The following is a 57,671-nucleotide window of genomic DNA, read 5'->3' as shown; positions in this document are numbered from 1 at the left end:
TGGGTAATTTTCAATATACTCAAATAGCTCTTGACCGTTAACAGCAAGCTTCTCGTATTCTTTTTCCTGCTGAAGTGATGTGAATTCTTTTATATCAGCTCCGGCACAAAAGAATTTCCCTTCACCTTTAATAACGATAACCCTTGTCTCTTTACTATCTTCCAAATGTTTCAAAACACTTGAAAGATCTTTTAACAAATCTTGAGACAAAGCATTAGCAGGTTGTCTATTCAACGTAATGAAGCTTATTGCATCAACAGTTTCAACCTGGATAATCTCCATTTGTTTGCGCCACCCTTTCTTTCTATTTTCATTACCTTGCGCTTTTCCCCTCGCAGGGGAGCAGCAGGCTCACTTACGATTATGAGCCGCTGCAGCCGTTTAACAGCAGGGAATGGACTTTATCTACCGATTCTATTAGACCATATCGATGATCGTTCATTACCCATGTTGTGACAGTTTCATCAATCGTTCCAAAAATCATCTGTCGCGCAAGACGAATATCTATATTTTCAGAAAACTCACCCGTTTCGATTCCTGTCTGCAAAATAGAATCAATGAGAGTCAGATAATCTTTTAATACATCGTTAATTTTCAATCTTAGATCTTTGTTCGATTGACGCAGTTCGAGCTGTGTCACTGTAGCTAAATGATGATCCTCCGCTAGAAACGAAAAATGTTTGTCAATTAACACATGAAGTTTTTCTGCCGCGGTTTCAATTCCCGCCAGTTCTTCATAAATTTTTTCTACAAATTGCCCCATCTTCTCTTGAAACAAGGAAATCAAGACATCTTCTTTGTTTTTAAAATATAAATATATCGTACCGTCTGCAACTCCAGCCTGCTTAGCAATTTTAGAAACCTGAGCATTGTGGTATCCGTTTTCTGCTATTACTACTACAGCTGCATCGATAATCTGTTTATACTTTGGCTTATTTCTTCTCAATCTTATACGCTCCTTTAAAATATGAATGATTATTCATTCATATCTTTATAATAAAGAAACCGCAAGTATCTGTCAATTATGTTTCAGTAAAAAAATCAAAGGCGACGATCGATTACGTCGCCTTTTTATGCTTTTCATTTTCTTCATCAATCAGCGCTCGTCGCAGAATCTTACCGACCGCTGTTTTGGGAAGCTCATTTCGAAATTCATAAAAGCGCGGAACTTTATAAGCAGCTAAATACTTTCTGGAAAACTCATTTAACTCTTCTTCAGTACATCTTACACCATTTTTTAATACAATGTAAGCCTTCACCGTTTCTCCTCTATATGGGTCAGGAACACCTACTACTACAGCTTCTTGAATTTTTTCATGCTCGTATAATACTTCTTCAACTTCTCGAGGATAGATATTATATCCCCCGGCAATAATAATATCTTTCTTTCGGTCTACTACATAAAAATAACCTTTATCATCCATATAGCCAACATCACCTGTTAGCAACCATCCGTCTCGCATAACAGCCGCCGTTTCTTCAGGCTGCTTCCAATATCCTTTCATGACCTGAGGACCTTTAACCGCAATCTCTCCTACTTCGCTTACAGCAGCTTCTTTACCTGTTTCAAACGAAAGAATTTTGGCATCTGTGTCTGGCCAAGGCACTCCAATGCTTCCTGGTATTCTCTCTTCCCAAAGAAAATTAGCATGAGTAACAGGAGAGGTTTCTGTTAAACCGTATCCTTCCACTAGTTTACCTCCAGTGAGCTTTTCAAACTGCTCCTGCACTTCCACAGGAAGTGGAGCCGAACCGCTCATACATGAATCAATGGAAGATAGGTTGTATTTTGCTAAATCAGGATGATTTAATAATGCAATGTAAATTGTTGGAGCACCTGGAAATAAAGTAGGCTGCTGCTTATGAATGGTTTTGAGCGTCGTTTTTGCATCAAATTTAGGCAGAAGCACCATCTCGTAGTTTTGCAAAACAGATAGAACGAGAACCGTTGTTAAACCATACACGTGAAAAAACGGGATAATTCCAAGCACTTTTTCTTCTCCATGCCTGCAGCGGTACAACCAATGTGAACACATCGTTGCATTGGCTACCAAGTTTTTATGAGTAAGCATGACTCCTTTTGGAAAACCTGTTGTTCCCCCGGTGTATTGTAAAATCGCGATATCTTCGTCTGAAATTTCCTCAGCGTTACATACTGCTGGAGAAGATTCATTTATAATACGTTTAAATAAATGAGTAGTTTCCGTATGACTCACATTCACGCTTATCTTCTGCTGCTTGCGCTGAATAAATGGATACATTATGTTTTTGGGAAATGGGAGATAATCTTGAATAGAGGTGATGACTACATGCTTTATCTTTGTTAACGCTTTCATTTTTACTACACGCGGATATAGCAAATCGAGTGCAATAATCATGGTTGCTTCTGAATCATTAAGCTGATACTCTAACTCTCTTTCCGTATACAAAGGGTTTGTTTGAACGACCACTCCTCCGGCAAGAAGAACAGCGTAAAAGGAAATGACTGCTTGAGGGCAATTCGGAAGCATAATGGCTACTCTACCCCCTCTTTTTAATCCCAGTTCAATAAGGTAAGATGACAGTTTCAAAGAATCTTGATGCAGCTGGGAAAACGTCATTTTTTTCCCTAGAAAATAGATTGCGCTTTTTTTAGGATCCTTTTGAACTGCTTCTTCAAAAAGCTGTGCTAAATTTTTTTGTTCATAATGAAGCGTAGCAGGTATTTCATCCGGATATTGAGAAAGCCATATCTTTTCGGTGGATTCCACACGTATCCTCTCCCTCAAAAAATAAAAAATTAGAATTTTCTAATTAAAATTATAGTTCATTCTTTTTTTAGATGCAATCGTTATTGAATGTTCTCTTTCCTGCCTAATCACTCTTTCATCCTGCAGCGTAATAAATAAAAATTGGATTTACCCCTGTACATTATCCGAATTTTTTGTATATAATAAAAATTAGATTTTTTTTAAGGAGCTGTATGAATTGATAACAACATTGACTAAAGGACCGTTCAAAGCAGATCACGTTGGAAGCTTTTTGCGTCCCGAGCGTATCAAGCAAGCACGATTACAAGTGGAAAACGGGGAAATGACAAAGAAACAGCTTCGAGCAATTGAAGATGAAGAAATTCGTAATCTCGTAGAAAAGCAAAAACAAATTGGATTAAAAGCAGTCACAGACGGTGAGTTTCGCCGTGCGTGGTGGCACTTTGATTTTCTGTCAGAACTTGTTGGTGTAGAACTTTACGAAGCAGAGTCGGGAATTCAGTTTCACGGGGTCCAAACAAAAGCTCACGGTATAAAAGTGACTGGAAAACTAGATTTTAATCACCACCCTATGATTGAAGATTATAAATTTCTTCATCAAGCTGCTGGAAAAGAACACGTAGCTAAGTTCACCATTCCAAGTCCTAATATGCTGTTTTTCAGAGGTCATATTGAAGAGTCTGCTTACTCGGATACGGATGTATTTTTTGCTGATTTAGTTAAAACGTATCAAAAAGCCATTCAAGCATTTTATGATGCCGGATGCCGCTATTTACAATTAGATGATACTGCGTGGGCAGTCTTTTTCTCAGAAAAAGGACAAGAACAAATCGCTTCAAAAGGTTTCACGCCCCAAGAATTACTGAAACGTTTTACGGATGCGATCAATGAATCCATTGCGTATAAGCCAGATGATATGGTCATTACAATGCATATTTGCAGAGGGAATTTCCAGTCTACTTATACAGCAAGCGGCGGATATGAAAATGCGTCAAAAGCTATTTTCAGTCAGTTAAACGTAGATGGACTATTTTTAGAATTTGATGATGAACGCTCAGGAGGATTCGAACCTCTTCGACATGTAAAGCGAGATGATCTTCAGATTGTCCTTGGTCTTATCACATCAAAATTTGGAGATTTAGAAGATCCTGAAGCAGTGAAAAAACGAATTGCTGAAGCGGCAGAATTTGTTTCTCTTGATCAAATTTGTTTAAGTCCCCAGTGCGGATTTGCTTCTACAGAAGAAGGGAATTTACTTACTGAAGAGCAGCAGTGGGATAAAGTAAAGCACGTGATTTCAATTGCTGAAGACGTATGGAAGTAATCATTAAAAAAGCTGACCTGCTTTAAGGTCAGCTTTTTTGCTGTCATCACATTGTTAGGAAAAGCTATATAGATAAATAGATAAGACCAATAAGCATAAACACTCCGCATAAAACGAGTAAAATTTTCGCTAACTTCTCCATGACTCTCTCCTATCCTATCCCTGCTCCTATTACATAGGACATACCGATTGAAATAACAAGTGAAATAAACCCCACGGCTCTGTTATCTTGTTCAATTTCATCATCGATTCGAAATTTTGGCGTCAAAAATTCGAAAATAAAATAGCTGACTAGTAAAAGAACAAACCCATATATTCCCCATCCTAGCATTCTTAACAAATTGTCGTTATGCTCAATCGAATAGCGAAAAATATTAGCTAATCCAAATATTTTCCCACCTGTTGCCATCGCAACAGCCATATTTCCTTTTTGAATCTCTTCCCAATTCTTATACTTAGTAACGAGCTCAAACACAACAAGAAAGACGACAATGCTCAAGACAACCACGCTGTAATAAGCGGCGGATTCAATATACGGGTCTTTCCAAAAATCCCTCATTTTTGCATCACTCCTAATTTATATTACACTCCACGTAATGAACTGACAGATCTCTTTCCTTTACTTGCATCGTTCTTAAAAGAGATAGAAAACCCAACATAGTTCATGAGCCATGTCGGATTTTCCATCTTCATATATGCTTGTTCAGCGCATCGACTGACACCTTTATTTCAGCATTCTTTTACTTAAATTCCACAACCGTAACGCCAGAACCTCCTTCAGAAGCTTCTCCGAAACGAATATTTTTAACAGAACGATGATTTTTCAAATATTCCTGTACACCTTTACGAAGAGCTCCAGTTCCTTTACCGTGGATAATCGAAACGCGCGGATAGTTGGCTAACAAAGCATCATCAATATATTTTTCAACTCGAATCAGCGCATTTTCATAGCGCTCTCCTCTTAAATCCAGTTCTAGATTTACATGATAATCTTTTCCTTTTACCGTAGCAAGCGGCTTTGTTTCTACAGGTTTTGGGGAACTGATATATTCGAGATCTTTTTCTTTCACCTTCATTTTCATGATCCCCATTTGCACTTGCCATTCATTATTGCTTACTCGTTCCACAAGCGTTCCTTTTTGTCCCCAGCTTAAGACTTTCACTTCATCTCCAGCTTGAAGAGTGCGCTCTTGTTTTTTCGGCGCAGCCGGTTTCTTTTTACTTTTTTCAAGAGTTGGAACTGCATCTTCTAGACGCTTACGCGCTTCAATCAATTCATGCTCTTTTACAAGCGCATGATTTTTTTGACTCATTTTACGCAAATCGCTAATGATTTTCTCTGCTTCTTCAGATGCTGCTTGAACTGTGGCTTGAGCTTTTTCTTCAGCTTTTTCGTACAGCTTATCTCGTTTTTCATTAAACTCAATAATCTGACTCTGTAATTCCTTATGAAGCTTCTGAGCCTCTTTTCTTAGCTGTTCAGCTTCTTCTAGCTCATGTTCAGATTGACGGCGGCTATCTTCAAGAGAGGCGATCATATTTTCTACTTTATTTGTTTCTGAGCCAATATAGCCTTTGGCACGTTCAATTACTTCTGCACTTAAACCTAAACGTTTTGAAATTTCAAAAGCATTGCTTCGACCCGGTACACCAATCAGCAGCTTGTAAGTAGGGCTCAATGTTTCAATATCGAACTCTACGCTAGCATTTACCACTCCTTCACGGTTATAGCCGTACGCTTTTAATTCAGGATAGTGAGTAGTCGCAACTACGCGAGCGCCTCTTTCATATACTTGATCTAAAATCGAAATCGCAAGCGCTGCACCTTCTTGGGGATCTGTTCCTGCTCCCAATTCATCAAACAAGACCAGACTTTCATGATCTACTTTTTGTAAAATATCTACAATGTTGACCATATGAGATGAAAAGGTACTCAGACTTTGTTCAATGGACTGCTCATCTCCAATATCAGCAAATACGTGTTTAAACACAGCCATTTCCGATCCATCCAGCGCAGGAATCTGCAAACCTGCTTGAGCCATTAACGTAAATAATCCAAGTGTTTTTAACGTTACGGTTTTACCGCCGGTATTTGGTCCCGTAATAACGATAGACGTATATTGATCACCTAGCTCAATATCATTCGCAACGACGTCTTCCTGTGCAATAAGAGGATGTTTTGCCTTCACTAACTTAATATAGCCTCGGTCGTTCATTTTAGGTTTTGAAGCTTTTAGCTCATGGCTATAGCGTCCTTTAGCAAACATGAAGTCCAGCTCACCTAACAGATACACGTTTTGACGGAGTTCATTTGCCACTTCCGCTACCTGAACGGTTAAAGCAATGAGAATACGCTCAATTTCTTGTTTTTCTTTTACTTTTGCTTCTTGAAGCTCATTGTTTAACGTCACAATCGCCTGAGGCTCAATAAATAAAGTTGCTCCAGATGAAGACTGATCGTGCACAATGCCTCCATACGCACTGCGATACTCTTGCTTAACAGGAATAACAAAACGTTCGTTTCGAATGGTAACAATCGCATCTGACAACATTTTTTGAGCAGACGAGGAGCGAATAAGACTTTCTAGCTTTTCGCGAATACGAGACTCCGTTGTGCGAAGTTTTTGACGAATGCCTCTTAGCTGGTCGCTTGCACCGTCTAGCACTGTACCATTCTCATCAATGCTCATTTTAATTGTTTGTTCTACCTCAGGAAGAGGCATTAGTTTTTCGATATGTTCAGTTATAATTGGAAGCTGTAAATCTTCGTCTTCCACTACTTGCTCAATAAATTGCTTGACTTGTCTTGCAGCATAAATAGTGCTTGCTACATCAAGAAGTTCATTAGAGCTTAGCGTTCCCCCAATTTCAGCGCGCTTCACGCTAGGTCGAACGTCAAAAATGCCCCCTAGCGGTACGTTGCCACGCAATCGCAGCACGGTTGTAGCTTCATCTGTTGCTTCCTGCCATTTAACTACTTCTTCATACTGAGTCGAGGGAATCAAATTCGCTACTTTTTCTCGGCCTAAAGAAGAAGCTACTTTTTTCTGAAGCTGTTCCTTAACTTTATTAAACTCTAGTACATGAAAAATACGTGATTGCAAAACTGATTCCTCCTGTTGCTTATTTATGTCGATTTAAAAAGGCGGTTAATTCTTTGAGGCTATACGTATTTAATACCGTTTCTGGTTTAAGCCAGCCTTTAATTCCCGTAGATATTCCAATCTCCATATGCTCTAGCATGTCTAGATTGTGAGCATCTGTATTAATAGCAATTTTAACTCCTGCCTCTTGGGCTTTTTTTATGTGCTCAGCGGCTAAATCTAAACGGTTTGGGTTCGCGTTTAGTTCAAGAGCCGTTTTTGTTTCTTTAGCTAATTCAATCAGCATATCAATATCTACATCATATCCGTTGCGGCGACCAATCAAACGACCGGTCGGATGAGCGATTAAATCTACATGCACATTGTTTAACGCTTGCTTTAAGCGATTCATAATTTCTTCGCGTGATTGCGAAAAACTAGAGTGAATGGACGCAATAACAAAATCTAGCTCAGCTAGCACTTCATCATCATAATCAAGTTTTGCATCAGGCAAAATATCCATTTCAATTCCTGCTAGTATTGTAAAATCATCGAACTGTGCGTTTAAACGATTAATTTCTTCACGCTGTTTACGAATGCGTTCAGGCGTTAGACCGTTGGCTACTTTTAAATACTGAGAATGGTCTGTAATCGCCATGTACTCATAGCCTCGTGCACGACATGCTTCCGCCATTTCTCCAATTGAATACGCCCCGTCGCTCCACGTGGAGTGCATATGCAAATCACCTTTTACCGCACCGTAGGTCACAAGCGTTTGAGGTTTTATAAATGCATCTACTTCCGTTCCATCTTCACGAAGTTCCGGCGGAATAAAAGACAGCCCAAAATGTTCATAGAATGCTTGTTCAGACTCAAAAGTCATGACTTCGCCTGTCTCCGCATTTTCAACGCCATACTCGCTAATTTTTTCACCGCGTTCTTTTGCTAATTGACGCATACGCACATTATGATCTTTTGATCCTGTAAAATGGTGAAGCGTTGTGGCAAACGCTTTATCTTCTACAAGACGAAAATCCACAGACACATCGTACTCATAGGCTAACGTTACCGATACTTTTGTATCTCCATTTGCAATGATATCCTTCACATTTGGCAGCGATACTAGCTGTTCACGGACAGCATGAGGCTCAGCTGTTGAAATAATAAAATCAAGATCTTTTACGGTTTCCCTCATGCGGCGAATGCTCCCTGCTTGAGAAAAACGCTCAATGCTATGCATCTGTTTAAGGGCTTCTAAAATTTCGTCCGCTATTGGAAGCATAAAAGCAAGAGGCAAACGATCAGGACGCTTTCCAAATTCTTCGATAGCAGCGATGATTTTCTCTTCTGTCTTTTTGGCAAAACCGCTTAGTTCCTGCACTCGATTTTCCATACAAGCCTGATGCAGTGATTCCATATCTCGAATATCTAGCTCTTTATATAATTTAGCAATTTTTTTACCCCCAAGCCCCGGCAGCTTAAGCAAAGGAATAAGTCCTTCAGGAACTTCTTGCTTTAGTTCTTCTAATACGCTTGACTCATTTGTTTCCATATACTCTGTAATGACGGCAGCCGTTCCTTTTCCAATCCCTTGGAGCTTAGTAAAATCCTCAATCTCTGTCAGCGTTCTCTCGTCCGTTTCTAGCGCTGCAGCTGCTTTTCGAAAAGCAGAAATTTTAAAAGGGTTATCTCCTTTTAATTCCATATATGTAGCAATTGTTTCTAACAATTTAATAATATCCTTTTTATTCATCTCTTTTCACCAGCCTATTATTATAATAACGAAACTTTCAAAAACATGATGAGTGACATATGTACTCTCTCAAATTTTCATCTAGACATACTTTTATCCTCGTGAAAACCGCAGATCAGACTGCGATAAAAAAAGAGGGTATCTCAAAAGTATTATGACACTTTCGACACACCCTCTCAACAAACTATTGTAATTTCATTACATTACACCATACTGAGTCCACAAATCTTGAATCGCAGACGATAAGTATGGAGTATTTTGTACGATATTGATTGCAATTGAAGACTGTTGAATTGGCGTTTGAATTTCACTTACAGGAATCACGGCTCCAATGTATAACAAAATAAAAACGATGATATACACTTCAACGAATCCAAGTGCACCTCCGCCCCATTTATTTAACTGGCGCAGAATTGGCAGTTCGGTTAAAGCCGTTAAGACAGAGCCTGCAAGGCGAAGTACAATGTGAGTAGCAAAAAATAAAATCGCAAATGCAATCATTCGATAAAAAGCGTCTTCTATCGTTCCAGAATCAAATACAAACGATGCGACACTTTGCTGCTGAATATTGTCCGGAAACGGAATCAGCAAGCGAAGTCGGCTTGCCAAATCTCCACTAAACATATAAGCGACGATAAACGAAACCGCAAAACTGACAATATGAATGAGCTGCAAAATAAATCCTCTTTTAAGACCTGTTACAAAGCCTAAAAGAAGCAATATAATTAAAATGATATTAAGCATTGACTCAGTCATTCCTCTTTTCCATAAAGTTTTTGTTCAAGTCTCTCATAGTCTTCTTTCAGTTTTATATATTCGTGTACAGCATTCACAGCTGTTAATACTGCTAATTTATTGATATCTAAAGAAGGGTTTTTAGTACTGATTTCACGCATTTTTTCATCCACTATAGAGGCGACAAGTCGAATATGGCTTGTACTTTCGCTACCGACGATGCTGTACTGCTGACCAAAGATGTCAACTGTCGCACGTGTTTTATCTTGTCTTGACACGAGAAAATCCTCCGTTCCACGAAAAATCCTAATCCCTATCATACCACGAAGAAGACTTCAATGGAAACATATCTATATTTAAGCTATCATAAGGGATAGTGCTTATAAAGTAAACTAAAATACCCCGAAAGGAGTGAAGCATTATGTCACATGCTGTTATTAAGGTATCAGCTGATCAAATAGCTAAAATGAAGCTTCATTACACATCCTATCTACAGCCCAAACTTCCGCAGGGAAGTATTTTTGCAGCTAAAACTCCCGGCTGTTCTATCACTGCGTACCGCTCTGGAAAAGTACTTTTTCAAGGAAAAGAAGCTGAAACAGAAGCGGCTAAGTGGGGAGGCCCTTTAGATGCTGCGAAAAAGGCTCCTGTCTCACACCTCCCATCAAACTTCAGCTCACTATCGGTCATCGGTTCTGACGAGGTAGGGACGGGAGATTATTTTGGTCCTATGACCGTAGTTGCTGCCTATGTTCAAAAAGAGCAGCTTCCTTTGTTAAAAGAATTAGGAGTACGAGATTCAAAAGAGTTAACGGATGCTAAGATCATTGAAATTGCCAAGCAGCTTGTTTCGTTTATTCCCTATAGTTTGCTTGTTTTACATAACGAAAAGTATAATGCATTTCAAGAAAAAGGCATGTCACAAGGTAAAATGAAAGCTCTGTTACACAACAAAGCTTTATCCAACGTGTTAAAAAAATTAGACCCTGAAAAACCCGATGCCATTTTAATTGACCAGTTTGTCGAAAAAAACACCTATTATAAACATGTGGTAAAGGAAAAAGAAATTATCAAAGAAAATGTCTTTTTCAGCACAAAAGGAGAGAGCGTTCATTTATCTGTAGCTGCTGCTTCCATTATTGCCAGATACGCATTTTTAAAACAAATGGATTTGCTGACGGAAAAGACCGGGATGGTTATTCCTCGCGGAGCTGGCGCACAAGTTGATATCGCCGCTGCTAAAATCATTAAAAAACATGGCTTGAATGCGCTGAACTCTTTAGCTAAAATTCATTTTGCTAATACAGAAAAAGCTTTAAAATTAGCTAAAAAATAAGAGATGTGGAAATCCACATCTCTTTTCTTATTCTTATGAACGAAGCGTTGCACCAAATTCTTTTTCTACAGCCTCTAACACTGCACCATGTGCTTTTGCTACTTCTTCATCAGTTAATGTACGTTCAGGATCTAAGTAACGTAAAGAGAAAGCTACAGATTTCTTGCCTTCTTCCATACGCTCTCCTTCATATAGATCAAATACCGTCACGTCTTTTAAAAGTTCTCCGCCCGTCGTATAGATGACGCGCTGAACTTCTCCTGCAAGAACGTTTTTATCTACAACAAGTGCAATATCACGTGTAATAGATGGGAATCTTGGAATAGCTGAATAACGAACTTCTTCGACATCTGCAGCTAATAGCTCTTGAAGGTGTAATTCAAATACGTATGTTTCACGAAGACCATACTGTTTCTGAGCAACAGGATGAACTTGACCTACGTATCCAATTTCTTTTTCATCTAACCATACAGCCGCTGTACGTCCAGGGTGCATACCGTCTTTTTTCACAGGAGCATATGAGATTCGTTTCTCTAAACCAAGCTGTGCAAATAACCCTTCTAGTACACCTTTAATCACATAGAAATCAACGACTTTCTTTTCACCTTGCCAGCCGTGAGCATTCCATAGACCCGTGATTGCCCCAGCTACGCGCTCCTGCTCATCCGGTAATTCTCCTTCACCTTTAGATAAGAACACTGAGCCTGTTTCGTATAGTGCAATAGAATCCGATTGGCGAGCATTATTATGCTTCACTGCTTCTAGCAAATGAGGCACTAAGCTTTGACGAAGGATGCTGCGATCTTCACTCATCGGCATTGCTAAACCAATTGTACTTGTTGCATTTAGTGCAAACTGAGTAGCTTTTTCAGCGCTCGTTAACGAATATGTTGTTGTTTGTGCTAGTCCCGCACCTTCTAAGAAACGGCGAACTTTACGGCGTCCAAGCTGATACTCCGTTAATTTCCCTGGAGTTGCCACTGTTACAGGAAGTGTTGTAGGAAGGTTGTCATAGCCATACATACGCGCTACTTCCTCGACGATATCTTCTTCAATTGTAATATCGCCTCGACGAGTTGGCACTGTTACAACAATGGTTTCGTCTTCCACTTTGTTTTCAAATTGAAGACGGTTCATAATGTCTTGTACTTCTTCCATTGATAGCTCTGTACCAAGCACATCGTTAATACGTCCAAGTGACACAGCTACAACAGCAGGTTCCACAGTTAGTGTATCTACTTCTACAGTACCGCTTACCACTTCACCTGAAGCGTATTCAGCCATTAATTCTGCTGCGCGGTCAGCAGCTACACGCGTACGGTTAGGATCAATTCCTTTTTCAAAACGAGCGCTTGCCTCACTGCGAAGACCGTGGTCTTTTGAAGCTTGGCGAACCGTTAAGCCTTTGAAGTAAGCTGATTCAATGAGAACATTTACCGTATCGTCTTTTACTTCGGAGTTCGCTCCGCCCATTACACCTGCAAGAGCTACCGGCTCACTTCCGTTTGTAATGACAAGCTGATTGCCTTTTAATACGCGCTCTTGGTCATCAAGTGTTACAAACTTCTCGCCTTCTGACGCGTGACGTACAACAATTTCCTTTGAACCAAGACGATCATAGTCAAAAGCATGCAGCGGCTGGCCGTATTCAAGCAAAATATAGTTGGTAATATCAACAACGTTGTTATGAGGTCGAATACCAGCTGCCATTAAACGCGTTTGCATCCATAATGGTGACGGAGCAATTTTTACGTTTTTCACAACGCGCGCTACGTAAAGGGGATTGTCTTCTTTTGCCTCTACTTTAACGGAAATATAATCAGCTGCTTGCTCATCAGACGTTTGCACGTTTACTGACGGGTACTTCACTTCACGACGTAAAATAGCAGCCACTTCATGCGCTACACCTAACATACTTAAGCAGTCTGAACGGTTTGGTGTTAGCCCTAGTTCTAATACTTCATCGTTTAAGTTTAATGCATCTAGTGCATCCGCTCCTACTTCAGCATCGCTTGGGAACACGAAGATGCCTTCTTGATAATCTTTTGCCACAAGCTTGCCTTCAATGCCAAGCTCTTGAAGAGAACAAATCATACCGTTCGATTCTTCACCGCGAAGCTTAGCACGCTTGATTTTAAAGTTACCTGGAAGTACAGCTCCCACTTTTGCAACCGCTACTTTTTGACCTTGTGCCACGTTCGGTGCTCCGCACACGATTTGAACGATTTCTCCTCCGCCAAGATCTACTTGACAGCGGCTTAATTTATCAGCATTTGGATGCTGTTCACGTTCTACAACGTGACCAATTACTACTCCGCTGATGCCTTTATTTAAGTTTTCTACACCTTCAACTTCAATTCCACTTTTTGTGATTTTATCTGCTAACTCTTCTGCCGTTACGCCTGATAAGTCAACATACTCTTGTAACCAACGATAAGATACAAACATCGTAGTCCCTCCTTTATACTTGTTTAAATTGATCTAAGAAACGAACATCATTTGTATAGAAATGACGAATATCATCCACGCCGTGTTTTAACATAGCAATACGCTCTACACCGATTCCGAAAGCAAAACCACGATATTTAGTTGAATCGTATCCAGCCATTTCAAGAACGTTTGGATGAACCATGCCGGCTCCTAAAATTTCAATCCAGCCTGTTTGTTTACATACATTACATCCTTTACCTCCACATTTTGCACACGATACGTCTACTTCTACAGACGGCTCAGTGAACGGGAAGAAACTTGGACGAAGACGAATTTCACGGTCTGCACCGAACATCTTTTTCACAAATACTTCAAGCGTGCCTTTTAAATCACTCATACGAATGTTTTCGTCTACTACAAGACCTTCAATTTGCATGAATTGATGAGAATGCGTAGCATCATCGTCATCGCGGCGATACACTTTACCCGGGCAAATAATTTTAACAGGTTCTTTGCCTTCATTCTTGTTCATAACACGAGCTTGAACAGTTGATGTATGCGTGCGAAGAAGCGTTTCTTCCGTAATATAGAACGTATCTTGCATATCACGTGCTGGGTGACCTTTTGGCAAGTTCAGCGCTTCGAAATTATAGTAGTCCTGCTCTACTTCCGGTCCTTCTGCTACTTCATAGCCCATTCCTAAGAATAAATCTTCTACTTCTTCAATCACGCTTGTTAGCGGGTGATGCGTACCCGCTTTAACAGGGCGTCCTGGCAGCGTTACGTCGATTGTTTCTGAAGCAAGTTTGCGCTCTACCTCAGCTGCTTCTAACGCCGTTTGTTTTTCTTCAATTTTAGATGCAATAGCTTCACGCACTTCATTTGCAAGTGCTCCCATTACAGGACGCTCTTCAGCTGAAAGTTTTCCCATACCGCGAAGTACTTCTGTGATAGGGCCTTTCTTTCCTAAATAAGCTACGCGTACGTCGTTTAATTCTTTTAAAGCACTTGCTGCTTCGACTTTTGCAATTGCTTCTTGTTGAAGTTCTTGTAAACGTTCTTTCATCACTTATTCCTCCTTTTAACGTAAAAAATGACAAATAAAAAAACCTCCTCCCAAAAAAGGGACGAGGATTAGTCGCGTTACCACCCTTGTTAACTATATACGCAGACGTATACAGTTCACTTCATTCAAGTTAACGGAATCTCCGGAACACCTTTACATCTAGGTAAGATGGTCTAAGTGTCAACTCAAGAGGTGAATTCACTTATTACATTTATAAAAATGCTTTCAGTCACGGCATTTTCTCCCTGCATAAACGGACATAAGCTACTGCTCTCTTTCATCGTTTTTTACATATGTAACTATTGTATTATTATAGTGAAAACACGTTCTCGATGCAACTACATTCCGCGTAAATAATAAAGTAAGATTCCAGAAGCGATGGCAACATTTAGCGACTCGCTCTTTCCATAGATAGGAATGTACAGATTCTGATCCGTTTGTTCCAGCACTTTCTCGCTTACGCCGTTTCCTTCATTTCCTACAATCAGCGCAAATTCGTTTGAAGGTTTTATGTGCGTGTAGACCTTTCCATTTTGTAGCGACGTACCGTAAATCGCTATTCCTCTTTCTTTTAACAGTGAAATTATTTCGAGTAAATCACCTTTTACAATTGGAAGATGAAAAATCGCTCCTTGCGTTGAACGAACGACTTTTGGGTTGTACACATCCACGCTGCCCTCTCCAACAATAATAGCCTCCACTCCGGCAGCATCAGCGGTTCGGATAATGGTGCCTAGGTTACCTGGATCTTGCACCGCATCTAAAAGCAATACTTTCTGCGCTGTATGAATAATTTCCGCATGCTTTGTTTGAAAACACACGGCAATAATTCCTTGAGGTGTTTCTGTGTCAGATAATAACTTACTAATTGCTTCGTTTACAACGGTTATTTCGATACCGTCTATGTTCCACTGTGCGGGCACTTCGGTCGATTCGCGTATAATTAGTTCCTTTACGCAATCCTTATTTTTGATAGCCTCTTCGACTAAATGAAAGCCTTCTACCATAAAAAGGCCCTGCTTATCACGGTCTTTTTTATTATGCAGCTTTTTCCACGCTTTTACCTGCGGATTTTTAACTGAATCAATTTGTTTCACAAACATAACTCCTTTATCTATACAAAAATAAATAGTTCGATTACATTTTGCTCAATAATCATTAGATAAGTTTCACTTTATTGTACATAGAAATCGCAAAGAAAACAAAAACTATTGGTAACTTTACGATAGCTGAGGTGAAAATGATGGATCTTAATTTACGAAATGCTGTTATTGCAAACGTTTCAGGAAACTCAAAAGAAGAGCTTGAAGCTACAATTTCTGACGCTATTCAAAGCGGCGAAGAAAAAATGCTCCCTGGACTTGGTGTTTTATTTGAGGTGCTTTGGGAAAAGTCTCCAGAATCAGAAAAAGAAGAAATTCTGACAACGCTTGAAAACGGTTTAAAATAAATAGCCTTTTCCTCTGTACAGCAAAAAGCTCATTCTCCTAGGAGAATGAGCTTTTTTTAATTATACGTAATTGCGTTAACCGTATCACGGTCTAAGCGTTTAATTACTTCAGCAATTAATTTGACTGCATTTTCATAATCATCACGATGAAGCATCGCTGCATGAGAATGGATATAACGAGTTGCGATCGTAATTGAAAGTGCTGGCACCCCGTTAGCTGAAATATGGATAGAACCTGAGTCCGTACCGCCTCCAGCGATTGCATCAAATTGATATGGAATATTTAATTCATCTGCCACATCTACCACTGTATCTCGAAGTCCTTTATGAGAAACCATGGAAGCATCATATAAAATGATTTGCGGACCATCTCCCATTTTAGAAGATGCTTCTTTATCAGAAACACCAGGTGTATCTCCAGCGATACCGACATCAACAGCAAATGCAATATCCGGTTCAATAAAGTTAGCGGATGTTTTTGCACCTCGGAGTCCAACTTCTTCTTGCACCGTTCCTACACCATACACAACATTTTCATGTTTTTCATTTTTTAAAGCTTTTAATACATCGATAGCAATTGCACAGCCAATACGGTTATCCCAGGCTTTCGCTAGCAGCATCTTTTCGTTGTTCATAACCGTAAATTCGAAATAAGGCACAACCTGATCACCAGGTTTCACTCCCCACTCCGCTACTTCTTCTCTGCTAGAAGCACCAATATCGATGAACATATCTTTAATGTCAACTGGCTTTTTACGAACTTCTGGAGGCAGGATATGAGGAGGCTTTGAGCCAATAATCCCCGTTACCTCTCCTTTAGATGTAACGATGGTTACGCGTTGAGCAAGCATAACTTGAGACCACCATCCGCCTACCGTTTGAAAACGAATAAAGCCGCGTTCATCAATTTGAGTCACCATAAAACCGACTTCATCCAAATGACCGGCTACCATAATTTTAGGCCCTTGTTCATTGCCCACCTTTTTCGCAATCAAACTGCCTAGACCATCCGTCGTTACTTCATCTGCATAAGGTGCAATATATTTCTTCATAACCTCACGCGGTTCACGCTCATTTCCAGGAATTCCTTTTGCATCTGTTAGTGCTTTAAGCATTGTCAATGTTTCATCTAACTTTGTCATATGGATTACCCCTTTCATATGTATACCTCTATTATAGCTAAAAAGAGGTTGAAGTAAAATTTCCCATCCCTTTATTTCTAGTATCCTTGTTCTTGACGCTTAAAATTCACTTCATTTTTTGAGATGTATGCTTCTTCAATATGTTCAGCGGAAAAACCAAACATATCGCCAAGCGTCATGTAAGATACAAACATGTCCACATAGTTTTCTTTCGACTGATCCTGCTCGAAAGCAGCAACTTGTGCAAATACCTGTAAAAATTGTGCTGTTTTTGAATCGCTTGCTTTTGCATTTGGTAACTCAGTTAAATCATCGTATCCTTTTTCAATACCTAAAGAAAGGATAAAATGTACGCCGTCCACAAATTCTTCTAAAATAACAGCGTCTTCAGCGGGAGGTTTGACGCTCCAAAATTTGAAGCAGCGCGTTTCGTTTGCCAGCTCTCCGATTTCGACAAGCATTGCTAAAAGCTTTCTCGGAACCAAGTTTTCCTTATGAAGCTCATGCTTGTCCTCTATATGCTGATCCAGCTGGCGCTGCATGGTAAATAGCTGTTGTAAATTCAATGTAATCACTCCTGTAATTATGTATATCTTCTTCTTTTTAAACCAATAAAGAAATTATATCAAAAATCATGAAACTTTTTAGAAACTCGAACGTAAAGTAAGAAAACTGTGCCTTGTAAAGGAGGGAGCGTTATGTTTGTTATTGTTATCGTTCGCGTGTTCATTTTCGCGCTTGTTGCTTACACGCTATTAAAGCTGGTTCAGCATTTTCGCAGTCCAAAGCGGAAGCTTGTAGCAGCTCAGGAACATCAGCAATTTTTTGTCGTTGACGAAAAAACGAATATCCGCAAAAATTTTCTACTAACGTATAAAGGTATTTTATTTGAAGGAGAAAAATACAGCAATCCCAATGAACCAGAATCTTTGTCAATTACAATGGTGTTAACAGATCCATCTCGATTACATGAACTGCAAAAACAAGATTTCAAGCTGCTGGAAAGCCACGTACACGACATGTATCCAAATGCTCCTATTCGCTGGAAAAGCCCCGTTCGAGAATTTTTACACTGAGCACAAAATCATTTGTGCTCAGCTGATAACAAAAAAGAAAAGTAAGTCAAGAGCAGCAAGAATAGGAAAACCTACTTTAAACGATGTGTGCTTCGTTTTATGACGATAGCAATACATACCAATCAGTCCTCCAATGGCTCCTCCGACAGCAGCTACCGTCCACAGTGTGCTTTCGGCAATTCTCCACTCATGTCTTTTCGCTTTTTGTTTGTCTCTATACATCATTCCTACCCCTACGATATTAATAATAATAAAATAGGTAAGCAGCAGTTCATTCATGATATGTCCTCCGATAGCAAAAAAGCCTCATCATCCAAAGATGACGAGACTTTATATTCATTACTTATCTAAGCCTTTTTTAGCAGCAGTTGCTAATTCAGCAAATGCTTTTTCATCAGCTACAGCTAAGTCAGCAAGCATTTTGCGGTTAACTTCAATACCTGCTAATTTTAAACCGTGCATTAAACGGCTGTAAGAAAGACCGTTCATACGAGCAGCTGCATTAATACGTGTGATCCATAATTTACGGAAGTCACGTTTTTTCTGACGACGGTCACGATAAGCATACATGTGAGATTTCATAACTTGCTGATTAGCAACTTTATATAATCTATGCTTCGAACCGAAGAAACCTTTAGCTAATTTTAAAACTTTTTTACGACGTTTGCGTGTTACTGTACCGCCTTTTACGCGTGGCATAATTGTTTACCTCCTGTATTGTTTCTATCTCAACCCAAATTACTTAATGTTATCTAATAAGTGACGGATACGTTTGAAGTCACCTTTGCTTACTAAAGAACCTTTACGTAATTTACGCTTTTGTTTTGTAGATTTGTTAGCGAATAAATGGCTTGTGTAAGCACGAGCACGTTTTAATTTACCGCTTCCAGTCTTTTTGAAACGCTTTGCAGCGCCACGATGTGTTTTCATTTTTGGCATGGGGTGTTCCTCCTCGTTCTATTACTTTTCGTTTTTAGGTGCCAAGACTAAGAACATGCTGCGGCCTTCCATTTTAGGAGCCGATTCAACTGAACTTACATCTTCGCAAGCTTGTGAAAAACGTTCAAGTACTTTTTGGCCAATCCCTTTATGAGTAATGGCACGACCTTTAAAGCGAATAGACGCTTTCACTTTGTCACCTTTTTCAAGGAACTTGCGTGCGTTACGAAGTTTAGTGTTAAAATCATGTTCATCAATTGTTGGACTTAAACGAACTTCTTTTAAGTTTACAACTTTTTGGTTTTTACGAGCTTCTCTTTCTTTACGTTGTTGCTCATAGCGGAATTTACCGTAGTCCATAATACGACATACCGGCGGTTTCGCATTTGCAGCAACCATTACTAAGTCAAGATTTACTCGTGAAGCAATTTCTAATGCTTCATTTTTTGATTTAATTCCTAATTGTTCACCGTTTTGATCAATTAGACGAACTTCGCGAGCTCGAATGCCCTCGTTTACCATCATGTCCTTGCTAATAAGTAGCCACCTCCAAGGTTTAATGAGCGAATACGCTTGCTTAGACCGATTATTAACTCACACAAAAAAGTGTGAGTACATACTGCACCCACACTTCTATCGTTTTAATTAAGATACGATGTACCTGCTAACTGCTTTATGCGTCACTCAGGTGAGAAGCGGGTGCTTCTTCTTCTGTATAAACAAGTATTCAATTACTTAAGCTATTATAGTATCAACAAAGACAAAAGTCAATGATTTCGTTCTTTTTTCACAACAAAAATTATTGTATCAAAGGAAAACCATTTATGCAACAGTTTTTTATAAATGTTAGATAAAAAAGCAGAGAACTTCAATTCTCTGCTTTTTTCATTAACGAGATGCTTCTGCTTTTACATTTTGTAAAAAGGCTTGGAAATCCACTGTTTCTGAATTCTGCTCACCATATTTACGTACGTTTACTGCTTTATCCTCTACTTCTTTATCCCCTACAACAAGCATATAAGGAATTTTTTGCATTTGAGCCTCACGGATTTTATAGCCAATTTTCTCATCGCGAGAATCAAGTTCCACACGAATACCGGCAAGCTGAAGCTGTTCTTGCACTTCTTTTGCATACTCAAGGTGAACCGTAGGTGATACCGGAATCACTTGAACTTGTACAGGTGCTAACCACGTTGGGAAAGCTCCTTTGTATTCTTCGATTAAGAAAGCTACAAAACGTTCCATTGTTGACACCACGCCGCGGTGAATAACAACCGGTCGATGCTGTTTTCCGTCTTCCCCTACATACGTTAAATCAAAGCGTTCAGGAAGTAAGAAATCCAGTTGAACCGTAGATAGCGTCTCTTCTTTACCAAGAGCCGTTTTAACTTGAACATCTAGTTTTGGACCGTAGAATGCCGCTTCGCCTTCAGCTTCATAATAATCAAGGTCAAGCTCATCCATTGCGTCTTTTAACATGCTTTGTGCTTTTTCCCACATTGCATCATCATCAAAGTATTTTTCTGTATCTTCAGGGTCACGGTAAGATAGACGGAATGAATAATTTTCAAATCCAAAATCTTTATAAACCGCTTCAACTAAGCGAACCACACGAATAAATTCTTCTTTGATTTGATCCGGGCGTACAAAGATATGCGCATCATTCAGCGTCATGCCTCGAACACGCTGAAGTCCTGATAATGCTCCTGACATTTCGTAGCGGTGCATCGTTCCAAGCTCAGCAATACGGATTGGAAGCTCACGATAACTGTGAATACCTTGTTTGTAAACCATCATGTGATGAGGACAGTTCATCGGACGAAGCACCAGGTCTTCGTTATCCATTTCCATTGCAGGGAACATGTCATCTTGGTAGTGCTCCCAGTGACCAGACGTTTTGTAAAGTTCTACACTTCCAAGCACCGGAGTGTAAACGTGCTGATAACCAAGGCTTACTTCTTTATCTACGATATAACGCTCGATAATACGGCGGATCGTCGCACCTTTTGGAAGCCATAAAGGCAGACCTTGTCCTACTTTTTGAGAATTTGTAAATAAGTTTAGCTCTTTACCAAGTTTACGGTGATCACGTTCTTTTGCTTCTTCAAGAAGACGAAGATGCTCGTCTAAATCTGCTTTTGTAAAGAATGCTGTACCGTAAATACGCTGCAGCATTTGATTATCGCTGTCTCCGCGCCAATAAGCACCCGCCACGCTTAATAGTTTAAATTCTTTAATTTTGCCTGTTGACGGCACGTGTACGCCTCGACAAAGGTCAAAGAATTCGCCTTGCTGGTAAATCGTAACCTTTTCACCTGCTGGAATCGCATCGATCAATTCAAGCTTTAGTTCATCGCCAACTTCTTTAAAAAGTTGAATGGCTTCTTCACGAGAAACTTCTTTTCGTTCAATTTCAATATTTGAATTAACGATTTTTTTCATTTCTTTTTCAATTTTACCTAAATCTTCAGGAGTAATCGATTCTTCCATATCGATGTCATAGTAAAAACCGTTTTCAATGACCGGCCCTACACCTAACTGTACTTTTACATCTTTGTATAAACGTTTGATTGCTTGAGCCATTAAATGCGCTGTACTGTGACGCATAATTTCAAGCGCTTCAGGAGCATCTTGCGTAATGATTTCAAGACTGCCATCTTGTTCGATTGGCGTACGTAAATCCAGCAGCTCGCCGTTTACTTTGCCTGCTAATGCTTTCTTCTTTAATCCCGGGCTAATAGAAGCCGCAATATCTTCTGTTGATGATCCTTTTGGATACTCTTTAACAGCTCCATCAGGGAATGTCATTTTGATTACTTCTGACACAACTTTCCACTCCTTTAACATAACTGAATAAACTTTTTGTAAAAACAAAAAACTCGTCCCTTATCAAAAGGGACGAGTTGTGTATACACGCGGTACCACCCTTGTTTCCTCTTCGTATCTTGGATAACCCAAAAAACCCGAAGCGGCTCGAGGTTTTATAACGGAAATTCCGTCAGTAATTACTAGAGGCTCTGCTCGTTTACTACTGAAGTTTAGAGGTGGTAAGAATATATTCCGTGTTAGGAGATTTTCAGCCTGGATCTCCCTCTCTACAAACCGTAAATATACACTCATGTCCTCATCATAACTTGTAACATATAGCTGTTTTTCAATATGCATTTATTATATTCATTTTCAAAATAGAAATCAACCTTTCACGTTATATTTTGCTTTTGATCAAACGGAAATTCATTTTTTTCGTATAACATAACTTTTTCTTGGAAGATATTTTGAATGGTATAAACAAAATCATGATCATGCTGGTCACTATACAGATGAATAGCAGCTGGAGATAAACTCAGCAAAGGCGCGATAATAGTCGAGTCTATGTATAATGATTCTTGTTCAGATAAAAAGGCCTCTGCTAGAGCTGCACATTCACGTTCAGGAATATATCTACTGTTGTGGTCGTACAATACAAACTTGTTTTTATTCAAGTGCATTACATACACGTTACCTGTAGATGATTGTCTTTCATTAGCTACTTGGCGCAGCTGATGAATAAGAATTTGATAGTCTTGTTCAAGCTTATATTCATCAATCGCCAGCTCGGCATAATAGCGCAGCCGCTCTTGATATTCTTTTAAACGGAATTGGAGAAAAGACTCAAAGGTGAATGTTACATTATGAATGAAGAAGTCTTGAAGAGCCTGGCGGATAAGTAATTCTCTTGGAAAAGAAAATGTTTTTTGCGGAATTTCTCCTCTCTCTCCTTCCATAATCCCCCCCATAATTTGAAGCAGCAAATCTTGTTCTTCCTCTTCTGAATAGAAAAATTGTTCTTTTAATATGTTTACCATCATCTTTTTTTCTTTCTTTTTTAAAATTACGTGGGTTAATACCGGTATCACCATGTCTTGTAAAATGGCCTCTCGATTGTATGTCTCATCAATAACTAAAAGCTGATTATTCACCAACTTCAAGCACTGTGAACCATATGATAAAGCGCTTCGCTTCGCGCATAAAGACTCATATACAACGACTGCGTCTTCTACATATTTAAAGAATATTTTCATTCCTCATAGCCCCCCTTTGGACACGCTTTATTAATGTATATGGGGCAACATGCAAAAAAATGAGCAAGTCGTTACAAGAAATGTAAAACGACCTGCTCATCTATTTCGTTTATTCTCTCCATTCATTTCAACAGGAATGGCTAGAGACTTAATTCGTTCCATGACACGAGCGGCTTTGAGCTCTTCCTGCTCGCCTCTTTGGGTATAAGTCAAATGATGTTGAAGCTCTTTAAAATTTAAATTCGAGCTGAAAAATGTCGGCAAATTTTCGAGCATGCGGAATTGTAAAATGGTTCCGAGCACATCGTCTCGCATCCAGCTCGTTACGGATTCTGCTCCGAGATCATCAAGCATAAGAACCGGTACTTTTTTGACATACTCTATTTTCTCATTGAAGCTTTGATCTTGAAACGAACCTTTTAACTCACGCAAAAACTCCGGGACGTACAGAATGGTAGATTTCACTTTCTTTTCGGCTAACGCATTGGCAATTGCTCCAAGAAAATACGTTTTCCCCACACCAAACGAACCGTGTAAATATAAAGCTTTCATTTTCTTATTTGGCTCATATTCTCGCACAAAATCTCTTACTAGTTTAATGGCTTCAAATCTTCCCTGCTCAATTTCGATATCAGACATTGTTGCCTGTAAAATTTCTTTCGGCACGTACATACACTGAATAAAAGATTCTTGTTCTTTTCGCTCATCTTCTTGTACTTTTCTAGGACAGCGTTCATACTGTAAATCAATATTACGACCTTTTACAACCAGCTGAGGGTGGTATCCTTTCACCATGTTGACACAGCTTTGCAGAGAAGGACACTTGTCACAGCATTTGCTTTGGTCGATAAATTCATGCATCTTCATCAGACCTCGGTCGACCATTTGCTCATCTAACTCATGGCGATGCTCTTGCAAAAATGTTTTAACTTCAGGATTAGACAGGATACTGTTTCTTAATGCTTCTAAGCGTGCTTTAAAATCTTTTTTGTTCACTAACTGATTTAGTGAATCATTGATAGGCTTCATCTTTTTCACCTCATCTCTATCATACCTGCTTTTTATTCTTTATGCTTTTGTTTTAGCTCTTGATCTAACTGCTTGAGCTCTTCTTGTAGCTTTCGTTTTTCTTCTTCAAATCCGTCCACTTCTTTTGAAGGCTGCTTTTTCTCTTCTTTTTCTTCATCGCTCAGCCACTCTGGCACCATTTCTTTACGCACGATTTTTCGTCCAGCCGTTTTTTTATTTTGCTTTGCTTCGGTCCAGTTCTGATATTCTTTCTGTTCATTTTTAGCTAAATTCATGGCATCTTGAACAGTTTGTACCTTTTTGCGCGCCCAGTGTCCAGCAATTTTCTCTACATAGCTCTTAGATAATTTCATATCGGATCTTAGCATAACATAGTAAATTAGAACATTTACTACCCCTGGTGAAAGCTTTTGGTTAAACATCACTTCTTCAATCATTTGCAAATCTGCTTTTGAAGGCTCTGCTCCCCCGGAAAACTCGATCAAAAGCTGTCGAGGCGAAGTCACTTCAAGCTGCTGAATAAGCTGCTCTTCTTTCGTCTGCGGCTGCTTTTCCTGCATAGTACGAAGCATAGGAGGCTGAATTTGTTCGCTTAGATTTGGAAGTGCTTCTCCATTTTCAAATTGGTAAAAGGACTGTGCTGCTTTTCTAAGTAATTCAATATCAACTTGATCGTTCTCATTTAGCGAATCGAGCACCACATTTTTCATTTGAAGAGGATCGATACCATATAAAAAAGCTAGCTTTTCAATCGCTTGTTTTACTTTAGATGTAATGGACCTTTTCGAAATCATTGAATCTGTTAGACCTGCTAAAAATAAATCAAAATCAAAGGAATCCGGGCTCATCTCAATAGAAGCGCGTTTGGAGGAATCCACAAAGTCCGTTTGAGCATCAGGAGAAAATACATCCTTGCTTTCAGACTGAAAACTTGGAGCCAGCTCTGTTGCTTTAACTGATTTAAATACATCGTTAAATGAATGCGTCACATCTTTGAACGATTGGTCATCGACGAGTGAATCCGAAAAATAATTTTTCACTTTTTGAAAGATGGATTTTCCGAGTCGGTTATATAAATATACATTTAACACGCCATCGTTAAAAAACTGATGGGGCGTAAGAGGAGGAATGAGCTCATAAATGAACACACGAACATCATCTTCTTCCTTAATATATGTTTTTAACAAACCAATGCCTTCTAATTTTAATCGCTCATGGTAAATAGCTTTCAAATTAATTTGCATCATTGACATTAGATGATGATGCGTAGACTCTTTCCCCCATAAACGGTCTTGTTCCAGCTCGCTCCATAGCGTCATATACAGACCAAAGCACGTCGTACCCACCAACGGCTGATAGAGCATGGTTAAAATCTTTCGGTCGTATTCCTGCAGTATGCCGTTCGAACGAACAACATAACGATCGACCGGTATCATTTCTTTCCAATGTTGTTCTTTCATGTCGTTCCCTACCTACTTTTAAAGTGATAGAAATGACAAAAAAAGAGCCTAAAGAATACTTCAATAGCTCTTTTACAGTCGTTCCTTCTTAATTAAATCTTTTAATTCATCAATAAATACATTGATGTCTTTAAATTGTCGGTATACAGAAGCAAATCGAACATAAGAGACTTCATCGATAGCAGCTAATCGCTCCATCACCATTTCTCCTACCACATCTGACTGCACCTCTGATGTACCCTGACTGCGCAGCTCTGTTTCAATATCGTGTACGGTATCTTCTAATTGTTTTAAGCTTACTTGGCGTTTTTCACACGCCTTAATTAACCCTCGAAGGATTTTGTCTTTGCTGAACTCTTCTCTCGCTCCATCTTTTTTTACAACAATTAACGGAAGTTCTTCTACTTTCTCAAAAGTTGTAAAACGATAGTGACACTCTTCGCATTCACGTCTTCTACGAATAGAGCGGCCTTCTTCTACAGGGCGCGAGTCCAGCACTCTCGTTCCATTGTAATGACAGGATGGGCACTTCATATTCTCAGCTCCAATAATAAACCTTGTTTTTCTTTTTATTTTCTCTTATATAAGTTAATTTCCATCTATGTTAGCCGGCTATTCGCCATTTATTATGATTTTTATCATCATTTCCTTTAACAAACACGATGCTGTATTAAAGGATTTGCTTTATTCCATCTTATAGAAAACAAGGCTTGAATACAAGTAAAGGAAAAGGAATTTCCCCATTTTATTTCCTGAAATTCAAAAATGATAAGGAACTTACGAAGAAAGAGGAATAAGTTTTTGATCAAAGCTCTTATAAAGCGTACGTACAAGTTCTTTACTAAAACCAAAATCAACCGGTACCACCTTTGATTCTGTTGTAGCAGAAAAATCGATAGCGGTTTCAAGAGGACGTACGTTAATAATGGTAATTACAACAAAAGCTTTTCTTCCTTTTACAACGTTTAAGCTAATTTCTCCTCGCTCTTCATACGCAGCAAGTATTTCTATCCCTTGCATGTGCTTCAACATTTCATGAACTTGCTTAAATGCATTCCCAGCCGTTGTTTTGTAATAATGCGTTTTTAGAGTCGGATCTGAATGGTGATCGCTTGTTTCTACATGATTAGAAAATAAAGATTTAACTGCTTGTACTACCCCCATGTTGTTATCCCCTTTGTTTTTGCGTATTAAAAATTTATATACTAAAAAGAGGTGTGTAATACACCTCTTAACTTACGTAATCAATCGACACTATTAAAGTGCATTCGCTTTAGTTTGTTTTACCTGAACAGGACCCATTCCACGTGGCAATTCAATTGTTTCACGTGTCTGTGCACTTAGAGCATCTGCAATATAATCTGCTGCGATTGTAGGATCTAAATGACCACAAGTATAAACATCGATACTTGCATAACCATGCTCTGGGAAGCTGTGAATCGTTAAATGTGATTCTGAAATAATAACAACGCCACTTACACCTTGAGGTGCAAATTTATGGAACGCTACTTCGCGAACTTCCGCACCAGATTTTAAAGCTGCATCAACAAACGTTTTTTCAATATAATCAATATCATTTAACTTATCGAAATCGCATCCCCATAATTCTGAGATGACATGACGACCCATTGTTTCCATAATGATATTTCCCCCTTTAACAATTTTTAATCGTTAAACATGAAGTTCTTTCGCCATATAGCATGTTAACTACCACGGGGGAAAGTTAGTCCAAAGAGGTCCTAACCCTTTAAGTAGCCACATCACCGAAAGGTACACAAGAAGTTCACGAAACATAGTATACTTTGTTTACATTTATTTTGCAATACGTGTTTTAATTTTATTAAATATTGTTCTTGCAGATAGACCTATACAAATTACCCCTGTATTCTCGTGAGACAGTGTGTAAAAGCTTCTAAACGACTATTAATTTTTTATTAAAATTGAGGAAAAGAAACACCCCTTTGCATGCTTATCTTATTGCTTTTCCCTATTCTTTTGAATAAAAACAAAAAAAACAGGGCGATAGCTCCCTGTTTTTTTAAAAGCAATCAATAGCTTTCTTAGCTTACTCTTATTTTTGATCCATTACGCATTTCTGCAGCAATATATCTTACCAAATCGACTACGCGCTGAGAGTAGCCCCACTCGTTATCGTACCAAGCTAACACTTTAATTTTATGATCTTCCATTACAATCGTGGATAGTCCATCTACAATAGCTGAATGAGGATTTGTATTAAAGTCAATTGATACGAGTGGTTCCATTGTTAAATTTAAAATATTCTTTAATGGTCCTTCAGCAGCTTTAATAAACGCTAAATTAACATCTTCCATCGTCACAGGTTTCCTTACATCCACAACTAAATCGACAAGCGATACGTTTGGCGTTGGCACACGAAGCGCCATCCCATGAAGCTTTCCTTTTAAATGAGGAAGAACTAATGAAAGTGCCTTGGCTGCTCCAGTTGTTGTAGGAATAATTGATTGAGCACACGCACGGGCTCTTCGCAAGTCTTTATGCGGATTATCGATATTCTTTTGATCATTTGTATATGCGTGAACGGTCGTCATTAAACCGTTTTCAATTGTGAACGCTTCGTCTAACACCTTGACAACTGGAGCTAGACAATTTGTCGTACAAGAGGCATTAGAGATAATGTTATGCTGATTCACATCAAACTCTCGTTCGTTTACGCCCATCACAATGGTGATATCTTCTTGTTTACCCGGTGCCGTTAAGACAACTTTTTTTGCACCTGCTTCAATATGTAACTGCGCTTTTTCTCTTGAATTAAATTTTCCTGTTGCTTCAACAACTAGATCAATCCCAAGCTCTTTCCAAGGCAAATTCAGCGGATCACGTGAATTTAATAGCTGAATTCTTTTACCGTTAACAATTAGCGCATCATCATCACATTTGACATCTCCATTAAATGGTCCGTGTATAGAGTCATATTTGATTAAATGTGCTAACGTTTCTGCTGGATAAGATGCATTTATTGCAATAATATCTAAATTTTCCTCTATAATCGCTGTGCGAAACACCATTCTTCCTATTCTCCCAAAACCATTAATGGCAATACGTGCTTTCATGGCTATACCCCTCTCTATATGTGTTATACTATTTAACTTTTTATATTGAATAGTATAACATAAATATTTAAAAAGTGAATAATATTAATTTTTTTTAATAAATTATTTTAATTAAGTTTTACTATATGTATATAGCGAGAACAGATATTTAACACATTCTTTTTTAGAAGCCCTTAAATATTCCCAATAAAAAAAGAGTGAATGCAATCATTCACTCTTTAATCTAGCCATAGGGCTAATATACTTAAAAGCTGTTGTTTTGTTTCCTCTACAGGACCGTTGTTATTGATCACCGCATCGGCTAAGGCTACTTTTTGAATCAAAGGCAGCTGTGCATGGATACGCGCATAGGCATCCTCCGTCGAGAGGTTATTACGCGACTTTAACCTTTCTAGCTGCACAGACTCATCGACATATACAACCACTACTTTATCGACTAAGTGTGTCAGATCACTTTCAAACAGCAGCGGAATATCTAATACAACGGCTTCGTAACCTTCCTCTATATAGCTTTCCTTTTGAGAAAGCATTTCTTTTCTTACGGCAGGATGTACAATTGCATTCAACTTTTTACGTTCTTCCTCTTGATAAAACACAATTTCCCCTAAAGCCGCTCGATTAATCTCCGCGTTCTCGTGAAGAATAGAACGTCCGAACGTCTCGACAATTTGTTTGTATGCTTCTTTTCCTGGTTCTACGACTTCTTTTGCAATATGATCAGCATCAATTACTGGAATATTGATATCTCGTAGCATTCCGGTTACCGTGCTTTTTCCGCTTGCAATTCCGCCCGTTAATCCAATTACAATTGACATTGGCCTCTCCTTTATCCCTTTATTTAAAATCTAAAAATACCTAAAATAATGAGCAGAACTCCTGGTACAAACGAGAACATTTTCATCCATGATAAACGTGAAAAAACCTTGCCAAACTGTATACCCGCACTTAAAAAAAGAGAACTCATAAGAGCTACAGCAATTGCTAGAGCATACGGCGAATAACCTAATAAAGCCGCCCCAAACCCTGCTCCAAATGCATCCAGAGATAATGCAATTCCAAGTATAAATGCTTCAATTCCATTGATGGAACCTGAATTATCTAAATCTGCTGCAATTGGCTTTTTCAATACGTTAATGACTAGACCAATTGACTTAATTTCAATTTTCACCAATGTTTTTTCTTCTTTCACTCGAGATGAATCTGCCGGACAAAAAAATTGGTATAAAATCCACATCCCAAGCAGAACAAGAATACCTCCGCCTACTTTATTTAGTACATCCACTGAAAATAGATGCGTAAGTACTTTTCCTAAAAACATAGAAAACATTAAAGAAAATGCTGAGCAACATGAAATAATAAAAATGGATTTCAGCGGGATTTTCACCTTTCGAAGCCCGTATGTCAGGCCAACGCTAAAGCTGTCAAGACTTACGGCAAAAGCAAGAATAAGTAAAGAAAATGTTATCATGATGAGAGGACTCCTTTCCTTTCTGTCTATACGTAGTATATGAAAGGAGCCCATCCATTGTTATTTTTTAGCCGGCTGACAATTTGGGCAGATATGTGTTCCTCTACCGCCTACAACAAATTTTTCAATTGGAGTACCGCACATTTTACAGGATTCGCCTTTTCTTCCGTACACATAAAGCTGCTGCTGAAACATGCCTATTTGTCCCTGTGTATTTACATACGTGCGAATTGTGCTGCCTCCTTGCTTCACAGCTTCTTGAAGAGTCGCTACAATTTCTTTGTACAATTTTTCATACTCTTCGTCTGTTAATTGGCTGGCCACTCGTTCAGGATGAATCCCTGCGCGAAACAGTGCTTCATCTACATAAATATTTCCAAGCCCAACCACGACATTTTGATCGAGTAAAACCGGCTTGATTTTTCGAGAGGTTTTGCCGATTCGCATTTTTAATTGACTAGGATTAAATGTTTCGTCAAACGGTTCAGGTCCAAGGCCAATAAGAGGAGGAAACAGATCTTCCTCTCCCTTTTTAAATAAGTGCATAGTACCAAACTTCCTTACATCCCGGTATCGCAATTCCGTTCCATCCGTGAAGTGAAAAAAGACGTGTACATGCTTATCTGGTTCTTCTGCATTCTCATGGAGAGCATATTTACCTTCCATGCGCAAATGAGAAACCATCGTATAATCATCGAGCACAATTTTTAAAAATTTACCTCTGCGTTCAACATCTCGAATGGTTTGTCCAACAAGCGCATCACAAAACTGTTCAACTTGTTCAGGACGTTTGATAATATTAGGCCATTTAACTGTTACACGCTCAATGGTCTTTCCACTAGCTAATTCAATTAACGTACGTCTGACGGTTTCAACTTCTGGTAATTCTGGCACGTTTGTCACATCCTTTTTCCACTACTTTGCTTCGTACCAAGTCTTTCCGTAAGAATAATCTACTTTCAACGGAACTTCTAGCTCTAAAGCGTTCTCCATTACTTCTGGTACGATTTTCTCTAAAATTTTAATTTCTTCTTCTGGGGCTTCAAAAATCAGCTCATCGTGTACTTGAAGCAGCAGCTTAGCCTGAAGGTTTTCATCTTTTAAGCGCTTATCCATTTCAATCATTGCTTTTTTTATAATATCAGCTGCCGTCCCTTGGATAGGCGTATTCATAGCCGTACGCTCAGCAAAGCTGCGGAGGTTAAAGTTTCGGCTCGTGATTTCAGGCAAGTAACGTCGGCGGTGCAAGAGCGTTGTTACATATCCCTTTTCTTTTGCATCGCGTACAATCGTATCCATATACTCCTGTACACCAGGGAAGCTTTCTAAATAGCGTTCAATAAAAGTAGCCGCTGCTTTTCTTGTAATTCCTAAACTTTGCGATAAACCGTAATCACTGATGCCATAGACGATTCCAAAGTTAACTGCTTTAGCCTGGCGGCGCATATTCGACGTTACTTCTTCTCTTTCGACGTGGAACACATCCATCGCTGTTTTCGTATGAATATCTAAGTCATGCTTAAACGCATCGATTAGCTTTTCATCATCTGCAATATGAGCCAGTACGCGCAGCTCAATTTGTGAATAATCCGCCGCAAATATTAACCAATCAGGCTGTGAAGGCACAAACGCACCTCTTATTTTTTTACCTTCTTCAAGACGAATCGGGATGTTTTGCAAGTTAGGATCTACTGAGCTTAACCTTCCCGTTTGAGTTAATGTTTGATTAAAGCGGGTATGAACTTTTCCATCGCTTTCATGAATAACCTTTTTTAATCCTTCAATATACGTAGACTGTAATTTTCCTAGCTGACGGTATTGTAAAATCTCTGGGATAATATCATGGGTACTAGCTAATTGCTCTAATACATCGGCTGATGTGGAATAGCCTGTTTTTGTTTTCTTTATGACTGGAAGCTGCATTTTTTCAAAAAGAACAACTCCTAGCTGCTTTGGCGAATTAATATTAAATTCTTGTCCAGCGTATTCGTAGATTTTCGCTTCAATTTTTTCAAGCTGCTCTCGAAGATCTTCGCCCATTTCATCCAAACGCGCGCGGTCAATTTTCACCCCTTGATATTCCATATCAGCAAGGACAATGGCAAGAGGCATTTCAAGCTTCTCAAACAGCTCAAACTGTTCATTTTCAACCAATTCTTTTTCTAATACTTCTTTTAAATAAGCTACGGCGGCTGCTTTTCTTATAACATGCTCAGCTAGCTGATCAGCTTCCGCAATGCTTCGCTTAGCTCCTTTTCCATACACAGCTTCATCTGATTGCACTTGATGATACCCTTTTAATTTTGCAATTGTCGCTAGGTCATCATTTGCCTCAGCAGGATTCAAGATGTAAGAAGCAATCATTACATCATGTTCAATTCCTTTAATTTCATGCCCCGCCCATTTTAACGATACAATCGTACGTTTTCCATTAAACACCGTCTTTTTTACACGTTCATCTTCTAACCATGCTTTAAATTTAGAAGATGAAAGAGCTGTATCTTTATCAATAAAATAGTGGCCATTTTTGTTGCTGATTCCAAAACCGAGCAGCTGATTGTGATGATAGTTTTCTTCATACCCTTCTACGATCAGAGCTGCTTCGCTTGTTAAAATATCATCGTGAACTTCCTGCGCTATTTCAAACGTCAGTTCTTCAAAATCTGCTTCCTCTTCTGCTGTTTCACCAAATTTAGCAAGCAGAGAATTAAACCCAAGCTCTTTAAATAATGAGATGACCTTTGAAGATTCAAACCCGTCATACTTTGCATCTTCTACAGATACTTCAAGAGGCGCTTCGCAATAAATCGTTGCAAGCTTTTTACTCATGATGGCTGATTCACGATTATCTTCTAGCTTTTCTTTTAATTTTTTACCGCTGACTTGATCGATAGATTTCAATACATTTTCAACCGTTTCGAACTCTTTTAATAGCTTTAAGGCTGTTTTTTCGCCGACTCCGGGCACGCCTGGGATATTATCCGAGCTGTCCCCCATAAGGCCTTTCATATCAATAATTTGTGCAGCCGTAATACCATACTTTTCATCAATGGCTGAAGGCGTATAGGAATCGACATCCGTAATTCCTTTTCTCGTAATATCTACGGTTACATGTTCTGACACAAGCTGAAGTAAATCTTTATCCCCGGAAATGACTTTTACGGCCATTCCTTTTTGTTCAGCTTGTTTTGAAAGCGTACCGATAATATCATCTGCTTCATAATCAGGCAGTTCATAGCGCTTAATCCCATATGCATCTAATAATTCACGAATAAAGGGAAACTGCTCTGAAAGTTCAGGAGGCGTCTTTTGTCTGCCTCCTTTGTATTCTGTAAATGTTTTGTGGCGAAACGTTGTTTTCCCTGCATCAAATGCCACAAGTAAATGCGTCGGCTTCTCTTCCTCTAAGATACGTGTCAGCATTGTAGTAAAGCCATATATGGCATTTGTATGTATTCCTTTATCATTGTTTAAAAGCGGCAAAGCAAAAAATGCACGGTAGGCAATACTATTCCCGTCAATTAATACTAGTTTTTGTGTCATTCATGTTCCTCCATTTCGCTCTCTTCTTATCTTACCTTTATTTTAGCAAACAATAAGCTTTAAGGACAAAAAGTACTCTTGAATTCAACGTTTTATTTTCATGTGGTGATAAGATCTGTACATCATAAAATAAAAACACCGCCTAGTTATTTTAGGCGGTGTAACATGTGAATGGATAGAAATTGTCAAAAAGAATCGGCGAAAATAGCACGGTTAAAGCTATTTTCGCCTTACACATTGGCTCCTTGGATGAAGGGGTTTCCATGAAAAATTGTATCAATTAATTATTAAGCTACATTAAATAAATTGTAAAAGGAACGTAAACATTTTACATCTGCGGCAAATACTTGTGCAGCTTGACCGAAAAAGTTGTCCCTTTATTAACTTCACTTTTCACTTCAATTTCCCCTTTATGAGCTTCAACAAGATGTTTAACAATTGCTAATCCAAGACCTGTTCCTCCGGAATTACGGCTTCTTGCTTTATCTACTCGGTAAAAGCGCTCAAAAATACGTGAAATTTCATCAGAATCAATACCGATACCTGTATCTTGAACATGAACTGTAATCGTTTCTTCTTCCTCTTCAAGCGAAACGTGAACCGTTCCTCCAGGCATTGTATACATGAGCGCATTGCCGATTAAGTTAACAAACACTTGCATAAGGCGCTGACTGTCACCATCAATCCACGCTTCTTCAGGAAGCGTATCTAACGTTAGCGTGATTTCTTTTTCAGTCGCTCGGTTTGATAGCACTGTGGTCACTTCGTAAAGAAGCGTATTCAAATCTACTGAATGAATGCTTAGTTTAAACCCTTGCTGTTCAACTTTAGACAAATCTAAAAGGTCTTGAATCAAGCTCTCCATGCGCTGACTTTCCGTTAAAATGATAGATAGAAACTGCTGGCGCAGCTGTGGATCTTCCATGGCACCGTCTAACAATGTCTCACTAAACCCTTTTATAGACGTAATAGGAGTTTTTAGTTCATGAGACACATTCGCTACAAAGTCACGGCGAACTTGTTCTAGCTTTTTCAGCTCGGTAATATCATGGAAAACAAGCACAATCCCTTTCCATTCATCGTTTAAGCCAATAATCGGCGCTCCGTAAACATCAAAATATCTTCGTTCAATATTTAAAGGGAGAACCACTTGTTTTCGAACCTTTACTTCCGTCATAAATATTTTTTCCACAAGCTTAATGATTTCTTTATGCTCAAATACCTCGTAATACAAATGATAAAGGAAGTCATCCGGATGTATATGAAACTGCTCTTTATAAGCTCGATTCACTAAGTTTATATAGCCTCTACTATCGATAAGAAGCATACCGCTTCCCATATTTTCAATTAGCGTGCGCAGCCTGTCCTGCTGCATTTCTTGATTAGTGATAGACTCTTGCAGATTACGAGCAAGTGCGTTAATAGACTGACTCAGCATCCCTGTTTCATCTACATAATCTTCATATGTACGAGCTTTATAATTCCCTTTTGCAAGTTCCATAGCCACCTTGGTTGCCGATTCAATAGGACGGGTATAGCGTCCCATAATCTTTACACCTAAGAGTAAAATCACAATCAAAGCTAGACCCAAGCTTCCAATAAGAAGGCCCCAAATTTGCTGATTTACTTGTTTTAATGAATCAAACGATGTACTCAGCACAACAAATCCCTCTTGCTTACCTTCTATAATAAGCGGGATACCATAGTAATATAAGTCGTAATCTTCTTTAATTTGATCAAAGCTTTTTTTACTGTTTAACTGCTTTTTTAATACCTGCTGGATTACGATACTTTTTTCGATTCTTTGCTGCTTGCTACCTGGATTTGAGTCAACTAATATTTTTCCGTCTTTTTGAACGATAGTCGTTCGTACACTTAGCGAATGGCTTATTTGATCAACTTTAGATTTTAAAGCAGGACTTGTGATACCTTCTTCGCTAATGTACATTTCTACAAGCTTTGCCTCTTTTTCCATTCGCTCTTGAAACGTCTGAAAATAAAAGTTTTTAAACAACTGTCCCAGCAGCAGGCCAAGACCTACTAATACAATAATGATAAGTACTAATAGAGCCAAAAGTAGCCTTGAACGAAATTTATTCATCTACCTTTGGTTCCTCCAGCTTATATCCTAATCCTCTAATCGTTTTTATATAAACAGGTTTTCGCGTATTGTGTTCAATTTTCTCACGCAAATGGCTGATGTGCACATCTACAATTCGCGTATCTCCGGCAAAATCATAATTCCACACTGCACTTAGCAGCTGATCACGAGTTAATACCCGTCCTTTGTATTTTGCCAAATATAATAATAACTCAAATTCTTTTGGAGTAAGCTCAAGCTGCTCTTGATTAAAGTAGGCCTCATAATGATCTGGAAGAATTTTTAAATCACCGATCATGATGCGCTCGCCATCTTCCTCTTGTTCATTTTCCTGAGCAATAATTTGTGTTCTGCGTAAAATGGCTTTTACACGCGCCACTACTTCTCGAGGACTAAATGGTTTCGTCATGTAGTCATCTGCGCCAAGCTCTAGCCCTAATACTTTGTCGAACTCATCGTCTTTTGCAGTTAACATTAAAATAGGCGTCATCACTTTTTGCTGACGAAGCTTTTTACAAACTTCAATTCCATCCATCTTAGGAAGCATCAAGTCTAACACAATTAAATCCGGTTTTCCTTCTAGTGCCTTGTTGTATCCTTCTTCCCCATCTTCAGCTGTTTCTACTGTAAAACCAGCTTGTTGTAAATTATATTGTAATAATGTTGAAATTGATTGTTCATCATCTACGACTAATAATTTCTTACTCATATTAACGATATAAGCCTCCATCTAGTTAAATTAAACCGCAGCTTCATCCAAATGATATTATTTTCTATTTATCTTCTCTTATCATACAATGTTTTAGCCTCGTTCTCCAATACATTTCAACATTTTCAGAAAATATAACCAAACAGTTTCTTCTATATTTATAAATATTTAAGGCGTTTTAAAAATTTTCAAAGTCGTGTGTCTCTACTGATGGAAGTCTAAACGGCGGATACACAAGAAACCGCGCCGTTACTACTTTCTCTTTTTGCTCATTGACCGCTTCCACCTCAATCGTAACAGTTCTAGAAGAAACATCTACCTCTGTCACTTCAAATAAAAATTCAATCGTGCTATAATGATGAATCTTTTTGGGGAAGGCTACCGTATGTTCTGCAACGTGGCTTCCAGGTCCGGGCAAATACTTTGAAATGGCTGCTGTCATAATACCGGTAATCATAATACTTGGCACAATAGGTTTTTTAAAAGGGGTCTGAGATGCGTAATCATGCTGAATGTATAAAGGGTTCGAATCATTTGTCAGCCCTAAGTACAATAAGATATCCTTATCTTCAATTCGTTCCGTTAGCGTTAATTTTTCTCCAACTTTTATATCTTCAATACTTCGGCCTATTTTTTGTTTTTTACCTAATACCATCATCATTCCACCTTTTGTATAAAGTAATAGCTTTTCTTTATATACAAGAAAAATTCGAGGTTTCCCTCGAATTTTCCTTGTGACTATTGTTTGAATATTGATAAAAACCTATACTCAAACCTATTTTATTGTATTAAGCTAATACACCCATGACAGTTTTAACTGATTTTGCTGATTGATCTAACGCAGCTTTTTCAGAATCAGTCAGTTCTAATTCAATTACTTGCTCAATTCCTGCAGCTCCTAATACGGTTGGAACACCTAAGTAGATGCCGTTATAACCATACTCACCCTCTAGGTAAGCAATCGCTGGTAAAATGCGACGCTGATCTTTTAAGATCGCTTCTGTCATTTCCACTAAAGAAGCAGCAGGAGCGTAGTACGCACTTCCGTTACCTAATAAGTTAACGATCTCGCCGCCGCCTTTGCGTGTTCTTTCAACAATTGCTTCAAGGCGCGCTTTTGGAATAAGCGTTTCAAGAGGAATACCGCCAGCATATGAGTAGCGTACAAGAGGTACCATATCATCGCCATGTCCACCAAGTACAAAACCTGTGATATCTTTTACTGAAATGTTTAACTCCTGCGCTACGAACGTACGGAAACGTGCAGAATCTAATACACCTGATTGACCGATTACGCGGTTTTTAGGAAAACCAGATTCTTTAAATACTGTGTACGTCATAGCATCTACCGGGTTTGTTAACACGATAATATGACAGTTTGGTGAGTATTTAACAACTTCTTGAGTAACAGACTTCATGATCTTTTGGTTCGTTGTTACTAAATCATCGCGACTCATACCTGGCTTGCGCGCGATACCAGCTGTAATAATGACAATGTCAGAATCAGCTGTGTCTTCGTAGTTGGCTGTTCCTGTAATGTTAGCGTCAAATCCTTGTACAGGACTTGCTTCTAACATATCCAGCGCTTTACCTTTAGCTGGATTTTCTAATTGCGGAATATCAACTAATACAACATCAGCTAACTCTTTTTGACCAATTAAAAAAGCAGTTGTAGCTCCCGTAAAGCCCGCTCCGATAACAGATACTTTTTTACGCATATTTGCCATTATAATTCCTCCCTTAAATGAATAGCTATTAAACTGTTACTTGTTTTCCTAGATTGCTAATTAATTCATCAGCGAACTCTGAACACTTCACTTCTGTTGCACCATCCATTAAACGTGCGAAATCATATGTTACTACTTTTGAAGCAATTGTTTTTTCCATTGATTTCATGATTAAATCCGCTGCTTCGTTCCAGCCAAGGTGTTCAAGCATTAACACACCTGATAATAATACAGAAGATGGGTTTACTTTATCTAAACCAGCATATTTAGGTGCTGTACCGTGAGTTGCTTCAAAGATAGCATGTCCAGTTTCATAGTTGATGTTTGCTCCTGGAGCAATTCCGATACCACCAACTTGCGCCGCTAATGCATCTGAAATGTAATCTCCATTTAAATTCATTGTTGCTACTACATCGAATTCACGTGGACGAGTTAAAATTTGTTGTAAGAAGATATCTGCAATTGAATCTTTTACAATAATTTTTCCTGCTGCTTCCGCTTCTGCTTGAGCTTTGTTTGCAGCCTGTGCACCTTCTTTTTCAACGATGCGGTCATATTGAGCCCAAGTAAATACTTTATCGCCGAATTCTTTTTCAGCTAGCTCATAGCCCCAATTTTTAAATGCGCCTTCTGTATATTTCATAATGTTACCTTTGTGTACAAGCGTAACAGACTTGCGGCCTTGTTCAATTGCGTAGTTGATTGCTGCACGCACAAGACGCTCTGTTCCTTCAGAAGAAATAGGCTTAATACCTAATCCAGAAGTTTCAGGGAAACGGATTTTATTTACGCCTAATTCCGTTTGTAGGAATGAAACAAGCTTTTGTACTTCTTCAGAACCCTTCGCATATTCAATACCAGCATAAATATCTTCAGTATTTTCACGGAAGATAACCATATCTGTATCTTCAGGGCGCTTAATTGGAGAAGGTACGCCGTCAAAGTAGCGAACAGGACGTAAGCATGTGAATAAGTCTAATTCTTGACGCAATGCCACGTTTAGAGAACGAATTCCACCGCCTACTGGTGTTGTTAATGGTCCTTTGATTGCAATTATGTATTCGCGAATTGCATCTAACGTTTCTTCCGGTAACCATTCGCCAGTTTGATTAAATGCTTTTTCACCTGCTAATACTTCTTTCCAAACGATTTCTTTTTCACCATTGTATGCTTTTGCAACCGCTGCTTCTAATACGCGAGAAGCTGCTGCCCAGATATCCGGACCAATTCCGTCACCTTCGATAAATGGAATAATTGGGTTATTTGGTACGTTTAACACGCCGTTTGCTACAGAAATTTGTTCACCTTTTGTCATGAGAATGACCTCCTTAAAAAATTTGTCTACTTTCACTTATGGAAAAGTGCTCAACGAACGTGAGCACCTTCGTCACATTGTTTAGCTGCGCTCTTCAAGCGGGATGTACGTTTGCTTTCCAGGACCGATATAATCAGCTCTTGGACGAATCAAACGATTGTTTGAATACTGCTCTAAAATGTGAGCAATCCATCCTGATACACGGCTTACGGCAAAGATCGGAGTAAATAGATCGTGATCAATCCCTAAGCTGTGGTATACAGAAGCTGAATAGAAATCAACGTTTGGCGGAAGCTTTTTCTCGCCTGTTACGATCTCTTCAATTTTCACTGACATATCGTATAGCGTTGTATCTCCTGCTTGTTTGGTAAGTTTTTCAGACATTTCTTTCAAGTGCTTGGCACGAGGATCACCCTGCTGATACACACGATGTCCAAATCCCATAATCTTTTCTTTTTTCGCGAGCTTTTCGCGAATGTAAGGTTCTGCGTTTTCAACTGTTTGAATGTCAGACAACATTTTCATAACAGCTTCATTCGCTCCCCCGTGAAGAGGACCCTTTAACGCTCCAATAGCAGCTGTAATTCCTGAATAAATATCGGATAACGTTGCCACACAGACACGAGCTGTAAAAGTCGAAGCATTTAGCTCATGGTCAGCGTGTAAGACAAGTGCTTTATCAAATGCCTCTACTTGGATATCAGTTGGCTCTTCGCCGGTTAACATATATAAAAAGTTAGCGGCAATGCTATAGTTTTCGTTTGGTTCAATTGGCTCTAATCCGTTACGGACTCTTGAAAAAGCCGTTACCACCGTTGGTAACTGTGCTTGCAAACGAACAGCTTTGCGATAATTTGCTTCTTCATCCATTAAATCAGCTTCAGGATCGTACAACCCCAATAGTGATACGACTGTTCTTAAAGCTGCCATTGGATGAACATCTTTAATTGGATAAGTTTTGAAATGATCTAAGACTTCTTGGGGTAATTTAGCGTTTTCTGCTAGTAATCTAGAAAACACAGATAATTCTTCTTTGTTAGGTAGTTTTCCGTGCCATAGTAAATACACCACTTCTTCAAATGTTGCATAATTCGCTAAATCATCAATATTGTAGCCTTGATATGTTAAAGTGTCATCAATAATTGAACTTACTGCTGACGTTGTAGCGACTACCCCTTCTAGACCTCGAGTTGCTGTCATAAATCTCCACTCCTTTACAGAAAAAATTCCCCATACCTTTCTGTGTAAAACGTGAAAAACAAAATTGAGCCTCTGCTCAACTAGACATTAAATGATATACGAAGCGCCTCTTTTGAATATATATCTTGGAAGAACATTCCTTCACCCCACGCAAAGAAAATGCTTACATTTCCATTTGTTTCAATAACACACAAAATCAAAACATCTGCATGTGTCATTGCTTTGTTACAGCCCTATAGGTAAAACATACAATTGTATGTAAAAAGATGCGGCCTCAAAATATATTATAAACAATTATCTGACTTTTGTGAATCAAAAGAGAGAAGAAATTTTAAAAAAATTATTATTATACAAAAATTTCTACGAAAAAAGTTCGGTTAATTTCATAAATAAATAAGCGATTCCAGCACCGATTAACGGACCTACTGCTACCCCTTGAAACAGCGCCACAGCAAGAATTGTGCCAAAAACTAAAGCGGTCGTAATATGCGGATCATCTTCCAAGAGTGTAAGTCCATATTTAGCAATAATTGCTACAGCAATTCCGGCTCCTAGAGCAATCCAGGCATAAGAAGATTTCACGGCCTCTCCTAATTGTTTGAATCCTATGTCTCCTGTTGCAATCGGCACAAGAACGGCAATTGTAATAACCGTTACTCCAATATTGATTCCTTTTGATTGTAGAAACGGAAAAACCTTACCGTCTAACCCGATTAATTTTAAAATAAGTAAAAATGCAACTGCAATGATTAACGATTGATTTTTAGCCACTAATCCAATTACGAGTAAAACAGCTAAAAAAAGCATGGGTTGTGAGAACATTTTACTCATCCTTTCTTTTTTTATTGTGATAAATCTAAAGCGTATTACGTAAATATTTTATGAGTAGCTTTTTCTTTTGTTGACTATCGTTTACAAGGAGGCCTCTATTTATTGTGTACATGCTTCATTTACATCGACTATTTCGCTTAGCTTGTGTGTTGGCAATTATTGCAGCATCTATATTTCTTAGTTATTATGTCTCTTCTCTCATATATCCATTTATTATCGCCTGCTGCATCGCCTTTTTTATAAATCCTATGGTTAATCTATTTGAATTGAAGCTGCGCTTACCCCGCTACTTAGCTGTTTTACTGTCAATGGTTCTTATCTTCTCTCTTTTGGCCGGACTTATTACGTTACTTATCACAGAAATCATTGCAGGAAGTACGTATTTAGCGAAAGTTGTTCCCACAAATTTCAAAGAAGTGGTCATATTTATTGAAAATATTGCTACAGAACAAATACTTCCGTTTTATGAACGCATTACTTCTATGTTTAATAACTTAAATACCGGTCAGCAAGCAACTATTTTATCGAACATTAAAGGGGTAGGCAACCATATCGCTCAAACGGTGGGCGATTTTCTGCAAAATGTATTGCAAAGCATCCCAGTACTTTTATCCGTACTGCCTAATGCAGCGACTGTGATTATTTTTTCATTACTGGCTACTTTTTTTATTAGTAAAGATTGGTACAAGCTGATGGCTAAAAGCAGCGTGTTTATTCCTAAAAAAGTAAGGGAAAATGGACAGACAGTGGTTGTGGAGCTTAAAAATGCACTGTTTGGTTTTATTAAAGCTCAGCTTACGCTTATTTCGATTACCACAATCATCGTTCTTTTTGGTTTACTTGTTCTTAGGGTTGATTATGCTATTACAGTCGCTTTATTAATTGGCTTAGTAGATATTCTTCCTTACCTCGGAACGGGACTGGTTTTTGTTCCTTGGATGATTTATGCCTTTGCCACAGATAACGTGTCATTTGCTGTAGGGCTTTCGGTACTATATGCTGTAGTACTTGTGCAGCGACAAATTATGGAACCAAAAATTTTGTCATCAAGCATTGGTCTTGATCCTCTCGCTACATTAATTGCTTTATTTGTAGGATATCAACTGATTGGATTTTTCGGATTAATAGTCGGCCCTGTTATTCTTGTTATTCTAAAAACTCTTCATACAACGGGGGTTTTCAAAGAAACGTGGCAATTTATTATAGGAAAATGAAAAAGTGTGTGAAAGAAGCTTCTTTCACACACTTTCTAATTAACGAATAATCGTCATTCGATTACGTCCTTGAAAAAACCTTCTTAGCCACGTTAAAAGAAAAGGCTTAACGATTCTGCGTGTAAACGGCAGTAAAAAGATAAAGCCTACAACATCTGTCAAGAAGCCTGGAAACAGCAGAAACAGTCCGCCAAATAGTACACACATACCATCAAGGATTTCACCGCTCGGAACATGTCCCTGGCTCATCTGACGCTGTGCTTTTTGAAAAAGAGATGTTCCTTGTTTTTTCGCTAGAAACGCACCAATAAAACTAGTAGCAATAATCAGTAAAAATGTTGACATTACACCAATGAGATGACTTGAATAAATCAAAATCATTACCTCAACAGCAGGTACAATAAGAAGGAGCGGAAGGATCTTCCTCACCATCATCACCTCTTCGCTTATTGAATTGCCTAAACAAAAAGAGAAGGATTCCCCTTCTCTTTTTTCTATCATCTACGTGTTCTTACAGTACGCTTGCGTGTCCGTTGTATACAACACCACGTGAAGCATCAACTGTAATATCTTGATCTTCTGAGAATACGCTTGTTGCGTTTTCTACGCCTACAATGACAGGAATGCTTAAGTTTAACCCTACTACAGCTGCATGGCTTGTTAGACCGCCTTCTTCTGTAATAAGAGCTCCTGCTTTTTCAATTGCACTGATCATATCGCGATCTGTGCTGTTTGTAACAAGGATAGCACCTTCAATCATTTTTGCATTTGCTTCTTCAGCAGTTTTAGCAATAACTACTTTACCAACTGCTGCTTTACGACCAATTCCTTGGCCTTTAGCAAGAACGTCACCTACAACTTGAACTTTCATTAAGTTCGTTGCACCTGATTCTCCAACTGGAACACCAGCTGTAATAACCACTAAGTCGCCGTGTGCTACAACGCCTGTTTTTACTGCGTCATTTACAGCGTGATCTAACATATCGTCAATTGTATTTACGCGCTCACCAACAACTGGTGTAACACCCCATACTAGAGACAGACGACGTGCAACAGAATCGTTTGCTGCAACAGCTACGATTGGAGATTGCGGACGATATTTAGAAACGATTTTCGCTGTATAACCACTTTCTGTTGGCGCTACGATTGCACTAGCGTTTAAGTTAAGCGCTGTGTGTACAACAGATTGTCCAATTGCATCTGTAATAGATGGGCCAACTTGCTTGCTGCGCTGTTGTAAAATCTCAGAGTAGTTTAGAGCTTGCTCAGCACGAGAAGCGATTGAATGCATTGTTTGTACAGCTTCAACTGGGTAAGAACCTGCAGCTGTTTCACCAGATAACATAATTGCATCTGTACCATCAAAGATAGCATTGGCAACGTCACTTGCTTCCGCACGAGTCGGGCGCGGGTTGCGTTGCATTGAATCAAGCATTTGTGTAGCTGTAATAACTGGTTTGCCAAGCGCATTACATTGTTTGATTAGATCTTTTTGTACTAATGGTACTTCTTCAGCAGGAATTTCTACTCCTAAGTCACCACGAGCAACCATTAAACCGTCTGAAACTTCAAGAATTTCCTTGATGTTATCTACGCCTTCTTGGTTTTCGATTTTTGAGATGATTTGAATGTGAGCTGCATTGTGTTTTTCTAGTAGTTCACGAATTTCTAATACATCAGATGCGCGACGCACAAAAGAAGCAGCGATAAAATCAATGCCTTGTTCGATACCGAATACAATATCGCTTGCATCTTTTTCAGTGATACCAGGAAGGTTCACACTTACGTTTGGCACGTTTACACCTTTTTTATTTTTTAATGTACCAGGGTTAAGTACTTTTGTTTTGATTTCACCATCAGTTTTATTGATGTCTAGTACTTCAAGACCGATTAAACCGTCATCTAAAAGGATTTTTGATCCTACGTGTACGTCATCGATTAGACCTGGATATGTAATTGAGAATTTTTCAGTTGTTCCCACTACTTCTGTCATAGAAACAATGATTTCAGAGCCTTCTTCTAACTCAATTGCACCATTTTCCATTGTGTTTGTACGAATTTCAGGTCCTTTTGTATCAAGTAAGATACCTACTGTTTTACCTGTTTGTTTCGCAGCTTCACGAATGTTAACAATACGTGCACCGTGCTCTTCAAAGTCACCGTGAGAGAAGTTTAGACGACAAACGTTTAAGCCTGAGTTAATTAGTTCAACTAATTTTTCTACACTTTCACTCGCTGGTCCAATAGTACATACAATTTTAGTTTTACGCATTCAAATTTCCTCCTATATATTTACTATTTACTCTTTAGGTAGGGCAAATAGCTATTTCTTTTACTAACCTTGTACTAGCAGGCTATGAACAAATAGTTTGTTGCCCTCACTTGTTCACCTTGCTTTACGTGTAACTTATAAAATACCTACGTAGCGCTGAATCAAATAGCAAACAAATACACAGCACTTTAACGATGAATTTCTTCATCGTTTGCTTCTTGTTTTACTATTCCCTGCAATTCATACAGCAATACTTACTGCCTGATTTGTCTTATGTATCTCGCGTTTTGGAGAAAAGACAAACGCTCGCACAGCTGCTAATAACCATAGGAAATTTTTTAAAAATACTCTTTTTGTACTTTTACTTAAAGGTTTTTGCTGTCTATAAAATACCACGAAGAACTTGTAAACACAATAGAGAAGGGCTATACAAACCGCACAAAAACGCGCACCCTTATTTTTCAAGAGTGCACGTTTCTTTATTTTATAGTAATGGCATCGTTTTCAGCTGCAAATTGTCCGATTTTTTTGTATTTTAAATAACGCTCTTCCACTAGCTCTTCTTTTGATAAATTCATCAGCTCTTTTAATGATTTCTTAATAATGCCCTCCATGTATCCAGCTTGTGCATCGATATCTCGGTGAGCTCCGCCTTTTACCTCTGAAACCATTTCATCTACAATACCCAGTTCTTTCAAATCTGGTGCTGTAATCTTCATCGTTTCAGCAGCTTTTTTCGCAAGAGAAGAATCTTTCCAAAGAATGGCTGCCGCTCCTTCTGGAGAAATAACTGAATACGTCGAGTTCTCAAGCATATGAAGGTGATTTCCTAACCCTAATGCCAAGGCTCCCCCGCTTCCTCCTTCTCCAATTACAATGCAAATAACAGGTACAGTTAAGCCAGCCATTTCGAAAAGGTTTTTCGCAATAGCTTCGCTTTGTCCGCGCTCTTCTGCCGCTTTTCCTGGATAAGCTCCTTTTGTATCAATAAAGCAAATAATTGGGCGGTTAAATTTCTCCGCTTGCTTCATTAGACGCAGTGCTTTACGGTAGCCTTCAGGATGAGGCATACCAAAATTACGGCGAATATTTTCTTTCGTATCTTTACCTCTCTGATGTCCAATCACGGTAACAGGCACGCCATTAAACTTGGCAATTCCTCCTACGATTGCTTCATCATCTCCATAAAAGCGATCTCCATGACACTCTAAAAAGTTTGTAAACAAGCGAGAAATATAATCGAGTGTTGTAGGACGCTCAGGATGGCGAGCAATTTGAACACGGTTCCATGGGCTTAGATGATTGTAAATATCGTTTTCTACTTTTTCTAAGCGATTTTCTAACTTATCAATTTCGCTAGATAAATCCACTTCTGTATTTTTAGCAAACTCTTTAAGCTCTGCAATCTTGTTTCGCAACTCAACAATTGGACGTTCAAATTCTAATTCGCTTACCACTCGATGTCACCTCCTGCTACGTGTATATCTAAAATAGTTGTTAACGTTTCTTTTAAATCATGACGGTCAATAACTCCGTCTAGCTGACCATGCTTCAACAGAAATTCCGACGTCTGAAAATCTTCTGGAAGCTCTTCTCTAATTGTTTGTTCAATAATACGTCTTCCAGCAAAGCCAATTAACGCGCCCGGCTCGGCTAAATTATAATCACCTAACGAAGCAAAGCTTGCTGACACGCCTCCTGTGGTAGGATGTGTCATAATCGAAATGATTAAGCCGCCTTCATCACTGAACATTTTAAGAGCTGCGCTAGTTTTAGCCATTTGCATCAAGCTCAGAACACCTTCTTGCATACGTGCACCGCCTGAAGCTGTGAAAATAAGGAATGGAACATGCATTTCCTTCGCTTTTTCAATGGCGCGAGTAATTTTCTCGCCGACTACAGAGCCCATGCTTCCCATACGGAAATGTGAATCCATAACAGCAACTACTACTTTAATGCCTTCAATATCCCCTTCACCCGTAACAATCGCTTCACTCAAATTAGTTTTTTCACGATCTTTTTCGAGCTTTTCAAGATAATCAGGGAACCCAAGAGGATTTTCTGACGTCATATCTTTGTCGTATTCAACAAACGTTCCGCTGTCGATTAAGCTTTCGATACGCTCTGGTGCTGTCATTTGATGATGATATCCACAGTTTAAGCATACTTTTAAGTTTTTATTTAACTCTTTCGTATACATTATTTTTTTACACTTTTTACACTTGGTCATAATTCCTTCAGGTACATCTTGTCTCATATGCTCAGAAGGAATCGTAGCATATTTTCGTTTTTTTGGAGTTTTTGTGTTTTTTGTAAATAAATCTCGTAACAAGGTGTAACCTCCTTTTGGTTCTTTTCTTTACCACAAGAACCTTTATTCTTCCTCTTCTTCTACTATTTACAAGTTGTGAAAACCCGCCTTAAATATAAAACAAGCGACGGATAGACAAAAATTGGACGAATTGTTCGCTTCACTTTATTAGTTGCTATTTACTTTACTAGATGACTGCTTGATTTTGTGTAGAAAGATGGCATGTCTCTTTCGACAAATTCCTTCTTTCACACTTGTTTGTAGCACTGATGGTGAAGATTTAATACAGATGCTTCATCTTTTTTAGCTAACGCCTCTACTAATTCACTTATCAGAGTGTCGCTTGGCGCTGAGTTTTGTTGAAAAGTTTGAGAAAAACGGCAAATAATCAACCAGATTCGGTGTAATAGCCGATTAGGCTGCAAAGAAAACAAATAGTCAAACAAGTTCTTCAAACAATCGTCATTCTGCTTTCGAATTGCTTTCGAAACATTGATTTCGTACTGTTCCGCTAAAACAAAATACAAACAGCTCTTTTCAAGAATATATCTCGTCTGAATTAAATCTGATTTTGTTTTACCGTCTTGTACTAAAAAAGTAGCTAATAAATCAATAAATTGATGATCCCCTACTTCTTTAATAAACGTACCTTCACCTCTTCTAGTTTCAATCAACCCAATTAGCTCTAACGCTCTGAGCGCTTCTCGAACGGAAGAACGTCCTGCGCCTAACCGTTCAGAAAGCTCTCGTTCTGACGGGATTTTATCCCCCGTAGTTAAACGATCGTCTTCCATTAGCTGGCGAATTTGTTTTAGAATTTCTACATATACTTTTGAACGTTCATTCTTCAAGTTTACTACCACTCACTTTACATTACTTTAACAGGCATGCTTGAAGCATCATGCCTGTCAAAGAACAGTTGATGTAACCTTATTCAATAATCGCTAAGCGACGTGTGTTTTCAGCTACGGCTTCTGGCTTTACTTTTATTCGGGCAACGCCTGTTTCCATAGCTGCTTTTGCAACAGCGGCGGCTACTGCCGGAGCCACTCGTGCATCAAATGGACCTGGAATCACATAGTCTGTATTCAAGTCCTCTTCCGTAATTAAATTAGCAATGGCCTCAACTGCAGCCATTTTCATTTTTTCATTAATATGAGTAGCACGTACATCTAGTGCACCTCGGAATATCCCCGGAAACGCTAGGACATTGTTCACTTGATTAGGAAAATCAGAACGTCCGGTGCCGATTACTTTCGCGCCAGCTTTTTTAGCTTCTTCTGGCATAATTTCAGGCACCGGATTTGCCATTGCAAAAATGATTGGGTCTGGATTCATCTTTCCAATCATCTCCGGTGTGAGTGCTCCTTCAACCGAAACTCCAATAAATACGTCAGCTTCTTCTAACGCATCAGCTAACGTACCTTCTACTCTGCTTCGATTTGTATAGGCTGCAACTTCATCTTTTATACGGTTCATGCCGTGAGGACGCTTGTCATAAATCGTTCCTTTGGAATCACACATAATGATATCGCGCACTCCATAGCTGTATAATAATTTAATAATAGCAATGCCAGCAGCTCCTGCTCCATTCGCTACCACTTTGATTTGTGACATTTTTCTTCCTGTCAGCTTCAGGGCATTAAGAAGACCCGCTACCGTAACAATAGCCGTCCCATGCTGATCATCATGAAAAATCGGGATATTTGTTTCCTTTTTCAACCGCTCTTCAATTTCAAAACAGTTCGGAGCCGCAATATCTTCTAAATTAACGCCTCCAAAAGTAGGTTCTAGCAATTTAACAGTTTCTATAATTTTGTCCACATCTGTCGTGTTTAAACAAATTGGGAATGCATCTACGCCGGCAAAACTTTTAAAAAGGACAGCTTTCCCTTCCATTACTGGCAGAGCAGCTTCAGGACCTATATTGCCCAAGCCCAATACGGCAGTGCCATCAGATACAACAGCTACCATATTTCCTTTCATCGTATATTCATATACATTGTTTACATCATCATATATTTCTTTGCAAGGTTCTGCTACACCAGGGGAATAAGCAAGGCTTAAATCCTCTGCGTTTCGAACAGGAATTTTGGACTTTGATTCTAGTTTACCTTTGTTAATGCGGTGCATATGCAATGCTTCTTCACGTAAAGACAATGAATTTCACTCCCAATAAACAAAATGATAACAAATACTGCGCCTGAACCATGTTCTTTCCCACACTACTCATATGATGTTATAAATCCAATTGCATTTCATTTCAAGAAAAACGCATCTAATTCGTATATTTCATAAAAAACGGTGGTCAGACCACTTTTTTAACTATTTTACCATATAACATCACATGAAATCTGTAAAGACTATATCTTCTTGAACACTACGTGCTTCTCTCCCAGCATTGCTTTTAAAGTTTTTATTAACTCATCGCTTCGTTCAATAGAATAGTGAACGGGAAGCTTGACCAATTGACGTTCTGCCTCATAATAAATTTTTACGGGGATTTTCCCTCTATGAGACTGAAAATGCTGGTAAATAGTTTGAAGCAGCTTTTCTGTACCTTGCTTTGTTTCTATACGTAAGTATAATTCTTCTGACGGTAGTTTTTGAACCGCCTCGCTAGCAGCTTCAGCACGTTGACAAACAATTTGCTGCTGCCCATTTCTTTCATCTATCTTTCCTTGTATCAGTAAAACCTTACCTTGTTCAAACAGCAGACGATTCTGCTCGAATACGCGGGGAAACGCGACAACTTCTCCTTCTCCACTTTCATCCGTGATGCGTAAAAAGGCCATTTGCTCTCCTTTTTTCGTTCGAATGACGCGAATTTCCAACACAAATACTAAAAGAGAGACCGCTTTTCCTGAAGCGTATTCTTTCATATCGTGAAGAGAAACAACAGAATAAAAGGAATTTAGTGCTTCATACTGAGAAGCAGGGTGGCTTGATAAATAAAAACCTAGCATATCTTTTTCATACTGAAGCCGATCTTCTATTTTCAGTTCCTCTTTTTCCATATATTTAGGCTTTAACGAAAATTCAGCTCCAAATCCAAAGTCATCATCTGGGAGTACCAAGCTTGCATGTTCAAATGCTACATCAATCGTTGCTAATAAAGTAGCTCGATTTTCTCCAAACTCATCAAAGCCTCCAGACAGAATCAAAGCTTCAAGCGCCTTTTTATTCACGGCTTTTTGTGAAACACGGGCACAAAAATCAAATAAGTCTTCAAATCTTTTTTTCTTTCGCTCTTCTGTTATTTCCTGCATAGCTGCTGCACCAATATGTTTAATCGCTGCAAGGCTATACCTTATACTTTCACCTTCTACGTTAAACGAATACATGCTCTTGTTAATAGAAGGTGGGAGAACTTGTATTTTTTTTCTTTTTAGTTCATTAATATATTGAGCAATTTTCCCTTCGTTTCCAATAACGCTCGTTAGTAAAGCTGAAAAGAACTGTAGCGGGTAATGTGCTTTCAAATAAGCTAACTGATAGGCTACCATACTGTAAGCAACGGCATGACTTCGGTTGAAGCCATAATCAGCAAAACGCACAATAAGGTCATACACTCGATTAGCAACGGATAGGTCATATCCTTTCTTCTTGCTTCCTTGGATAAAATGAGCTCGTTCACGATCCAGCACTGCCCGTTCTTTTTTACTAACTGCTCTTCTCAACAAATCTGCTTCTCCAAGAGAAAAACCGGCCATTTTTGAAGCAATCTGCATAATTTGCTCTTGATATACGATAACTCCGTGCGTGGATTGTAAAATGTCTTTAAGCGTAGGATGATCATATATTACCTTCTCCACTCCATGCTTGCGCTTAATATAGGTTGGAATATTTTCCATCGGACCAGGTCTATACAGCGCGTTAACTGCTACAATATCTTCTAGCTCTGTAGGTTTTAATTGCTGAAGTACTCTTCTCATTCCATCTGACTCTAGCTGAAAAATACCCGTCGTATCCCCTTTACTCAGCAGTTCAAAAGTTTTCTGATCGTTAAACGGTATATGAGACAGTGACAGCTTTCGATTCATGTCCCGCTCAATTTTCTTTAAAATATGATCTAAAATGGTTAAGTTGCGCAAACCTAAAAAGTCCATTTTCAAAAGTCCAACGTCTTGCAGAGCCTCCATTGGATATTGAGTTAAATATACATCATCATGTCCTTCTTGTACGGCTACAGATTGCGTCAGAGGCTTCTCACTAATCACAACGCCTGCTGCATGCGTAGAAGTATGCCTTGGCAGTCCTTCTATCTTCATAGCAATGTTGTACCATTGTTTTCTGGCTTCATTTTCAGATAAATAGTCTTGAAGAACTCTTGAATCGCGAAGAGCGCTTTTTAACGTTGTACCTGGTTTAGTTGGAATCGCTTTGGACATTTTGTTGAGCGCCTCTTGATCATATCCCATCACTCTCCCTACATCACGTACAGCTGCTTTAGCTGCTAATGTTCCAAATGTAATGATTTGAGCTACGTGCAGCGCTCCATATTTTTGAGCCACATACTGAATGACTTGATCTCGTTTGTTATCAGGAAAATCAATATCAATATCAGGCATCGAAATACGTTCAGGGTTTAAAAAGCGCTCAAATAAAAGCTGATGCTGAATTGGATCAACATTTGTAATTCCCAAGGCGTATGAAACCAGTGAGCCTGCCGCTGAACCACGGCCTGGGCCCGTTAGGATACTGTGTTCATGAGCATAATTCATAAAATCCCATACGATAAGAAAGTAATCACTAAAGCGCATATTTTCAATAATGTTCAGCTCATAATCCAAGCGTTCCTCATATTGTTCCGTGACCACTTGAACTCTTTCTTGCAATCCTTTTTCGCAGAGAGTGCGCAAATAAGTTGATGATGTAACAGACGGGGGAACAGGATATTTTGGAATGGACATTACGCCTAGAGAAATTTCGAGCTCGCATCGTCTTGCGATTTTTATACTTTCTTCTATTAAAAAATGCTGGTCATGAAAGAGATCTTCCATTTCATCAGGTGATTTGAAATAGTACTCGCTGCTCTTACTTTTTACCTCTTCATCGCTATGTAATTTCTCTCCGTCTCGAATAGCTGCTAAACACTCATACGCATCCCGATCTTCTTTTTTTAAATATTTCACTTGATTCGTCGCAACAAGCGGGATATTTTCTTCAGCAGCAAGTTCCGTTAACTGCTGATTTATAAAAGCTTCATCCTGTCCGTGGCGCTGTATCGATATATAAAAAGACTGTGAATATACTTTTTTAAAGAATTGAAGCACTCGCTTAGCATCTTGAAGTTTTTTTTCTGCTAGCAGGGTTTCAACTTCTCCAGTTACACCGGGTGTAATAGCAATCAACCCGCCGTTGTAATGATGGAGCCATTTTTTATTTACACCGTGTTTTTCCTTGGTTTGAACTAAACTGCTTAGTTTTAATAGATTTTCATATCCCTTATCATTTTCCGCTAACAAAACTAAAGGGTACGCTCGCTCGCTTTCTTCATGTTCTAAGATTGATAATGTGAGCCCAATAATTGGCTTGATTCCCGCTTTCTCGCAGGCTTTATAAAAAGGAATGACTCCGTACATCACGTTTTCATCAGTCAAAGCAATCGCTTCATAGTTCATTTTCTTAGCTGTTTCTACAAGTTCATGAATACGAACGGAACTGCTTAGTAAGCTATAAGAACTTTGAAGCTGCAAGTGAACAAAAGGCACAGGACTTCCCACCTTTCTTTAATTCTTTATTCTTATTATAAATTTTGTTGCCGGCGTAGACAAATTACATAACTCTGAGCGTTTGTCCATATATATGTAGGAAGCGTGATTCATTGATAAAATAGTAAAGGAGGACACGTCATGACAAAAGAGCCTTTTATGTCTCTTTTCATTTGGAGTTACTTCACTTCATTAGGTATTATTTTAGGCGGTTCATTAATTGGAGCATTTGCGGGGTTTTTAATTGGAAAATCTCCTTTATACGTCATGCATACCCTCAGCAATAGTTTAAAAATCTGGGCAATTGTCGGAGCAATTGGAGGAACATTTGATACGTTTTACAGCTTTGAGCGCGGACTCTTTGAAGGAGCCACAAAAGATGTATTCAAACAAATCCTTTTAATTCTATCCGCTATGGGAGGAGCTCAGACCGGGGCTCTTATCATCAAGTGGTTAACTCAGGAGCATTTTGTATGAGGGTACCCAGCGAGCGAATGTTCAAGCGCTCCGACTGGCAGCGTTTTTTTGCCGGTATAGTCATTGGAGCAATTGTTAGCTGGGGGGTGTTTTTAACGATTTACGGCGTTTCAAGAGATAGAGAGCTAGAAGAAGTTCGAATTGCTAATGATAAGCTAGAAAAAGCAAATTTGCAAATTAGCGCATGGCAAGAAGATGTAAAAGCATTAAACAAGGAAATGAAGCAGCATTTGATTATTCAGAATGTGAAAGTAAAATTAGTAAACGGTCATCGTTATAAAGTAAACTCTGTGGTTGAATACAATATTCAAAAAAGCGTCGACGAAGAAGCACAGCACTTAATTGCCCAAGATATTGAAAGTGCGTATCGAAGCAGGGATATCTTAAAAAAAGCAATTGAAAATAAAAAATACGAATTCGATAAAACGATTTATGAAGTTGAAGTTCATCAAATTTATTTTTATACAACGCTTTCGATTGAAGTTCGAATTAAAAAGATGGAAAAAGTACTGTAAAAAGCCGCTGATTTAAAATCAACGGCTTATTTTACAAATTACTCCTGACTGCAGAGCTCTTCTAAATCATGTAGTAAAGGCTCTACTTCTTCCCATGAATCAATGGAAGCTCCGGACGCAAGAGGATGGCCTCCTCCGTTGTATTTTCTAGCAATTGTATTAATGACAAGCTCTTTTGAACGCAGGCGAACACGAATTTGATTTTCTTCCTCCACAAAAAACACCCACGTTTTTACTCCATCAATTTGCCCTAACGAACCGACTAGCTGAGAGGCATCAGCTGGTGTCACATCATATTTGCGAAGAATTTCATTTGGAATTTTCATATGAGCAACTCCTGATGGAGACATCGTAAAGTTTTGTAGCACGTATCCATGTAAGTGAGCGACGTTTTCTTTTGTTTTGTATAACTGATCATATACATCTTTAAAATTGAAACCATATTGAATCAATTCACTTGCATAGCAAAACGTTTTGGGCTTTGTATTTGGAAATAAAAATCGACCCGTATCTCCGACGATACCGCTGAAGATCAGCTTTGCTCCTTCATCATTCAGAGATAACCCCTTTTCTTTTCCTTCCAAGTAAAATTCATAAATCATTTCGCTTGTTGAAGAAGCAGACGTCTCAACCCAAAGCAAATCACCGTAAGGAGTTTGGTTTGGATGGTGATCAATTTTAATGACCATTTTTCCATTTACGTAGCGCTGATCTGATACTCGTGCTTCATTAGCCGTATCACAAACAATAACAAGCGCATCCTCATAGGTCTCATCAGCGATATCATCCATCCGGTATAAAAATTTTAATGACTCCGCTTCTTCTCCCGTTACGTATACCTTCTTCTCCGGAAAAGATGTTTTTAACAATTCCGCTAATCCGCACTGAGATCCGTATGCATCTGGATCTGGACGAATGTGCCGGTGAATAATGATCGTGTCAAACTGCTTAATAGCTTCTAATATTTGTGCTTTCATTTTCTCTCTCCTGTCAATACTGTTCTTGTTTTATGTACGCACCACATGCACTTACATTTCCACAGCGCTGTATCCATATTATTTATTAAATCATATCTCTTCTCTTTTTTAAAAGAAGAATCAATCAATAGTAGAATTTTCTGTCATCGACCTGTAAAATAATAGATACTACTGTAAACACTTTCAACACTACTGATTACTAGCATCTAGAACATTACGGATAGAAATACACCGGACTGGAGGGGCGTCTGTGCCATTTTTTATGATTTTAATCGTTGTGTCCTTTGTTTTCTACATGTATTTAAAAGTAAAATATGTACGTTCGAAACGCCCAATGGAACGAAAGTGGATTTCCGCTAAGTCGAGTATTTGTCTTGGCTCTTTTGTATTATTTTTTGGAGTCAATCAATGGTTTATTTACGAAACAAACCTTTCGCTTATCATCGGCATACTATTTGTATTGTTCGGTTCAGGCAGCATATTAGCAGGTATCAAAGCTTATAAGTACTATCAGCCTTATGCAATAAAAGAAGCTGATCAAATGTAAAAGAAGCTGCAGAGCAGCTTCTTTTTTTATACTCTGTCCAATAACTGAGCCATCATCATCGCTTTCCCTACTACGACCCCAGCATTGTAGACTTCTACATCTAATTTAGCAAACTTCCGACCAAGTTCTAATAGCTTAGGACGAATTTCAATTACGCTTTCAATTTGAACTGGCTTAATAAAATAAACGGTGATGTTTTCAATAACCAAATCACCTTTTTTATATAAGCGAAGAACACGATTGGCGGCTTCCGTTACAATAGTAGTGAAAACCCCGTATGAAATAGTCCCCATATAATTCGTCATTTGCGGCGTTACTTCACAGCGATACACCGGTGCTTCTTTTGTCTCTTGTACATCCATAAATTGATTGGTGACAATGTCGTCAATGGTTTCTCCTACCTGCGGTTGACGCTGAATCATTTGCAGCGCCTTTAAAACATCTTGACGGCTGATAATGCCCTCTAGCCGGTGGTAATCATCCACTACAGGCAGCACTTCAATCCCTTCCCATACCATCATATGCGCAGAAGAAGCGACCGATGTTTTCCCGTGAACGGTCATCGGATTTTTCGTCATTACTTTTTCAATTGAAGTAGAAAGGTCATATCCAATAACATCTTTTGAGGTGACCATACCGTGAACTTTCATATGCTGATCCACTACAGGAAAACGGCTGTGGTGAGTCTTATCATTACATTCATGCCATTTTTCAATCGTATCGGTTAACTGCAAGCTAACCGCTTCAGAGATAGGTGTTAAAATATCCTCTACAAGCACAATTTCTTTTTTTATCAGCTGATCATAAATAGCACGATTAATCATTGTTGCCACTGTAAACGTATCATAGCTCGTTGAAATAATAGGAAGCTTAAGATCATCCGCAAGCTTCTTAACCCATTCTTCCGTATCAAAGCCGCCCGTAATTAACACGGCTGCTCCTGCTTCAAGAGCTAATTCATGAGCGTTTACTCGATTCCCAACGATAAGAAGGTTTCCGGCCTCGGTATATCTCATCATAGCATCAAGCTTCATCGCTCCAATAACAAACTTGTTTAACGTTTTATGCAAGCCTTCACGTCCGCCCAGCACTTGTCCATCCACGATGTTTACTACTTCAGCAAACGTGAGCTTTTCAATGTTTTCTTTCTTCTTTCGTTCAATTCGAATGGTTCCAACTCGTTCAATCGTTGAAACATATCCTTTATTTTCTGCGTCTTTTATTGCTCGGTACGCCGTGCCTTCACTGACATTCAGTTCTTTGGCAATTTGGCGCACTGAAATTTTTTCACCAATTGGAAGCGAATCGATATACTGTAAAATTTGCTCATGTTTTGTCGCCACGTGTACTTCACCCTTCTAAAACGTTTTTACGTTTCATATGTCTTTTCTTTTATTATACGGGGGAAGTGAAATGGATTCAATCTAACCTCTTTGACGCAAAGGCTTTCTCACACTATTTTTTTGAATACTCGCCTTCTTGCGGCGCGGTGCATAAAGCAGTGATGACAAATTGCCTCCAGCTACAAAAAGAGCAAAGGTAAGCCAGCTTATACTAAAAATTCCTTGCAAACTCGAAGTTGTTAACACTAAGTGCGGCATTGCATAGTAAAGCATCACTCCGCATAGTAAAAGCGATAAAATAACTCGATTTTTCTCCATAGCTCTCCCTCCTTATTATTACTATCGTATGCAGGGAAGTAAAAAAAGCAGAACGTTTCTTTGCAAATAAAAAGAGATTAAGACATAACTGCATCGATTCAATCTAAAGACGAACAAATGTGAGACATGAGCTGAACCGCTTGTGACACCGCAGTTGATTTCCGTGCAAGACTTCGCTTTCCACAGGCGGTCGGTGAGCCTCCTCGTCGCTTGCACTCCTGTGGGGTCTCACCTATTCCGCTTTTCCCCCCGGAGTCTTCGTCTTACCCTCTAATCAACAGCTAGAAGCCGCTGCATATACGAAACCTACGTTCACCATAACAATAAAAAAAGAACAAGTGATCGATATTATCGATTACTCGT

General features: G+C 38.8%; 54 protein-coding genes and 3 other annotated features (1 of these 57 cut by a window edge). Of the genes, 8 read left to right on the top strand and 46 right to left on the bottom strand.

Features of this window, described 5'->3' with window-relative positions:
• From MMB69_RS00850 to MMB69_RS00840, 3 genes are all read right to left on the bottom strand, one after another.
• Window positions 1-282, bottom strand: the start of a protein-coding gene (locus tag MMB69_RS00850) for an enoyl-CoA hydratase (RefSeq protein WP_013059407.1). It extends 492 nt beyond the left edge of the window; only the first 282 of its 774 coding nucleotides appear in the window; the start codon lies at window positions 280-282; its stop codon lies beyond the left edge, outside the window.
• A 79-nt stretch (window positions 283-361) separates the two neighbouring features.
• The gene (locus MMB69_RS00845) at window positions 362-946 is read right to left on the bottom strand and encodes a TetR/AcrR family transcriptional regulator (protein ID WP_013059408.1); all 585 of its coding nucleotides are present in this window, start codon (window positions 944-946) and stop codon (window positions 362-364) included.
• A 112-nt stretch (window positions 947-1,058) separates the two neighbouring features.
• A complete protein-coding gene (locus MMB69_RS00840) occupies window positions 1,059-2,750 on the bottom strand; it encodes an AMP-binding protein (protein WP_277447024.1) in 1,692 nt (563 codons plus the stop codon).
• Window positions 2,751-2,967: 217 nt separating this feature from the next.
• On the opposite strand from MMB69_RS00840, the gene MMB69_RS00835 reads away from it, so the two are divergent.
• Window positions 2,968-4,074, top strand: a complete 1,107-nt coding sequence (locus tag MMB69_RS00835; protein WP_221784658.1) for a 5-methyltetrahydropteroyltriglutamate--homocysteine S-methyltransferase — start codon at window positions 2,968-2,970, stop codon at window positions 4,072-4,074.
• 151 nt (window positions 4,075-4,225) lie between these two features.
• Here MMB69_RS00835 and MMB69_RS00830 read toward each other — a convergent pair whose 3' ends face one another.
• From MMB69_RS00830 to zapA, 5 genes are all read right to left on the bottom strand, one after another.
• Complete coding sequence (locus tag MMB69_RS00830; protein ID WP_013059411.1) at window positions 4,226-4,633, bottom strand: DUF350 domain-containing protein; 408 nt, start codon at window positions 4,631-4,633, stop codon at window positions 4,226-4,228.
• Window positions 4,634-4,814: 181 nt separating this feature from the next.
• Window positions 4,815-7,178, bottom strand: a complete 2,364-nt coding sequence (locus MMB69_RS00825; RefSeq protein WP_269871110.1) for an endonuclease MutS2 — start codon at window positions 7,176-7,178, stop codon at window positions 4,815-4,817.
• A gap of 19 nt (window positions 7,179-7,197) precedes the next feature.
• Window positions 7,198-8,910 (bottom strand): DNA polymerase/3'-5' exonuclease PolX, encoded by a 1,713-nt coding sequence (gene polX / locus MMB69_RS00820; RefSeq protein WP_277447023.1) that lies wholly within the window; start codon window positions 8,908-8,910, stop codon window positions 7,198-7,200.
• Between the two features lie 198 nt (window positions 8,911-9,108).
• Complete coding sequence (locus MMB69_RS00815; RefSeq protein ID WP_014458067.1) at window positions 9,109-9,666, bottom strand: CvpA family protein; 558 nt, start codon at window positions 9,664-9,666, stop codon at window positions 9,109-9,111.
• Window positions 9,663-9,923, bottom strand: a complete 261-nt coding sequence (zapA, locus tag MMB69_RS00810; RefSeq protein ID WP_013059415.1) for a cell division protein ZapA — start codon at window positions 9,921-9,923, stop codon at window positions 9,663-9,665. The genes MMB69_RS00815 and zapA overlap by 4 nt, the downstream gene beginning before the upstream one ends.
• A 143-nt stretch (window positions 9,924-10,066) precedes the next feature.
• Here zapA and rnhC point away from each other — a divergent pair, with 143 nt between their 5' ends.
• Window positions 10,067-10,981, top strand: coding sequence for a ribonuclease HIII (gene rnhC, locus MMB69_RS00805; RefSeq protein WP_221784661.1), 915 nt, complete (start codon window positions 10,067-10,069; stop codon window positions 10,979-10,981).
• A 33-nt stretch (window positions 10,982-11,014) separates the two neighbouring features.
• Here the strand turns inward: rnhC and pheT are convergent, their stop codons facing one another.
• The 3 genes from pheT to MMB69_RS00790 form a co-directional block, all read right to left on the bottom strand.
• Window positions 11,015-13,429, bottom strand: a complete 2,415-nt coding sequence (pheT, locus tag MMB69_RS00800) for a phenylalanine--tRNA ligase subunit beta (protein WP_277447022.1) — start codon at window positions 13,427-13,429, stop codon at window positions 11,015-11,017.
• 13 nt (window positions 13,430-13,442) lie between these two features.
• A complete protein-coding gene (pheS, locus tag MMB69_RS00795; RefSeq protein ID WP_277447021.1) occupies window positions 13,443-14,477 on the bottom strand; it encodes a phenylalanine--tRNA ligase subunit alpha in 1,035 nt (344 codons plus the stop codon).
• A 54-nt stretch (window positions 14,478-14,531) separates the two neighbouring features.
• Window positions 14,532-14,767 (bottom strand) — a binding site (T-box leader).
• 48 nt (window positions 14,768-14,815) lie between these two features.
• Window positions 14,816-15,580 carry a TrmH family RNA methyltransferase gene (locus MMB69_RS00790; RefSeq protein ID WP_221784664.1) on the bottom strand — a complete coding sequence of 255 codons (765 nt, stop codon included), beginning with the start codon at window positions 15,578-15,580 and terminating at the stop codon, window positions 14,816-14,818.
• 140 nt (window positions 15,581-15,720) lie between these two features.
• Here MMB69_RS00790 and sspI point away from each other — a divergent pair, with 140 nt between their 5' ends.
• Window positions 15,721-15,927: a small acid-soluble spore protein SspI gene (gene sspI / locus MMB69_RS00785; protein ID WP_013059420.1), complete on the top strand. Its 207-nt coding sequence runs from the start codon at window positions 15,721-15,723 to the stop codon at window positions 15,925-15,927.
• Between the two features lie 56 nt (window positions 15,928-15,983).
• On the opposite strand, the gene MMB69_RS00780 is transcribed toward sspI, so the two are convergent.
• Together MMB69_RS00780 and MMB69_RS00775 are read right to left on the bottom strand one after the other, a co-directional pair.
• Entirely contained in the window at window positions 15,984-17,069 is a 1,086-nt protein-coding gene (locus MMB69_RS00780) for a M42 family metallopeptidase (RefSeq protein WP_264408609.1), read from the bottom strand.
• A 77-nt stretch (window positions 17,070-17,146) separates the two neighbouring features.
• Window positions 17,147-17,635, bottom strand: a complete 489-nt coding sequence (locus tag MMB69_RS00775) for a dUTP diphosphatase (protein ID WP_221784666.1) — start codon at window positions 17,633-17,635, stop codon at window positions 17,147-17,149.
• A 132-nt stretch (window positions 17,636-17,767) separates the two neighbouring features.
• On the opposite strand from MMB69_RS00775, the gene MMB69_RS00770 reads away from it, so the two are divergent.
• A complete protein-coding gene (locus MMB69_RS00770; protein ID WP_016765696.1) occupies window positions 17,768-18,145 on the top strand; it encodes a hypothetical protein in 378 nt (125 codons plus the stop codon).
• A gap of 18 nt (window positions 18,146-18,163) precedes the next feature.
• Here MMB69_RS00770 and MMB69_RS00765 read toward each other — a convergent pair whose 3' ends face one another.
• The 23 genes from MMB69_RS00765 to MMB69_RS00655 all read right to left on the bottom strand — a co-directional run bounded on the left by MMB69_RS00765 (window position 18,164) and on the right by MMB69_RS00655 (window position 41,611).
• Window positions 18,164-18,424: a DUF1294 domain-containing protein gene (locus MMB69_RS00765; protein WP_221784667.1), complete on the bottom strand. Its 261-nt coding sequence runs from the start codon at window positions 18,422-18,424 to the stop codon at window positions 18,164-18,166.
• A 60-nt stretch (window positions 18,425-18,484) separates the two neighbouring features.
• Entirely contained in the window at window positions 18,485-18,844 is a 360-nt protein-coding gene (gene rplT, locus MMB69_RS00760; RefSeq protein WP_013059425.1) for a 50S ribosomal protein L20, read from the bottom strand.
• 39 nt (window positions 18,845-18,883) lie between these two features.
• On the bottom strand, window positions 18,884-19,084 hold the full coding sequence (gene rpmI / locus MMB69_RS00755) for a 50S ribosomal protein L35 (protein WP_013059426.1): 201 nt from the start codon (window positions 19,082-19,084) through the stop codon (window positions 18,884-18,886).
• 21 nt (window positions 19,085-19,105) lie between these two features.
• Window positions 19,106-19,609, bottom strand: coding sequence for a translation initiation factor IF-3 (infC, locus tag MMB69_RS00750; RefSeq protein WP_013059427.1), 504 nt, complete (start codon window positions 19,607-19,609; stop codon window positions 19,106-19,108).
• A 69-nt stretch (window positions 19,610-19,678) separates the two neighbouring features.
• Window positions 19,679-19,801 (bottom strand) — a sequence feature (ribosomal protein L20 leader region).
• Window positions 19,802-19,972: 171 nt separating this feature from the next.
• Window positions 19,973-21,931, bottom strand: a complete 1,959-nt coding sequence (gene thrS / locus MMB69_RS00745; RefSeq protein WP_205689533.1) for a threonine--tRNA ligase — start codon at window positions 21,929-21,931, stop codon at window positions 19,973-19,975.
• A gap of 44 nt (window positions 21,932-21,975) precedes the next feature.
• Window positions 21,976-22,224, bottom strand: a binding site (T-box leader).
• A gap of 60 nt (window positions 22,225-22,284) precedes the next feature.
• Entirely contained in the window at window positions 22,285-23,145 is an 861-nt protein-coding gene (gene ytxC / locus MMB69_RS00740; protein WP_269871114.1) for a sporulation protein YtxC, read from the bottom strand.
• Window positions 23,146-23,241: 96 nt separating this feature from the next.
• Window positions 23,242-24,174 (bottom strand): primosomal protein DnaI, encoded by a 933-nt coding sequence (gene dnaI, locus MMB69_RS00735; protein WP_013059430.1) that lies wholly within the window; start codon window positions 24,172-24,174, stop codon window positions 23,242-23,244.
• A gap of 32 nt (window positions 24,175-24,206) precedes the next feature.
• Complete coding sequence (locus MMB69_RS00730) at window positions 24,207-25,634, bottom strand: replication initiation and membrane attachment family protein (RefSeq protein WP_028410528.1); 1,428 nt, start codon at window positions 25,632-25,634, stop codon at window positions 24,207-24,209.
• A gap of 72 nt (window positions 25,635-25,706) precedes the next feature.
• The gene (gene nrdR / locus MMB69_RS00725; protein WP_013059432.1) at window positions 25,707-26,168 is read right to left on the bottom strand and encodes a transcriptional regulator NrdR; all 462 of its coding nucleotides are present in this window, start codon (window positions 26,166-26,168) and stop codon (window positions 25,707-25,709) included.
• A 243-nt stretch (window positions 26,169-26,411) separates the two neighbouring features.
• Window positions 26,412-26,798 carry a hypothetical protein gene (locus MMB69_RS00720; protein ID WP_013085185.1) on the bottom strand — a complete coding sequence of 129 codons (387 nt, stop codon included), beginning with the start codon at window positions 26,796-26,798 and terminating at the stop codon, window positions 26,412-26,414.
• A 93-nt stretch (window positions 26,799-26,891) separates the two neighbouring features.
• Window positions 26,892-27,272 (bottom strand): adenosylmethionine decarboxylase, encoded by a 381-nt coding sequence (gene speD, locus MMB69_RS00715; RefSeq protein ID WP_013059434.1) that lies wholly within the window; start codon window positions 27,270-27,272, stop codon window positions 26,892-26,894.
• A gap of 422 nt (window positions 27,273-27,694) precedes the next feature.
• A complete protein-coding gene (locus MMB69_RS00710; RefSeq protein WP_013059435.1) occupies window positions 27,695-28,726 on the bottom strand; it encodes a glyceraldehyde-3-phosphate dehydrogenase in 1,032 nt (343 codons plus the stop codon).
• A gap of 218 nt (window positions 28,727-28,944) precedes the next feature.
• The gene (coaE, locus tag MMB69_RS00705) at window positions 28,945-29,541 is read right to left on the bottom strand and encodes a dephospho-CoA kinase (protein WP_098314691.1); all 597 of its coding nucleotides are present in this window, start codon (window positions 29,539-29,541) and stop codon (window positions 28,945-28,947) included.
• A 23-nt stretch (window positions 29,542-29,564) separates the two neighbouring features.
• Window positions 29,565-30,194, bottom strand: a complete 630-nt coding sequence (ytaF, locus tag MMB69_RS00700) for a sporulation membrane protein YtaF (protein WP_028410526.1) — start codon at window positions 30,192-30,194, stop codon at window positions 29,565-29,567.
• Window positions 30,195-30,254: 60 nt separating this feature from the next.
• Window positions 30,255-31,088, bottom strand: coding sequence for a DNA-formamidopyrimidine glycosylase (gene mutM, locus MMB69_RS00695; RefSeq protein ID WP_013085189.1), 834 nt, complete (start codon window positions 31,086-31,088; stop codon window positions 30,255-30,257).
• 21 nt (window positions 31,089-31,109) lie between these two features.
• Window positions 31,110-33,737: a DNA polymerase I gene (gene polA, locus MMB69_RS00690; RefSeq protein ID WP_277447020.1), complete on the bottom strand. Its 2,628-nt coding sequence runs from the start codon at window positions 33,735-33,737 to the stop codon at window positions 31,110-31,112.
• A 328-nt stretch (window positions 33,738-34,065) separates the two neighbouring features.
• Window positions 34,066-35,838 carry a two-component system histidine kinase PnpS gene (pnpS, locus tag MMB69_RS00685; protein ID WP_014458047.1) on the bottom strand — a complete coding sequence of 591 codons (1,773 nt, stop codon included), beginning with the start codon at window positions 35,836-35,838 and terminating at the stop codon, window positions 34,066-34,068.
• Window positions 35,831-36,547: a response regulator transcription factor gene (locus MMB69_RS00680; RefSeq protein ID WP_013085192.1), complete on the bottom strand. Its 717-nt coding sequence runs from the start codon at window positions 36,545-36,547 to the stop codon at window positions 35,831-35,833. The genes pnpS and MMB69_RS00680 overlap by 8 nt, the downstream gene beginning before the upstream one ends.
• 178 nt (window positions 36,548-36,725) lie before the next feature.
• Window positions 36,726-37,202 carry a MaoC family dehydratase gene (locus MMB69_RS00675; RefSeq protein ID WP_016765707.1) on the bottom strand — a complete coding sequence of 159 codons (477 nt, stop codon included), beginning with the start codon at window positions 37,200-37,202 and terminating at the stop codon, window positions 36,726-36,728.
• A gap of 133 nt (window positions 37,203-37,335) precedes the next feature.
• On the bottom strand, window positions 37,336-38,274 hold the full coding sequence (mdh, locus tag MMB69_RS00670) for a malate dehydrogenase (RefSeq protein WP_013059443.1): 939 nt from the start codon (window positions 38,272-38,274) through the stop codon (window positions 37,336-37,338).
• A gap of 28 nt (window positions 38,275-38,302) precedes the next feature.
• Entirely contained in the window at window positions 38,303-39,595 is a 1,293-nt protein-coding gene (gene icd, locus MMB69_RS00665) for an NADP-dependent isocitrate dehydrogenase (RefSeq protein WP_255255780.1), read from the bottom strand.
• Window positions 39,596-39,670: 75 nt separating this feature from the next.
• Window positions 39,671-40,789, bottom strand: coding sequence for a citrate synthase (citZ, locus tag MMB69_RS00660; RefSeq protein WP_016765709.1), 1,119 nt, complete (start codon window positions 40,787-40,789; stop codon window positions 39,671-39,673).
• Between the two features lie 360 nt (window positions 40,790-41,149).
• Window positions 41,150-41,611, bottom strand: a complete 462-nt coding sequence (locus MMB69_RS00655) for a DUF441 domain-containing protein (protein WP_013059446.1) — start codon at window positions 41,609-41,611, stop codon at window positions 41,150-41,152.
• Window positions 41,612-41,724: 113 nt separating this feature from the next.
• Between MMB69_RS00655 and ytvI the strand changes: the two genes are divergently transcribed.
• Window positions 41,725-42,834, top strand: coding sequence for a sporulation integral membrane protein YtvI (gene ytvI, locus MMB69_RS00650; protein WP_221784670.1), 1,110 nt, complete (start codon window positions 41,725-41,727; stop codon window positions 42,832-42,834).
• A 39-nt stretch (window positions 42,835-42,873) separates the two neighbouring features.
• Here the strand turns inward: ytvI and MMB69_RS00645 are convergent, their stop codons facing one another.
• From MMB69_RS00645 to dnaE, 7 genes are all read right to left on the bottom strand, one after another.
• On the bottom strand, window positions 42,874-43,266 hold the full coding sequence (locus tag MMB69_RS00645) for an FxsA family protein (protein WP_277447019.1): 393 nt from the start codon (window positions 43,264-43,266) through the stop codon (window positions 42,874-42,876).
• A gap of 79 nt (window positions 43,267-43,345) precedes the next feature.
• A complete protein-coding gene (gene pyk / locus MMB69_RS00640; protein ID WP_221784671.1) occupies window positions 43,346-45,106 on the bottom strand; it encodes a pyruvate kinase in 1,761 nt (586 codons plus the stop codon).
• A 479-nt stretch (window positions 45,107-45,585) separates the two neighbouring features.
• On the bottom strand, window positions 45,586-46,563 hold the full coding sequence (accA, locus tag MMB69_RS00635; RefSeq protein WP_013059450.1) for an acetyl-CoA carboxylase carboxyl transferase subunit alpha: 978 nt from the start codon (window positions 46,561-46,563) through the stop codon (window positions 45,586-45,588).
• Window positions 46,557-47,438 carry an acetyl-CoA carboxylase, carboxyltransferase subunit beta gene (gene accD / locus MMB69_RS00630; protein WP_013059451.1) on the bottom strand — a complete coding sequence of 294 codons (882 nt, stop codon included), beginning with the start codon at window positions 47,436-47,438 and terminating at the stop codon, window positions 46,557-46,559. The genes accA and accD overlap by 7 nt, the downstream gene beginning before the upstream one ends.
• 227 nt (window positions 47,439-47,665) lie before the next feature.
• Window positions 47,666-48,268, bottom strand: coding sequence for a FadR/GntR family transcriptional regulator (locus MMB69_RS00625; protein WP_269871121.1), 603 nt, complete (start codon window positions 48,266-48,268; stop codon window positions 47,666-47,668).
• Between the two features lie 79 nt (window positions 48,269-48,347).
• The gene (gene ystJ / locus MMB69_RS00620; protein WP_277447018.1) at window positions 48,348-49,577 is read right to left on the bottom strand and encodes an NADP-dependent malic enzyme; all 1,230 of its coding nucleotides are present in this window, start codon (window positions 49,575-49,577) and stop codon (window positions 48,348-48,350) included.
• A gap of 203 nt (window positions 49,578-49,780) precedes the next feature.
• A complete protein-coding gene (gene dnaE, locus MMB69_RS00615) occupies window positions 49,781-53,131 on the bottom strand; it encodes a DNA polymerase III subunit alpha (protein ID WP_277447017.1) in 3,351 nt (1,116 codons plus the stop codon).
• Between the two features lie 141 nt (window positions 53,132-53,272).
• Here dnaE and ytrH point away from each other — a divergent pair, with 141 nt between their 5' ends.
• Together ytrH and ytrI are read left to right on the top strand one after the other, a co-directional pair.
• Window positions 53,273-53,608 (top strand): sporulation membrane protein YtrH, encoded by a 336-nt coding sequence (gene ytrH / locus MMB69_RS00610; protein WP_013059455.1) that lies wholly within the window; start codon window positions 53,273-53,275, stop codon window positions 53,606-53,608.
• On the top strand, window positions 53,605-54,123 hold the full coding sequence (gene ytrI / locus MMB69_RS00605) for a sporulation membrane protein YtrI (protein WP_221784674.1): 519 nt from the start codon (window positions 53,605-53,607) through the stop codon (window positions 54,121-54,123). The genes ytrH and ytrI overlap by 4 nt, the downstream gene beginning before the upstream one ends.
• 38 nt (window positions 54,124-54,161) lie before the next feature.
• On the opposite strand, the gene MMB69_RS00600 is transcribed toward ytrI, so the two are convergent.
• On the bottom strand, window positions 54,162-55,100 hold the full coding sequence (locus MMB69_RS00600; protein ID WP_221784675.1) for a DHH family phosphoesterase: 939 nt from the start codon (window positions 55,098-55,100) through the stop codon (window positions 54,162-54,164).
• A 250-nt stretch (window positions 55,101-55,350) separates the two neighbouring features.
• Between MMB69_RS00600 and MMB69_RS00595 the strand changes: the two genes are divergently transcribed.
• Window positions 55,351-55,647 carry a YtpI family protein gene (locus tag MMB69_RS00595; RefSeq protein ID WP_221784676.1) on the top strand — a complete coding sequence of 99 codons (297 nt, stop codon included), beginning with the start codon at window positions 55,351-55,353 and terminating at the stop codon, window positions 55,645-55,647.
• A 26-nt stretch (window positions 55,648-55,673) separates the two neighbouring features.
• Here the strand turns inward: MMB69_RS00595 and MMB69_RS00590 are convergent, their stop codons facing one another.
• A complete protein-coding gene (locus MMB69_RS00590) occupies window positions 55,674-56,990 on the bottom strand; it encodes a CBS domain-containing protein (protein ID WP_221784677.1) in 1,317 nt (438 codons plus the stop codon).
• 81 nt (window positions 56,991-57,071) lie between these two features.
• Window positions 57,072-57,308, bottom strand: coding sequence for a hypothetical protein (locus MMB69_RS00585; RefSeq protein WP_277447016.1), 237 nt, complete (start codon window positions 57,306-57,308; stop codon window positions 57,072-57,074).
• Between the last annotated feature and the right edge of the window lie 363 nt (window positions 57,309-57,671).

It is taken from the genome of Priestia sp. P5 (assembly GCF_029522155.1).
GTDB lineage: Bacteria > Bacillota > Bacilli > Bacillales > Bacillaceae_H > Priestia > Priestia megaterium_E.
The sequence above is the reverse complement of the archived record's forward strand: the minus strand, read 5'-3'. Positions and strand labels throughout refer to the sequence as shown.

Excerpts from the sequence above, each read along its gene's own strand:
- MMB69_RS00830 (WP_013059411.1), bottom strand. The coding sequence starts at position 4,633 with ATGAGGGATTTTTGGAAAGACCCGTATATTGAATCCGCCGCTTATTAC.
- polX (WP_277447023.1), bottom strand. The coding sequence starts at position 8,910 with ATGAATAAAAAGGATATTATTAAATTGTTAGAAACAATTGCTACATAT.
- MMB69_RS00815 (WP_014458067.1), bottom strand. The coding sequence starts at position 9,666 with ATGACTGAGTCAATGCTTAATATCATTTTAATTATATTGCTTCTTTTA.
- rnhC (WP_221784661.1), top strand. The coding sequence starts at position 10,067 with ATGTCACATGCTGTTATTAAGGTATCAGCTGATCAAATAGCTAAAATG.
- pheT (WP_277447022.1), bottom strand. The coding sequence starts at position 13,429 with ATGTTTGTATCTTATCGTTGGTTACAAGAGTATGTTGACTTATCAGGC.
- pheS (WP_277447021.1), bottom strand. The coding sequence starts at position 14,477 with ATGAAAGAACGTTTACAAGAACTTCAACAAGAAGCAATTGCAAAAGTC.
- MMB69_RS00790 (WP_221784664.1), bottom strand. The coding sequence starts at position 15,580 with ATGTTTGTGAAACAAATTGATTCAGTTAAAAATCCGCAGGTAAAAGCG.
- sspI (WP_013059420.1), top strand. The coding sequence starts at position 15,721 with ATGGATCTTAATTTACGAAATGCTGTTATTGCAAACGTTTCAGGAAAC.
- MMB69_RS00780 (WP_264408609.1), bottom strand. The coding sequence starts at position 17,069 with ATGACAAAGTTAGATGAAACATTGACAATGCTTAAAGCACTAACAGAT.
- MMB69_RS00770 (WP_016765696.1), top strand. The coding sequence starts at position 17,768 with ATGTTTGTTATTGTTATCGTTCGCGTGTTCATTTTCGCGCTTGTTGCT.
- MMB69_RS00765 (WP_221784667.1), bottom strand. The coding sequence starts at position 18,424 with ATGAATGAACTGCTGCTTACCTATTTTATTATTATTAATATCGTAGGG.
- rplT (WP_013059425.1), bottom strand. The coding sequence starts at position 18,844 with ATGCCACGCGTAAAAGGCGGTACAGTAACACGCAAACGTCGTAAAAAA.
- rpmI (WP_013059426.1), bottom strand. The coding sequence starts at position 19,084 with ATGCCAAAAATGAAAACACATCGTGGCGCTGCAAAGCGTTTCAAAAAG.
- infC (WP_013059427.1), bottom strand. The coding sequence starts at position 19,609 with ATGATGGTAAACGAGGGCATTCGAGCTCGCGAAGTTCGTCTAATTGAT.
- thrS (WP_205689533.1), bottom strand. The coding sequence starts at position 21,931 with ATGTTAAAGGAGTGGAAAGTTGTGTCAGAAGTAATCAAAATGACATTC.
- ytxC (WP_269871114.1), bottom strand. The coding sequence starts at position 23,145 with ATGAAAATATTCTTTAAATATGTAGAAGACGCAGTCGTTGTATATGAG.
- dnaI (WP_013059430.1), bottom strand. The coding sequence starts at position 24,174 with ATGAAGCCTATCAATGATTCACTAAATCAGTTAGTGAACAAAAAAGAT.
- MMB69_RS00730 (WP_028410528.1), bottom strand. The coding sequence starts at position 25,634 with ATGAAAGAACAACATTGGAAAGAAATGATACCGGTCGATCGTTATGTT.
- nrdR (WP_013059432.1), bottom strand. The coding sequence starts at position 26,168 with ATGAAGTGCCCATCCTGTCATTACAATGGAACGAGAGTGCTGGACTCG.
- MMB69_RS00720 (WP_013085185.1), bottom strand. The coding sequence starts at position 26,798 with ATGGGGGTAGTACAAGCAGTTAAATCTTTATTTTCTAATCATGTAGAA.
- speD (WP_013059434.1), bottom strand. The coding sequence starts at position 27,272 with ATGGAAACAATGGGTCGTCATGTCATCTCAGAATTATGGGGATGCGAT.
- MMB69_RS00710 (WP_013059435.1), bottom strand. The coding sequence starts at position 28,726 with ATGAAAGCACGTATTGCCATTAATGGTTTTGGGAGAATAGGAAGAATG.
- coaE (WP_098314691.1), bottom strand. The coding sequence starts at position 29,541 with ATGTCAATTGTAATTGGATTAACGGGCGGAATTGCAAGCGGAAAAAGC.
- ytaF (WP_028410526.1), bottom strand. The coding sequence starts at position 30,194 with ATGATAACATTTTCTTTACTTATTCTTGCTTTTGCCGTAAGTCTTGAC.
- polA (WP_277447020.1), bottom strand. The coding sequence starts at position 33,737 with ATGACACAAAAACTAGTATTAATTGACGGGAATAGTATTGCCTACCGT.
- pnpS (WP_014458047.1), bottom strand. The coding sequence starts at position 35,838 with ATGAATAAATTTCGTTCAAGGCTACTTTTGGCTCTATTAGTACTTATC.
- MMB69_RS00680 (WP_013085192.1), bottom strand. The coding sequence starts at position 36,547 with ATGAGTAAGAAATTATTAGTCGTAGATGATGAACAATCAATTTCAACA.
- MMB69_RS00675 (WP_016765707.1), bottom strand. The coding sequence starts at position 37,202 with ATGGTATTAGGTAAAAAACAAAAAATAGGCCGAAGTATTGAAGATATA.
- mdh (WP_013059443.1), bottom strand. The coding sequence starts at position 38,274 with ATGGCAAATATGCGTAAAAAAGTATCTGTTATCGGAGCGGGCTTTACG.
- citZ (WP_016765709.1), bottom strand. The coding sequence starts at position 40,789 with ATGACAGCAACTCGAGGTCTAGAAGGGGTAGTCGCTACAACGTCAGCA.
- MMB69_RS00655 (WP_013059446.1), bottom strand. The coding sequence starts at position 41,611 with ATGTTCTCACAACCCATGCTTTTTTTAGCTGTTTTACTCGTAATTGGA.
- MMB69_RS00645 (WP_277447019.1), bottom strand. The coding sequence starts at position 43,266 with ATGGTGAGGAAGATCCTTCCGCTCCTTCTTATTGTACCTGCTGTTGAG.
- pyk (WP_221784671.1), bottom strand. The coding sequence starts at position 45,106 with ATGCGTAAAACTAAAATTGTATGTACTATTGGACCAGCGAGTGAAAGT.
- ytrH (WP_013059455.1), top strand. The coding sequence starts at position 53,273 with ATGACAAAAGAGCCTTTTATGTCTCTTTTCATTTGGAGTTACTTCACT.
- ytrI (WP_221784674.1), top strand. The coding sequence starts at position 53,605 with ATGAGGGTACCCAGCGAGCGAATGTTCAAGCGCTCCGACTGGCAGCGT.
- MMB69_RS00600 (WP_221784675.1), bottom strand. The coding sequence starts at position 55,100 with ATGAAAGCACAAATATTAGAAGCTATTAAGCAGTTTGACACGATCATT.
- MMB69_RS00585 (WP_277447016.1), bottom strand. The coding sequence starts at position 57,308 with ATGGAGAAAAATCGAGTTATTTTATCGCTTTTACTATGCGGAGTGATG.